Consider the following 56,188-nt stretch of genomic DNA (forward strand, 5'->3'; position numbering starts at 1 on the left):
TCGGTCGCCCTCATGCAGTTGCGCTTCACTTCGCTCGTTGTGATCAACTCACGATGGGACTTTCACCCATAAGAGTGCACCCATGCTGGGCGCACCAAACAAAAAAACGCGGGGCATTTGGCCCCGCGCTTCTCGAAACTCGTCTGTGAGCGGAGCTTACTGGTTGACGGCCTTGGCGTGCTCAGTCTTCTCGACGATGCGGGCCGACTTGCCGCGGAGGCTGCGGAGGTAATAGAGCTTGGCGCGACGCACCTTGCCGCGACGCACCACCTTGATCGAGTCGATCATGGGCGACATCACCGGGAACACGCGCTCGACGCCCTCGCCGTAGGAGATCTTGCGCACGGTGAAGCTCTCGTTGAGGCCACCGCCGGAACGGCCGATGCAGACGCCTTCATAGGCCTGCACCCGGGTGCGGTCGCCTTCGACGACCTTCACGTTGACGATCACGGTATCGCCGGGGCCGAACTCCGGAATGTCCTTGCTGGCGGATAGCTTGTCGAATTGCTCTTTTTCGAGCTGTTGGATCAGGTTCATGGGTAAGTCTCCATCGGCGCGCCCAGCCTTGGAAAACGGGGGCTGCGCGAAATTCGTTTATCCAGCCATTGCGGATGTGGCCGCTCCTATAAGGCAAGCTGGAGCGTTTGTCACCCGTCTGTCTTGTTTTTTGGCGTTTTTTGGCGTCCGGCCCGATTTGGGGCTTTGGCCGGGATTTGGGTCCACAAATCAGGCCGCCGGGCCGCCGTCAGCGCCTCGGATTGCGCCCGCCGCCACGCCGCGACCTTGGCGTGGTCGCCGGAGATCAGGATGTCCGGGATCGGAGCCCCCTCGAACAGCTGCGGGCGGGTGTATTGGGGATATTCGAGCAGGCCGTCCGAGAAACTTTCCTCGGTTCCCGAGGCCTCCTTGCCCATGACGCCCGGCAGCAGCCGGACGCAGGCGTCAATCAGGGCCAGCGCCGCGATTTCGCCCCCGGACAGCACGTAATCGCCGATCGAGACCTCCTCCAGGCCCCGTCCGTCGATCACCCGCTGGTCCACCCCCTCAAAGCGCCCGCAGACGATCAGGGGGCCCGGGCCCTGGGCGAGTTCCAGGACGCGACCCTGGGTCAATGGCCGACCGCGCGGGCTCATCAGCAGGCGGGGTCGTTCCGGAACGATCTCAGCCGCGTCGATGGCCGCCGCCAAAACATCGGCCCGCAGCACCATGCCCGGTCCGCCGCCGGCCGGGGTGTCGTCGACGCTCCGGTGCCGGTCAGTCGCGGAGGCCCGGATGTCCCGTGCTTCCAGTTCCCAGAGACCGGAGGCCAGCGCCCGGCCGGCCAGGCTCACGCCAAGCGGCCCCGGAAACATCTCCGGAAACAAAGTCAGCACCGTCGCGCGCCAGGGGGAGGGATTTGTCATGGCGTCCGATCTGCGTCGTCGCGCTCCTCGCCCTCGACCTCCTGCGGCAGCGCGATCACGACGCGGCCGCCGGCAAGATCGACCTCGGGCACCACCGCGTTGGTGAACGGCAGCAGCATCGTGTTGCCTTTGGGCGGCGCGATCTCGATGATGTCGCCGGCACCGAAATTATGGATCGCGAGCACGCGGCCGAGCGCGTCGCCGGCCGTGGTGACGGCGGCGAGCCCGATCAGGTCGGTGTGGTAATATTCGTCCGCGTCGGTCGCGGGCAGTTTTTCGCGCGCGACATAGAGCTCGATGCCATTGAGCCGTTCGGCCTCATCGCGGGTCGTGACGCCCTTGAACGTCGCGACCAGATGATCCTTGGCTTCACGCGCCTGCGTGACCTCGAACTGGCGCTTGCCGTCCTTGGAGAGAAGCGGACCGTAGCGCCGCACGGCAAAGGGATCTTCCGTAAAAGTCCACAATTTGACCGCGCCGCGCACACCATGCGCGGCGCCGATCCGCGCGACGCAGATCAGCGCCGGCATGGCCTAGCCTTAACCCTTCGCGGCGGCTTCGGCCTGCGCCTTGCGCTCCTTGCGCGGCACGGCCTTCTGCGGGTTGTTGCGCGCTTCGCGCTTCTTGACGCCGGCGGCGTCGAGGAAACGCGCCACGCGGTCGGACGGCTGCGCGCCCTTGGCGACCCAGGCCTTCACCTTGTCCATGTCGAGCTTGAGGCGAGCTTCGTTGTCCTTCGGCAGCAGCGGGTTGAAATAGCCGAGACGCTCGATGAAGCGGCCGTCGCGCGGGAAGCGCGAGTCGGCGACGACGACGTGATAGACGGGACGCTTCTTGGTGCCTGCGCGAGCGAGGCGGATAACGACGGACATCTGGTTCTCCTGAGTGTCGGTTAATTGAAAAGTTAGCTCGTCATTCCGGGGCGCGCCGGTAGGCGCGAACCCGGAATCCATCGAGCCGCACACGCGCGGAGGAATGGATTCCGGGCTCGCGCCTACCGGCGCGCCCCGGAATGACGAGGCGAGAGAGCGCCCTCATTTCTTCTTCCCCAGTCCGGGGAAGCCGCCGAGCCCGGGCAGGGTCGGCTTGCCGCTGAGGCCCGTGAGCCCCGGCACATTCGGGAGGCCCTGGCGCAGACCCGGGGGCAGGTCCTTTGGCAGGCTGGGCAAGCCCTGGCCACCACCACCTTGCATCTTTTCCTGCAGGGCCTTCATCTCTTCCGGCGAGGGCGGTTTCATGCCGCCGCCAAAGCCCATCGCCTGGGCGATGCCGGCGAGCGGGCCGCGCTTGCCCGAGCCCATGGCCTTCATCACATCGGCCATGTTCCGGTGCATCTTGAGCAGCTTGTTGACCTGCTCGACGCTCTGGCCGCTTCCTGCGGCGATGCGCTTCTTGCGGCTGGCCTTGAGCAGGTCGGGATGACGCCGCTCGTCGCGCGTCATGGAATCGATCACTGCCACCTGGCGCTTCAAAATCTTGTCGTCGATGCCGGCGGCCGCGATCTGGTTCTTCATCTTGGCGATGCCGGGCATCATGCCCATCAGCCCGCTGATGCCGCCCATACTTGCCATCTGCGACAGCTGCTCGCGCATGTCGTTGAGGTCGAACTGACCCTTGCGCATGCGCTCGGCCGTGCGCGCGGCCTTTTCGGCGTCGATATTGGCGGCGGCGCGTTCGACCAGCGACACCACGTCGCCCATGCCGAGGATGCGCCCCGCAATACGGTCGGGATGGAAATCCTCCAGCGCATCGGTCTTTTCACCGGTGCCGAGCAGCTTGATCGGCTTGCCCGTAACCGCCCGCATCGACAGCGCGGCGCCGCCGCGGCCGTCGCCGTCCACCCGCGTCAGCACGATGCCGGTGAGGCCGACGCGCTCGTCGAAGGCGCGGGCGAGGTTGACGGCGTCCTGGCCGGTGAGGCTGTCCGCAACCAGCAGCACTTCATGCGGATTGGCTGCGGTCTTGATAGCTGCTGCCTCGGCCATCATTTCTTCGTCGAGCGTGGTGCGGCCGGCGGTGTCGAGCAACACGACGTCATAGCCGCCGAGCTTGCCGGCCTCGAGTGCACGCTTCGCAATCTGCGACGGCTGCTGGCCGGCGACGATCGGCAGCGTCGGAATGTCGAGGTCGCGGCCGAGCACGGCCAACTGCTCCATCGCCGCCGGGCGATAGATGTCGAGCGAAGCCATCAGCACCTTGCGCTTGTCGCGCTGGACCAGGCGGCGGGCGAGCTTTGCGGTGGTGGTGGTCTTACCGGAACCTTGCAGGCCGACCATCATGATCGGCACCGGCGGCACGGAATTGACGTCGATGGTCTGGCTTTCGGCACCGAGCGTGTTGATCAGCTCGTCATGGACGATCTTGACCACCATCTGGCCGGGCGTGACCGACTTGACGACAGTCGCGCCGATCGCCTGCTCACGAACCCGCTCGGTAAAACTGCGCACCACTTCGAGCGCGACATCGGCTTCCAGTAGCGCGCGGCGCACCTCGCGCATCGCGGCGTCGACGTCCTTTTCGGTCAGCGCACCGCGCCCCGTCAGACGATCGAGGATGCCGCCAAGCCGTTCCGACAGATTGTCGAACAATGCCGTTGTCCTTTGTCCTGCTTGCGCAGGGTTGCCGCAGTCACCACTGTCATGCCCCGGCTTGACCGGGGCATCCAGTACGCCGCGGCGTCTCGGTTCAAGCCAAGCCGCCTCTGGAATACTGGATCCCCGCCTTCGCGGGGGATGACCACTTCCCTCCGGAAGCGATCTTCCAAACACCTTTACGCCCGAGGGCGCACAGCGCTGTCGGGCGTTGGCCTCTGGCCTCCGGGACCAGTCGGCGGGTCGAAAAGAAAGCCTTTTCGAGAAAGTGGCGGGGTTAAACGCCGCTCGCGCCCGAAAGTCAAGGAAAGTTAGTGCGCGCGGGCATCCTTGGAAAGGCAAGGCTTTGAAAATATGCACCTTTCCGCAATGGGTTCCTTTTTCGGCGCCGCCGCCCATATAGGCGATGATGACTTACCTCCGCTACCTTCCCTGAAGCCCGCTTGTGCCGATCACCCGCCGCAGGGTTTTCGGACTGCTTGCCGGGGCCGGCGCGCTGGCCGGTATTTCGTCCTTTTGGATGTCCCGCATGAAAACCTATGATGGACCTGCCTCCGACCATTTCAACGGTCTGCACTTCTTCGATCCCGACGGTGCGCCGCCGAAATCGCTGGGCGAGGTCCTGCGCTGGCAGTTCGGCGGCGGGCGGAAGCGCGCCACATGGCCCGACTGGGCGCCGAGCCCCCACGCCGATAGCCCTCCGGCCCGCGTCGACGGCGACAAGGTGCGGCTCTCCTTCGTCGGCCACGCGAGCTGGCTGATCCAGGCCGGCGGCCTCAACATCCTTGTCGATCCCGTCTGGTCGATGCGGGTCTCGCCGGTCGCCTGGGCCGGGCCGAAGCGCCACAACGATCCCGGCATTTCCTTCGACAAGCTGCCGAAGATCGACGTCGTGCTGGTCTCGCACGGGCACTACGATCATCTCGACATCGCGACGCTATCGCGGCTCGCCAAGAATTTTGCCCCGCGCGTGGTCACTCCGCTCGGCAATGACGTCACGATGCGCGGCATTGATCCCACGATCAACGTGGAGGCTTTCGACTGGCATGATCGCGTCGAGCTCGGCGGCGGCATCGCCGTGACGCTGGTGCCGACCCGGCATTGGACCGCACGCGGCATGTTCGACCGCAACAAGGCGCTGTGGGCGAGCTTCGTGCTCGAGACGCCCGCCGGAAAGCTCTATGTGGTCTGCGATTCCGGTTATGGCGATGGCACGCATTTCCGCCGCGTCGCCGAGAAGCACGGACCGTTGCGCCTGGCGATTCTTCCCATCGGCGCCTACGAGCCGCGCTGGTTCATGCGCGACCAGCACATGAACCCGGAGGACGCAGTGAAGGCGCTCGCGGATTGTGGCGCGCAGCAAGCGCTCGGGCATCATCACGGCACATTCCAGCTGACGGATGAAGCGATCGACGCGCCAGCCAAGGCGCTGGTCGAAGCGCTGGATGCCGCGAAGATTCCGCAGCAGCGGTTTGTGGCGATGAAGCCCGGGCAGGTGGTGGAGATCTGAATCCAGCCACGTACACAACTGTGCCCCGGACGCAGCGCAGCGTCTCTTTGACGGTGCGCTGCAGAGCCGGGGCCCATGCACCAGCACGTGCCGTTGGCTTTCTGGGTCCCGGCTCTGCGCAGCAGCGTTTCACGCTGCAGCGCGTCCGGGACACGAGAGTCATTGCTCTTTTTGCTTGATCGCCCAGCTCACATTCACCGTCACCGACAGCGTCTCCTCACCCGGCGCGACCGCGGCGGGCGCGGCCATCGGGGCAGCGGCCATGCGGCCCTTGAACAGCGGCACCGGGCCGCCGCCCTCGGAGACGCTGAGCGGCGCGCCCAGTGTCACGCCAGCGGCCTTGGCGTAGATCTCGGCCTTGCGGCGGGCATCGGTGACCGCCTGCTCGCGGGCGTCGTCGAGCAGCTTTGAGGCCTGCGTCACCTCGAAGGAGATATTGCCGATATCGTTGGCGCCGGCGCTGACCAGGGTGTCAATGATGCCGGCCACCTTGGTCACGTCGCGAATTTTTACGGTGACACGATTAGAGGCGCGAAAGCCGACCACGGGCGAGGCGCCGGTGGATTTGTTCTGGCCGTATTGCGGCTGCAGCGACAGCCGCGAGGTCTGGTAATCCTTCTCGGCAAGGCCGGCGCCCTTCAGCGCCAGCAGCACCTTGCCCATCGCGGCGTTGTTGGCGTCGGAGGCTTCCTTCGCCGATTTGGCGTCATTGGCGACGCCGGCATCGATCTGCGCGAGATCGGGTGCTGCGGAAATCCTGGCTTCGCCGCTCACCGAGATGACGGACGGAAAATCGTCGGCGAGCGCGGGCATTGCCAGCAGCGTGGCGGCGAAAACGGCGGCGAAGGTGGCAGGCTTTTTCATCGATCTCACTTCAGCGGCACGAATACGTTGATCACGAGCTTGTCCTCGGCCGTCTTGAGGGGATCGGTGAGGTATTCCTCGACAAAGGTGTCCTTGGCCTCCAGCTTCTTGTCGTCGAGATGATTGGTGATCGCCTCATAGGTGTTGTCCATGTTGTCGTAGGAACCGCGATGGACGAATTTCAGCGCCTTGCCCTCCGGCGATTTGCCGACGCTGATGTCCTTGGGCAGGTTCTTCGGGTCCTGCTCGACCGGGATTTCGGCAAGGAAGGTGAAGCCGGTGTCGTCGGTCGAGGTGTAGACGATCATGGAATTGCCGGCGGGCTTGATGCCCTGCTTGTCCAGCAGCGCGTTCAGCGCCTTGAAGGCGTCGATTAGCGTGTCGAAGGCTGAATCCCAATTGGCAGTGCCCTTGACCATCACGACCTTCTTCGGCTCGAGCGTGGTCTCCAGGCCAAAGGGATCGGCGGTCTGCACCGGGGCCGGCGTTGCGGCCGCAGCGGGCGGTGGGGCCGTTGGACCGGGTGACGGCGAAGCGCTGGCCGCAGGCGATGGCGCCGGAGAGGGCGTTGCTGCGGGCGCGGGCACGGCGCTTGCGGCCGGGGAGGGCGAAGCCGATGGTGCCGGCGAGGGGCTGGCCGACGCGGCGGGCGCCGGGCTCGGAGCCTGCGCCGGAGCGCCGGACGCGCCAAACGACATGGTCGCCGCCGGGATCAGCGCGAGCAGAGCGAAACGACAAAAACGATTCATTCTATTCTCCCCAAGAGCTTATCCGCCAACGCCTTACGTCCCCGAGGCATCAACCCGGCCGCGCGTCCCGGATTGCGCGAACCGCGCGGTTCTAACACGCGAGTACCGAATTCGTCCCATGACAGATGCGTCATGGCTATGGCGGCAAATCACTGGCCAACCCACCGAGGATCGCCATATAAGGCAGGCGAAACTCGGGAATTTTCATGAGCGCGCTGGCCAACCACGTATTTGCCAAGATGAACGGCATCGGCAACGAGATCGTCGTGGTCGACATGCGCGATTCCACAGCAAAGGTGACGCCGGACGACGCCCGCGTGGTCGCCTCCGCGCAGGGCGGCGTGCCCTACGACCAGCTCATGGTGCTCCAGAAGCCGCGGTTCGACGGTACCGAAGCTTTCATCAGCATCTACAACAATGACGGCTCGGAAGCCGGGGCCTGCGGCAACGGCATGCGCTGCGTGGTGCGGCGCGTCTTCGAGAAGACCGGGCAGACCACGGCGACGTTCGAGACGGGCGCCGGCCTGCTCAATTGCTGGCAGGGCCCGGCGCCCGATCTCTACACCGTCGACATGGGCGCGCCAAAGTTCGGCTGGCAGGACATCCCGCTGGCGGAAGAGTTTCGCGACACCCGCTACATCGAATTGCAGATCGGGCCGATCGACAATCCGATCCTGCATTCGCCCTCAGTGGTGAGCATGGGAAATCCGCATGCGATCTTCTGGGTCGAGGACGTCAACGCCTACGATCTCGAGCGTTTCGGCCCGCTGCTGGAAAATCACCCGATCTTCCCCGAGCGCGCCAACATTACGCTCGCCCATGTCGTCGATCGCGACCACATCACGATCCGCACCTGGGAGCGCGGCGCCGGCCTGACCAGGGCGTGCGGCTCGGCAGCCTGTGCCACGGCCGTCGCGGCGGCGCGGCTGAAGCGCGCCGATCGCAATGTCGAGATCACGCTGCCCGGCGGCAAGCTCGGCATCGAATGGCGCGAGCGCGACGACCATGTGCTGATGACGGGCACGGCGACCTTCGAATATGAGGGTCGCTTCGATCCGGCGCTTTTCGCGCCGGTCGGCTGATGGCCGTCGATATCGTCACCTTCGGCTGCCGCCTCAATGCGTCCGAGGCCGAATTGATCCGCCGCGAGGCGGAAGGCGCGGGCCTTTCCGACACCATCGTCATCAACAGCTGCGCCGTCACCAACGAAGCGGTGGCGCAGGCGCGCCAGTCGATCCGCAAATTGAAGCGCGAGCGGCCTGGTGCACGCATCGTCGTCACCGGCTGCGCCGCGCAGACGCAAAGCGGCATGTTCGCCGACATGGCCGAGGTCGATCGGGTCGTCGGCAATGATGACAAAATGCGCAGCGAAGCCTGGCGCGATGCGCGTGCCGCTTTCGATCTCGGTGCCGGCGAAAAAATCGCCGTCAGCGACATCATGGCGGTGAAGAGGATGGCGCCGCATCTGATCGACGGCTTTGCGAGCGGCCTGCCGCGCGTGTTCGTGCAGGTGCAGAACGGCTGTGACCATCGCTGCACCTTCTGCATCATCCCTTACGGCCGCGGCAATTCGCGCTCGGTGCCGATGGGCGCGGTGGTCGAGCAGGTGCGCACGCTTGTCGCGCGGGGCCATGCCGAGATCGTGCTGACCGGTGTGGACCTCACCAGCTATGGCGCCGACCTGCCGGGTACACCAAAACTCGGCATGCTGACGAAGCAGATCTTGCGGCATGTGCCGGAGTTGAGGCGCTTGCGCATCTCCTCGATCGATTCGATCGAGGCTGACAACGATCTGCTCGACGCCATCGCCGACGACGCGCGCCTGATGCCGCATCTGCATCTGTCGCTGCAATCCGGCGACGACATGATCTTGAAGCGCATGAAGCGGCGGCATTCGCGCAGCGACGCCATCGCGTTCTGCGACCGGGTGCGTCGCCTGCGCCCCGACATCGCCTTCGGCGCCGATATCATCGCAGGCTTTCCGACCGAGACCGAGGCGATGTTTTCGCGCTCGCTGGATCTGGTCGAGGAGTGCGGCCTGACGTTCCTGCACGTCTTCCCCTATTCGCCCCGCCCCGGCACGCCCGCCGCGCGGATGCCGCAGGTCGCGGGCTGCGCGATCAAGGAGCGTGCGAAGCGCCTACGTGCGGCTGGCGAGGCGGCATTGCGTGAGCGGCTGCAAGCTGAAATCAGTGCAACGCGCAATGTGCTGATCGAGAGCGATGGCCAGGGGCGGACTGAGCACTATCTGCCGGTGGCGATCGCGGGTGGACGTATCGGAAGCGTCATTTCGCTCACGATTGCCGGCAGTGATGGCCAGCGACTGACGGTGTGATGCTGTTTTTCCTTCTCGCACAAGGGGAGAGGGGAATAGCCTACGACGCCCGCACCTGCCAGAACCGCAACGTCCGCCGCGCGTTCTCCGGCGTCAAGCGGGCGTAATGGCCTTGTGCCCTGGCGATGTCCGCCGGCTTCATTGCACCTGTCGCGAACCGGCTGTCGAGCACGGCGGCGGTGGTTTCCCAGCTGAGCTGCGCAGCCTTGCACGGCACGAGCAGGCCGTCTTCGCGCAGGCTCTGCATCAGCGGGCGAATGACTTCAACGGTCGATCCGGACAGCGCCGCCAGGGCAGCCACGGTTTCCTCGTAGCGTCGCTGCTTGGCGAAGCCGAGCAACGTCGCCTCCACCAGCTGACCGGTTGCCTTGAGATTTGCGATGGCCCGTTTGGCGCCTTCGAAATCGCGGACGCCCGACATCTCGCGTTCGACACCGACGGTCACGGCGGCGATCGCGCCTTGGATTTCCTCGAACAGATGCGGCGGTGCGCGCGACAGCAGGCGGGTACGCACGACATCCGTAGCCGAGCGCAGCAACTGGCGGCGCAAGTCGGACGGCAGGTCGACGCGGACGCCGACGCTCACGGCGAGCTCCGGATCGGCCTCGGCCTGCCCGACGATGACGGCAAATCCGTTTCCGGACACGCGCGCGCCGGGATTGGCGGCAAGCCGCCGGCTGACGCTGGGATAGCGCCGCGCCAGCAAGGCATCGGTGACGATCTCCTTCAGCCACCAGCGTCCGGCGACCGCGAGCAGATGCGGTTCGCTCTTGCTGGAGGCGATCTTCACCAGCTCGCCCTCGTCGAGGCGCGCGGATTCCTGGAGTACGGGACCGGCGATGCGGATCTCATCATTGTTGGCGAGGCGGCGAATCACGGAAGGCGGCGCCTGCGCGATCGGTGCAAGCTGCGCGCTAATCTCGGCCAGTGCAACGCGCGCGGCCATGTCGGCGATGGCGCGCAGCTCGATGGTGCCGATCAGGCGCTCGAGCACGTCGTCGAACAGTGCGATCTGCTCGTCGTCAAAACTGCCGGCGGAGGAGAGGAACAGGTCGGTGACGCGGCGGGCGGTTTCCAGGCCCTTTTCCGCCGAGCCAAGCCGAATCACGGATTCGACCTCGTCGATGATCGATAGTGCGGCCTGGGACATGACGTGTTGCTCGTCCTGAGCGGGATTACGGAAGCTTGTTCTAAGCAACCGTTATCATTAGAGGCGAGCACTGAACGTTTCGTAAACCGTCGAGCGATGCCCCTCATCCTGAGGGCCCGCAAGAAGCGGGCGTCTCGAAGGATGGCCGCGGGCGATATCGGAGCCCTCATGGCTCGAGACGGCCGCTTCGCGGCCTCCTCACCATGGAGAGGCTGACAGGGCTATTCTCCATTCCACCCGCATGCCCTGAGCCGCTCGTGCATGTGGAGCGGGGCCGGCGCGACCACGCGGACCGGCTCCTTGTTTCGGGAAATCGGCACCACGATCTCGCGGGAATGGAGATGCAGGCGCGGTTCGCCGAAACGCGGGCCGTTGCCGTAAATGTTATCGCCGAAGATCGGCCAGCCGGTCGATGCCGAATGCACCCGCAATTGATGGGTCCGACCGGTCACCGGTTCCATGGCGAGCCAGGTCAGGCTGTCGCCGCGGCCCATCACCTTCCAATTTGTGACGGCCTTCTGCCCCTCCGGGTCCGGCTTCTGCCACCAGCCGCGCTCGGCGTTGAGCCGGCCGAGGGCTAAGTCGATCGTGCCTTCGTCCTCGGCAGGGCCGCCCTCGACCACGGTCCAGTAGGTCTTGCCGATCTTGCCGTGCTTGAAGAGGAGGCCGAGCGACGCGGTCGCTTTCCGATGGCGGCCGAGCACAAGGCAGCCGGAGGTGTCCTTGTCCAGCCGGTGAGCCAGCACCGGCGGCCGCGGCAGGCCGAAACGCAGCGCGTCGAACGACGTTTCCAGATTGGCCCCGCCCTTGGGGCCGCGATGCACCGGCAGGCCGGCCGGCTTGTCGATGACCAGCATCAGCCCGTCGCGATGGAGCACGCGCGCCAGGATCTCCTCAGCGGTCAATTCGGGAACATCGAGCAATTGCAATACTTTCGGTCAAGTCTTTCGTTTAGGAGCCGGAACGGCTAACACACCGCCACCATGAACGATACCACCCCCGAGACCCCCAAGCTGAGTTGGTGGCGCCGCCTGTCCAATGGGCTGAAGCGCACCTCGTCCTCGCTCGGGACCGCGGTCGCCGACCTCGTCACCAAGCGCAAGCTCGACCGCGCCATGCTCGACGACATCGAGGATGTGCTGCTGCGCGCCGACCTCGGCACCGAGGTTTCGGTGCGGATCGCGGACGCGGTCGGCACGGGACGCTATGACAAGGCGATCTCGGCGGACGAGGTCAAGGACGTCGTCGCCACCGAGGTCGAGAAGGTGCTGGCGCCGGTGGCGAGGCCGCTGGAGATCGACGCGACAAAAAAGCCGTTCGTGATCCTCGTGGTCGGTGTCAACGGCTCCGGCAAGACCACCACCATCGGCAAGCTGTCGCAAAAGTTCGCTTCCGAAGGCCGCAAGGTGATGCTGGCCGCCGGCGACACGTTTCGCGCAGCGGCGATCGAGCAGCTGAAGGTCTGGGGCGAGCGCACCAAGACGCCCGTCATTGCCGGCGCGCAGGGCTCGGATTCGGCCAGCCTTGCCTTCAACGCGCTGACCGCGGCGAAGGAGCAGACCATCGACGTGCTCCTGATCGACACTGCCGGCCGGCTTCAGAACAAGGCCGAGTTGATGAAGGAGCTCGAAAAGGTCGTGCGCGTCATCCGCAAGGTGGACGACACTGCGCCGCATGCGGTGCTGCTGGTGCTCGACGCCACCGTCGGCCAGAACGCGCTGTCGCAGGTCGAGGCCTTCCATCGCATCGCCGGGGTCACCGGCCTCGTCATGACGAAGCTCGACGGCACCGCCCGCGGCGGCATTCTGGTGGCGCTTGCGGAAAAATTCAAACTGCCGGTGCATTTCATCGGCGTCGGCGAAGGCGTCGACGATCTTGCGCCGTTTACAGCGCGCGATTTCGCCCGCGCGATTGCTGGAATCGAATCGTAGGTTTCTATGGTCATGCCCCGCGCAGGCGGGGCATCCAGTACGCCGCGCCGCTGGTTGTGGATCACAGGCGCCTCGGAATACTGGATCCCCGCTTTCGCGGGGGATGACAGCAACAAAGGTCAAGGAATGGACAAGACCCAGCCGCATCCGCTGTTCAAGCTTGCGACCGAACTCGGTCCGCTGCTCGTGTTCTTCGTCGTCAATGCGAAGTTCAATCTGTTCGCCGCGACCGGCGCCTTCATGGTCGCAATCGTCGCGGCAATGATTGCCTCCTATGTGGTGACGCGCCACATCCCGATCATGGCGATCGTGACAGGCGTGATCGTGCTGGTGTTCGGCACGCTGACGCTGGTGCTGCACGATGAGACCTTCATCAAGCTCAAGCCGACCATCATCTACGGCCTGTTTGCCGCGATCCTCGGCGGCGGCCTGTTGTTCGGCCGCTCCTTCATCGCTGTCATGTTCGACCAGATGTTCAATCTGACCCCGCAGGGCTGGCGCATCCTCACGCTGCGCTGGGCGCTGTTCTTCGCCGGCATGGCGGTGCTCAACGAGATCGTCTGGCGCACCCAGAGCACGGACTTCTGGGTGAACTTCAAGGTGTTCGGCGTGACCCCGCTGACCATGGTCTTCGCCATCGCCCAGATGCCGCTGACCAGGCGCTACCATCTCGAGCCGGCGTCGCTCGAGGCGAGCGAGGCCGAGGCAGGGGACGTGCGGAAGGGATAGCTGGGTCTCGTGTCCCGGACGCGCGAAGCGCGAGCCGGGACCCAGAAGGCCGCGATCGAATTATCGGCTTGGGCCCCGGCTCTGCAGCGCATCGCTGAAGAAGCGCTGCGCTGCGTCCGGGGCACGAGATCGCATTACGATCCCGCCTTCAATGCCTTCTCCATCTGCGGCAGCAGCACCGTGCGCAGATTGTCCGGTGTGATCGGGCCGACCAGCTTGTAGACGATGGTGCCTTCGCGCCCGACGACGAACGTCTCCGGCACGCCGTAGACGCCCCATTCGATCGAGGCGCGGCCGTTGGCATCCACGCCGACGCGGCTGAACGGGTTGCCGTAGCGGCCGAGGAAACGGCGCGCGTTGTCGGCCGCGTCCTTGTAGTTGATGCCGACGAGCTGGAAGCGTTTGTCCTTGGCGAGTTCGGTCAGGAGCGGCGCCTCGTCGTGGCACGGCACGCACCAGGAGGCCCAGACATTGACGAGGCTGACCTTGCCCTTGAACGCGGCGGGGTCGAGCCCCGGCACCTGCGCGTTGTCGGCCTGCAATCCCTCGAGCTGCGGCAGCGTGGTCTGCGGCGCCGGCCGTCCGATCAGCGCGGAGGGAATCCGCGAGGGATCGCCGCTCCCGAGCCGGAACCAGAACAGCAGCGCCAGGGCGATGAAGGCGATCAGCGGCAGCACCATTAGCAAGGTGCGGCGCTGCGGCGGAGCGGAAGACGATTGATTGCTCATGGTGTATCCGTCGCGCTGCGCCCCGAGCGGCGGGTAAGGCCGCTGCGGTCGAGTTCGCGCAGGCGCCGGGTCTGGCTGCGATAGTCGAGCACGATCCAGCCGATCAGGATCGCGACCACGAGGGCCGCGGCGGCATAGGATGTCACGATGAAGGACGCGTAGGGGCCGAGTGATGTCATCATGCGGCCCCAGCTTCGTTTGATGCGTTTCCTTCACGCGAACCGGCGCCCATTTCGCTCGAAAACGCGATGCGGCTCGCCTGCATCATTTGCAGGGAGCGGACCCGGCGGCGCAGGATCTCGTTGCGCATCGCCGCGATATGCAGCGTGACGAACAGCAGCGTGAACGCGATTGCCATCAGCAGCAGCGGAATCAGGAACGATCTGTCCAGCGACGAGCCGCCCATACGCATCACCGAGGCCGGCTGGTGCAGCGTGTTCCACCAATCGACCGAGAACTTGATGATGGGCAGGTTGATCGCGCCGACCAGCGTCAGCACCGCGGCTGCGCGTGCTGCGCGCGAGGGATCGTCGACCGCGCGCCACAGCGCCATCAGGCCGAGATACATCAGGAAGAGAATCAACACCGAGGTCAGCCGCGCGTCCCATTCCCAATAGGTGCCCCACATCGGCCGTCCCCACAGCGATCCCGTCAGCAGCGCAAGGAAGGTGAAGGCGGCGCCGATCGGCGCCGCGGCTTTCGCGGCGACGTCGGCGAGCGGATGCCGCCACACCAGCGTGCCCAGCGAAGCGATGCTCATCACGCCCCAGACGAACATCGACAGCCAGGCGTTGGGCACGTGGATGAACATGATCTTCACCGTCGCGCCCTGCTGGTAGTCGTCGGGCGCGCAGGCAGACTGGTAGAGACCGATCGCAAGCAGAATGCCGGTTGCAGCCGCAAACCATGGCAACGCCCGCGCCGTCAGCGCGAGGAACCGTGTGGGATTGGCGAGGTCGATCAGCGTCATGGTATCCTGATAATCACCGGCGGCCGCTCAGGCAATCAGCACGAATGTCCGCAGCGAAAATTGATCGGGGTCAAGGTCAGTCGAGCCCATCTCAGTCGAGCCCATGCTTCAGGCTCGCCGCCGCGGCGAAGGGGCCCACCACGAAGCTGACCAGCGACAGCGCGCACAGGATCGAGAACGGCGCGCCGAACGTCATGGGTCCGACGATCACGGCTTGCGAGGCCGCGACCCCGAAGATCAGCACCGGGATCGACAGCGGCAGCACCAGCACGGCCATCAACAGCCCGCCCCGGTGCAGCGTCACCGCAAGCGCCGCGCCGATCATGCCGGTGAAGGTCAGCGCCGGGGTGCCGGCAAGCAGCGTCAGCGCCACGGCGCCGGTCGCGACCATGTCGAGGTTGAGCAGCAGGCCGAGCACGGGGGTTGCGACAATCAGCGGCAGGCCCGCCGCCAACCAATGCGCCAGCGCCTTGGCGGCGCAGGCCAGTTCCAGCGGCGTCCGGCTCATCGTGATCAGGTCGAGCGAGCCGTCCTCATGGTCGGCCATGAACAGCCGGTCGAGGGTGAGCAGGCTTGCCAGCAGCGCGCCGAGCCACAGGATCGCCGGCCCCAGCCGCGACAGCAGCGCCAGATCCGGCCCCACCGCGAACGGCATCAGCACCACCACGGTCAGGAAGAACAGCACCCCGATCAGTGCCCCGCCGCCAACGCGCAGCGCGATCCGGATATCCCGGCGGATGAGGGCAGACAGGGCGGTCATGTGAGGCTTCCCGCAAGGGGGGAGGGAACGGAGCGGGCGGAGCCCGGCCGCTTGGAAAGCTGAGGGTCTGTCGGAATCATGCCGTCCCCCCGATCCGCAGCTCCCGCGATTCGAGGCCGAGCGGGGTGTGGGTGGCGGCGACGATCAGACCGCCGCGCGCCAAGTGGTCGCGCATCAGGCCTTCGAACATGTCTTGGCCGGCCACGTCCAGCGCCGTGGTCGGCTCGTCCAGCAGCCAGACCGGGCGGCGCACGGTCAGCAGGCGGGCCAGCGACAGCCGGCGGCGCTGGCCGGCGGACAGGAAGCCGGCGGGCAAATGGGTGGCATGGTCGAGCCCGACAATGGCGAGGCTCTCAGTGACGTCACGGCGCTCGCCGCCCAGAAAATCAGCCCAGAACGCCAGATTTTCCGCCACGCTCAGCGCCGGCTTCAGGGCGTCGCGATGGCCGAGATAGTGGCTCTGCTCGGGCAGCGTCAGCTCGGCATCGCCGCCGGCGAGCGCGATTGTCCCGCCGGCCGGAATGAGCAGGCCCGCGATCAGCCGCAGCAGCGAGGTCTTGCCCGAGCCGTTGCGGCCGACGACCGCCACGGCTTCGCCGGAGACCGCCTCGAAATCGAGCCCGGCGAACACCTCACGGCCGCCCCGCACGCAAATGACCCCGTGTCCGGACAGCTGCATCTTGCCTCGTATCGACCCGCTCAAAGCCAGGCCTCAGGAAAACTTGGGGTAGCGCATGGGAATTTTTGGCTCGCGAATTGCTGCGGACGATTGTGGCTGTGGCGGCGCGGTTAGAAAGCTTCTATAAGCCCGGAACTACTTGATGCAGCAACTTAACCTGCCCCTGCAAGCGACCCAGCCGGATTCGCTGACGGTGTTAAAATACCCCTTGCCGGGTATAACTAACAATTGGGATTTCCTTTCATGACCTCGCTCGACAGCTTCAAATGCAAAAAGACCCTCAAGGTCGGCGCCAAGACCTATGTCTATTACAGCCTGCCCACGGCCGAGAAGAATGGTCTGAAGGGAATTTCGAAACTCCCCTATTCGATGAAGGTCCTGCTCGAGAACCTGCTGCGCAACGAGGACGGCCGCTCGGTCAAGAAGGAAGACATCGTCGCGGTGTCGAAGTGGCTGCGCAAGAAGTCGCTGGAGCATGAGATCGCATTCCGCCCGGCCCGCGTGCTGATGCAGGATTTTACCGGCGTGCCGGCCGTCGTGGATCTCGCCGCGATGCGCAACGCGATGCAGAAGCTCGGCGGCGATGCCGAGAAGATCAACCCGCTGGTTCCGGTCGATCTCGTCATTGACCATTCCGTGATCGTGAACTTCTTCGGCGACAACAAGGCCTTCGGCAAGAACGTCACCGAGGAATACAAGCAGAACCAGGAGCGCTACGAGTTCCTGAAGTGGGGCCAGAAGGCGTTCTCGAACTTCTCCGTGGTGCCGCCCGGCACCGGCATCTGCCATCAGGTCAATCTCGAATATCTCTCCCAGACAGTCTGGACCAAGAAGGAGAAGATGACGGTCGGCAAGAAGACCGGCACCTTCGAGGTCGCCTATCCCGACTCGCTCGTCGGCACCGACTCCCACACCACCATGGTCAACGGTCTCGCCGTGCTCGGCTGGGGCGTCGGCGGCATCGAGGCCGAAGCCTGCATGCTCGGCCAGCCGCTGTCGATGCTGCTGCCCAACGTCGTCGGCTTCAAGCTGAAGGGCGCGATGAAGGAAGGCGTCACCGCGACGGACCTCGTGCTCACCGTCACGCAGATGCTGCGCAAGCTCGGCGTGGTCGGCAAGTTCGTCGAGTTCTTCGGCCCCGGCCTCGACCACCTCTCCGTCGCGGACAAGGCGACGATCGCCAACATGGCCCCCGAATACGGTGCGACCTGCGGCTTCTTCCCGGTCGATGCCGCTGCGCTCGACTACCTCAAGACCTCCGGCCGCGCTTCGGCGCGCGTCGCGCTGGTGCAGGCCTACGCCAAGGCGCAGGGCCTGTTCCGCACCGCCAAGTCGGCCGATCCGGTGTTCACGGAAACGCTGACGCTCGACCTCGCCGACGTCGTTCCCTCGATGGCCGGCCCGAAGCGCCCCGAAGGCCGCATCGCGCTGCCATCGGTCGCCGAAGGCTTTTCGCTCGCGCTCGCCACCGAGTACAAGAAGGTCGAAGAGCCGGCGAAGCGCTTTGCCGTCGACGGCAAGAACTTCGACATCGGGCATGGCGACGTCGTGATCGCCGCCATCACCTCCTGCACCAACACCTCGAACCCGAGCGTCTTGATTGGCGCCGGCCTGCTGGCCCGTAACGCTGCCGCCAAGGGCCTCAAGGCAAAACCGTGGGTGAAGACCTCGCTCGCCCCGGGCAGCCAGGTAGTCGCGGGCTATCTCGCCGATTCCGGTCTCCAGGCCGATCTCGACAAGGTCGGCTTCAACCTGGTCGGCTTCGGCTGCACCACCTGCATCGGCAATTCCGGTCCGCTGCCTGAGGAGATTTCGAAGTCGATCAACGACAACGGCATCGTCGCGGCCGCCGTGCTCTCCGGCAACCGCAACTTCGAAGGCCGTGTCTCGCCGGACGTGCAGGCGAACTATCTGGCCTCGCCGCCGCTGGTCGTTGCCCACGCGCTCGCGGGCAGCGTCACCAAGAACCTGGCCACCGAGCCGCTCGGCGAGGGCAAGGACGGCAAGCCGGTGTACCTGAAGGACATCTGGCCGACGACCAAGGAGATCAACGCCTTCATGAAGAAGTTCGTGACCGCGGCGATCTTCAAGAAGAAGTATGCCGACGTGTTCAAGGGCGACACCAACTGGCGCAAGATCAAGACCGTCGAGAGCGAGACCTATCGCTGGAACATGAGCTCGACCTATGTGCAGAACCCGCCCTATTTCGACGGTATGAAGAAGGAGCCGGAGCCGGTCACCGACATCGTCGAGGCGCGCATCCTTGCCATATTCGGCGACAAGATCACCACCGACCACATCTCGCCGGCCGGTTCGATCAAGCTCACCTCGCCCGCCGGAAAATATCTCAGCGAGCACCAGGTGCGCCCCGCCGACTTCAACCAGTACGGCACGCGACGCGGCAACCATGAAGTCATGATGCGTGGCACCTTCGCCAACATCCGCATCAAGAACTTCATGCTCAAGGGCGCGGATGGAAACATCCCTGAAGGCGGCCTGACAAAGCACTGGCCCGACGGTGAGCAGATGTCGATCTACGACGCCGCGATGAAGTATCAGGAAGAGAAGGTGCCGCTGGTGGTGTTCGCCGGCGCCGAATATGGCAACGGCTCCTCGCGCGACTGGGCTGCGAAGGGTACCCGTCTGCTCGGCGTGCGCGCCGTGATCTGCCAGAGCTTCGAGCGCATCCACCGCTCCAACCTGGTCGGCATGGGCGTGCTGCCGCTGACCTTCGAGGAAGGCACCTCGTGGTCGTCGCTGGGCCTGAAGGGCGACGAGAAGGTCACGCTGCGTGGTCTCGTCGGCGACCTGAAGCCGCGTCAGAAGCTGATCGCGGAGATCGTCTCCGGCGACGGTTCGTTGCAGCGCGTTTCGCTGCTCTGCCGGATCGATACGCTGGACGAGCTCGAATACTATCGCAACGGCGGTATCCTGCACTACGTGCTGCGCAAGCTCGCGGCGTAAGCGCGGATTTGTGAACGGTGGCTCACTGCGAAGTGAGTAGAAGGTTAAACGAAGGCGGCCTATCACAAGGCCGCCTTTGCGCGTTTGCGGCAGCTTCAGACGGGCCCGCCCGGCGAAATACCTCGCTCTGGACGGTTGCTTGGACCTTTGAATGTGCTGCGCCCGTAAGACTACGGTGACCATCCAGCGGTAAGATTTCGTTCTCACAAGCAATGGTGTGCGGCGCTCGACATGACAGCAATGACGGCTTCTCATCTGGTTTCGCGTTGGTCCGGTCCCTTCTGGTCGGGAGCGCTTGGTCTCTGTGCGATCGTCGCCGTGATCCGTCCTGCCGAGGCTGATCCTCGCGCCGTGGTCGAGCTCTTCACCTCGCAAGGCTGTTCGTCCTGCCCGCCTGCCGACAAGATCATCGGCGATCTCTCCAGCGATCCCTCGATCATCGCGCTGAGCATGCCGATCGATTATTGGGATTATCTCGGCTGGAAGGACACGTTGGCGGACTCGCGCTTCTCTGCACGGCAGCGTGCCTATTCGCGCATGCGCGGCGATCGCGAGGTCTATACGCCGCAAGTCGTGGTCAACGGCTCCACGCATGTCATCGGCAGCGATCGGGCCGGCATCGAGAGCGCAATCGGCAAGACCGAAAAGGGCTCCGCCGTGATGAGCGTGCCCGTGTCTATGTCGCTCTCGGGCAAGCAGATCAACGTCTCGGTGGCGGCGAGCAAGGAGTCTGCGGCCTCGCACGGCGAGGTCTGGATCTGCTCGGTCGCGAAGTCGGTGCCGATCGCAATCAGCCGCGGCGAAAATCGCGGGCAGCAGGTCACCTATCACAACGTCGTGCGCAATCTGCTCAAGGTCGGCGACTGGAACGGACGTGCCGAAAGCTGGACGGTGCCGGTTGAGAACCTCACGCGCGACGGCGTCGACGGCGCGGTGGTCTATGTGCAGGATGGCAGCCGCGAGAAGCCGGGGCCGATGCTCGGCGCGGCGTACACGTCGCTGCACTGAAGCGCGCGCAGATCGTCTTCCGAAATCCGTACCTTGTCATTCCGCGGCGCGCCTCTTGGCGCGAACCCGGAATCCACTTTTCATCTTGGAAAATCGGATTTGATGGAGTCCGGGCTCGCGCTTTCGCGCGCCCCGGAATGCAACGGGCAGAAACATCCCGATACAAACAAAAAAGGACCAACTCGCGTTGGCCCTCCTTGTTGTGCATACAGACCCGATCCTGACGACCCCGGGGGGCTGGGGGCTGAGGAATCCGGAACCGAAAGGACCGGGTCAACGCACACAAGTCTTTTCGCAATGCAGGGCGGCAGGCGCTTGGCGGAAAAGCGGCGACACTATGATTATTTCTAACGATCCCGTGACGGTTTGCCACGAGTTCCATCGTTGGGTGTGGGCCGATTTGCAGCCGGTTCGATGGATTGGGGTGAGGAGCCTCTTGCGATGGGGAACGGTTGGCGCAATCATGCAACTGTCATGATCCGCGGTTCCGGGGACGGTCTTCGCGGGCGCGATCATGCTGACGCGACAGGAGCCGCTCCATGGGTGTGATGTCGGAGGATGCCGATCCCAGCGGGCAGCGCGCAGTGGCGTACCCCGCCGCTGCGAACGCCCAACCGAACCGGGTGACGTTCAATCGGCTCGAGCTGCATCGCATCCTCAATCTCTACGGCCGCATGGTCGCCGACGGCGAGTGGCGCGACTATGCCATCGACTTCCTGAAGGACCGCGCCGTGTTCTCGATCTTTCGCCGCGCCTCGGAGGTGCCGATCTATCGGATCGAGAAGGATCCGCGCCTCGCGCGCAAGCAGGGCATGTACAGCGTGATCTCGGCGACCGGCCTGATCCTGCGCCGCGGCCACGAGCTCGAACGCGTGCTGCTGGTGATCGATCGCAAGCTGGCGGTGGTGTAGCCTCGCGAATGGCGCCGTAGGGTAGGCAAAGGCGCAACGCGCCGTGCCCACCACCTTTCCGAGATCGCCGCAGCATGGTGGGCACGCTGCGCTTATTTTGGCACCGTGCTCGCGCCCTCGCCGAGGTCGCGCTGCATCATCACCGTGTCGAGCCAGCGGCCGAATTTCAGCCCGACGCTCGGATGCGTGCCGATCATCTTGAAGCCGCCGCGCTTGTGCACGCCGATCGAACCGGCATTGGCGGAATCGCCGATGACTGCGATCATCTGCCGGAAGCCGCGTGCCTCGCATTCGATGATCAGCCGCTCCAGCAGCAATAAGCCGATGCCGCGGCGATGGAAGCCTGGGTCGAGATAGATCGAGTTCTCGACCGTGAAGCGATAGGCCGGCCGCGGCCGGTAGGCGCCGGCATAGGCATAGCCGGCGACGCGCCCGTCGAGCATGGCGACGAAATAGGGATAGCCGCCGTCGATCAGCGCGCGATAGCGGCGCGTCATCTCGGCCAGATCCGGCGGTTCCAGCTCGAACGTCGCGGTGCCCTCGCGGACGGCCTGCTGATAGATGGCGGTGATGGCGGGAAGGTCGGCCTCGGTCGCGGGCCTGATTTCGGGTGCGGACATGGCGACGAGATTAGAGCGTTCCCGCCGCGCCTGGAAGAGGCGAACGGCGTCTCCACATCGCGAAGCAATCCAGAAATGCATCTGCGGAGGGACTCTGGATTGCTTTATCGCAGGGGCTCCTCGCAATGACGCGGGGAGGCAGAGGGCCCAAACAAAAACCCCGGCCTTGCGGCCGGGGTTCGTGTCCGTTCTCTCAGGTCTGGCGCTTAGTCGCGCTGGCCGAGGAGCTGCAGGAGCAGCGTGAACAGGTTGATAAAGTTCAGGTACAGCGACAGCGCGCCGGTGATGGCCGCACGCTCTGCGATGTCACCGCCGGCCGAGGCGTAGCCGTAGATGTAGTCGTTCTTCAGCCGCTGCGTATCCCAGGCGGTAAGGCCCGCGAACACCAGCACGCCGACCACGGAGACGACGAACTGGAGCACCGAGCTCGCCAGGAACAGGTTGACCAAGCTCGCGATGACGATGCCGATCAGGCCCATGAACAGGAACGAGCCCATTCCGGTCATGTCACGTTTGGTGGTGTAGCCGTAGAGGCTGAGCGCACCGAACGTGGCCGCCGTGATGAAGAACACCCGCACGATCGAGGTGTGCGTGAACACCAGGAAGATCGAGGACAGCGAGATGCCCATCAGCGCCGCGAACACCCAGAACAGGATCTGCGCTGTCGAGGGGGCCAGACGGTTGATGCCCGCCGAGATCACGAACACCATCGCGAGCGGCGCGAGCATGAACAGCCACTTCAGGGGGCTGACGAACATCGCGTAGCCGAACGGCGTCAGGAACAGCTTGCCGACCTGGACGGCTTCCGGGGTCGGAACGTCCGTCACGGCGGCCATGTAGACGCCGAGCGCGGCGAGGCCGGTGATGGCCAGGCCGATGCTCATGTAGTTGTAAATGCGCAGCATGTAGGCGCGCAGGCCGGCGTCGACCGTCGCGGCGTCAACACGCCCGGCGGCCCTGCCGAAAGGAGAAGCGTAGTTACGGTCTAGGTCCGACATGGTCGAATTCCCGTTGGTTAGCCCGGTCCGGCATGAGGGTCGCCATGCCGCCGGTTCGTCAAATTCTATCTCGGATACCGGTGTGTGCCGACATTAAATTTGGCTCACAATCGGGGCTCCGAACCCATTCGATATGTGGGAAACTAACACATTCGCTGCAACGGTCCACGCGCGGCTGAATGTCGCCCTCGCTCACAATCCTGACGAGCGGACGTGGTTAATCGACGGAATCGTGCGATTTTGCTCCCGCAAGGCCACCCGCTACATTTTGTCACAAATTCCGCAACACCGTGGCGGGCTTTTTGTTCAACGCCAGCAGCGTCCCGGCGAGCCCGAGTCCGACCGTGACGACCAGGGCAGCCGCGACCACGCCGGCCGCGCTGCCGGCCTGCCAGACGAAAGTGAGCGTCATCACTCGGGTCACGATCATCCAGGCCGCGACGCTGCCGGCGATCACGCCGAACACCGCGGTGGCAAGTCCGATCAGGAGGTATTCGAGGGCATAGGCGCCGAGCAGCCTCAGCCGGGTCGCGCCGAGGGTCTTGAGGATGACCGCATCGTAGACCCGGTGGCGGTGGCCGGCGGCAAGCGCGCCGCCCAGCACCAGGATTGCCGAGATCAGGGTCACCGCGCTGGCGCCGCGGATCGCGAGCGCCAGATTGGTCACGACCGAGCCGACCGTCTCCATCACCTCGCGCACCCGCACGCTCGTCACCATCGGGTAGGCGTCGGCGACCTCTTTGATGATCTTGCCGTCGCCGGCAGCATTGCCGCCGGCCTCAGTGAGTGTCGCGATATGGGTGTGCGGCGCGCCCTTAAAGGCGTTGGGCGAGAACACGAGGACGAAATTGATGCCGAGGCCCTGCCAGTCGATGGTGCGCAGATTGCCGATCTTGGCCGGGATGTCGCGGCCGAGCACGTTGACCACCACCTCGTCGCTGAGCTTCAGGCCGAGCCCCTCGGCGATCTTCTTCTCCATCGAGACCAGCGGCGGGCCGGAATAGTCGGCGCTCCACCACTCGCCCTCGACCACCTTGGAGCCCTTTGGCAGCTCACCGGTATAGGTCAGGCCGCGGTCGCTTTGCAGCACCCATTCCGAATCAGTGCTGGGCTTGAGGTCCTCGGCACGCACCCCGCGCGCGGCAACGATGCGCCCGCGCAGCATCGGAACGTCCTCGACCTTTGCGCCCGGCGCGATCCGGCGCAGATAGCGGTCGAACTGCTCGGCCTGCGTGCTCGGGATGTCGATGAAGAAAAACGACGGCGCGTGATCAGGGAGGGCCGCAAGGAACTGCCGGCGCAGATTGCCGTCGATCTGGGTGATGGTGACGAGCACCGCGAGCCCGAGCCCCAGCGACAGCACGACCGAGGGCGTCAGCGCGCCCGGCCGGTGGATGTTGGCGATCGCAAGGCGCAGCATCGGCAGCCGCGTGCGCGGCAGCCGGCGCGCGATCGTCATCAGCAGGACGGCGACGCCGCGGAGAAGCACGAACACGACGACGGAGGAGAGCACGAACACCGCGGCGATGCGCTTGTCGAACGATAACCCGATCACGACGGCGACAAGCAGGGCGACAACAACGCCCATCAAGGCGAGATAGCGCCAGCGCGGCCGGTGCCATTCGTTGCTGATGGTGTCGCGGAACAGGGCCGCCACCGGCACGTCATGCACTCGCCCGAGCGGCCACAGGCCGAAGGCCAGTGCGGTCAAGAGGCCATAGACGAAGGACAGTGCGAGCTCGCCGGCATGCACGGCCGGCACCACCGGCAGCGGCAGCAGTTTGCCGAACAGGCCGACGATGGCGAAAGGCATGGCGGCGCCGAGCGCAAGGCCGATCACCGAGCCGATTCCCGCCAGCAGAAGGACCTGCGCCAGGTAGATGCCGAAGACGTCGCGGCCGGTGGCGCCAACGGCCTTGAAGGCCGCGATGACCTCGAGCCGACGGTCGATATGGCTCTTGACGGCATTGGCAACGCCGACGCCGCCGACCAGCAGCGCGGCGAGGCCGACCAGCGTCAGGAATTGCGTGAAGCGGTTGATGTTGCGCTCGAGCTGCGGCGAGGCATTGGAGCGGCTGCGGACCTCCCAGCCGGCCTGCGGTGCGGCGTTGCGCGCGTCCGCGATGAAGGCGTCGGTGGCGCGCTCGCTGTTGCCGGTATCAGGCAGCTTCACCCGGTAGACCCAGCGCACCAGGCTGCCGGGCTGGATCAGGCCGGTGGCGCGCAGGCCCGCCTCGCTGATCAGGAAGCGCGGCCCGAAACCGATGCCGCCGGCGAGCTTGTCGGGCTCGGCATCGACGGTGCTACGGATCTGGAACGTTGCGCTCCCGATGGTGACGCGATCACCGGTCTTGAGCGAGAGCCGCGCCAGCAGCGTCGGATCGGCGGCCGCACCATACGCGCCGTCGCGCATCGCCAGCAGATCGGACTTCGGCAGCGGCGGCGCCAGCGTCAGCTGGCCCAGCATCGGATAGGTGTCGTCGACCGCCTTCATCTCGACCAGCGCCAACTGGCCGTCGGCCGAGCGCGCCATGCCGCGCAGGGTCGCGGCGGTCGAGACGGTGCCGCGCGAGCGCAGGAAGGCAACCTCCTCGGGCTTCGCCTCGCGCTGGAACAGCACGAAGGAGACGTCGCCGCCGAGCAGCGTGCGGCCTTCGCGGGCAAGACCGTCCCTCAGGCTCGCCGAGACCGAGCCGACGCCGGCAATGGCCATCACGCCGAGCGCGATGCAGGCGATGAAGACGTAGAAGCCGCGCAGGCCTCCGCGCATTTCGCGGAGTGCGTAGCGCAGTGATAGCGCGACGCCGTTGGGCCTCGCGAACGGTTCAGCCGCAACGCTCATGCCGGCGCAGACTGGGTGTCGATGCGCCCGGAGCGCAGCCGGATCACGCGATCGCAGCGATGCGCGAGCGAGGAATCGTGCGTGACCAGCACCAGCGTCATGCCGCGCTCGGCATGCTTGCCGAACAGCAGGTCCACGATCTGTTTTCCCGTCGTCTCGTCGAGATTGCCGGTCGGCTCGTCCGCGACGAGGATGGCGGGATCGGGCGCCAGCGCGCGCGCCAGCGCGACGCGCTGCTGCTCGCCGCCGGACAGCTGCGCCGGATAGTGATGCAGGCGATCGCCGAGCCCGACCGATTGCAGCTCCTGCGCCGCGCGTTTTGCGGCGTCCGGGTTGCCGGCGAGCTCGAGCGGCACGGCGACGTTCTCGATCGCCGTCATGGTCGGGATCAGGTGAAAGGACTGGAAGACGATGCCGACATGGCGGCCGCGGAAGCGGGCCAGCGCATCCTCGTCGAGGGCATTGAAAGGCGTGCCGTTCACCACCACCTCTCCGCTGTCAGGACGCTCCAACCCCGCCATCACCATCAGCAGCGTGGATTTGCCCGAGCCTGACGGGCCGATCAGACCAATGGCCTCGCCCGAGGCGACCCGCAGGCTGATATCCTTGAGGATGTGAACGCGTGCCGCGCCCGTACCCAATGACAGATTGACGTTGGAGATGGCGATGGTGTCCGGCGCGGCGCCGGCGAGCGAAGAGGATTCGATGCGAGTGTCCATGGTCCGGTCATATGGCAACTCCGCAGGCGCGGTCGAGAGGCGTTACGGATTGTTCATGCACATAGCCGTGTTGATGTTCGCTTTGATGACGGTCGTCAAACCGGCATGGGCTGAAGCGACAAAACCGGCCAAGCTTGTCGTTCTCGGCGATTCCCTGAGCGCCGGCCTCGGCCTCCCGGGCCAGGAAGCATTCCCCACAAAGCTTCAAAAAGCCTTGCAGGCCAAAGGTATAGCGGTAGACATGACCAATGCTGGCGTGTCCGGCGACACCGCTTCGGGCGGCCGTGACCGGCTCGACTGGTCGGTCCCGGACGGAACCGACGGTGTGATCATCGAGCTCGGTGCCAACGACGCGCTGCGCGGCATCGATCCCGACCTGACGCGCACCGCGCTGAGCGACATCGTCGCGCGGCTCAAGGCCCGCAAGATCGCGGTGATGCTGTGCGGCATGCTGGCGCCGCCGAACTACGGCGCCGATTACGCGGCGCGCTTCAATTCGATTTATCCGGATCTGTCGAAAAAATTCGACGTGCCGCTCTATCCGTTCTTCCTCGACGGTGTTGCAGCGGATGCCAAGCTCAACCAGGCCGACGGCATTCATCCGACTGCGGCCGGTGTCGACATCATCGTCGGCAACATCATGCCTACAGTGGAGGCATTTCTTGGCACCATAGCTGAGCAACGGCGTTGAAAATCAGGCAGCGCTAACACTATCTGTGAGTGTTATCCCGGACGTTCACGGGTCGCGCTTCGCAGAGTCACACAACTGCGATAGGAATCAGGTTACCGGTGATTCGTCGCCGGCTCTAAAATTTGGATATGGTCCCTCGCAGGGATCATGCCCAAGCATCGGGAGTGCGAAACGATGCCGCGTTTGTTCACTGGTCTGGAAATCCCGGCCGAGGTCGGCCAGACGCTTTCCAACTTGAGGGGCGGCCTTCCCGGCGCCCGCTGGATCGATCCCGAAAATTATCACGTCACGCTACGCTTCATTGGCGACATCGATGGCATCTCCGCCAACGAGATCGCCTCGATGCTGTTTCGCGTGAACCGCAAACCTTTCGAGGTGAAGGTGCAGGGGCTCACGAGTTTTGGCGGCCGCAAGCCTCGGGCCGTGGTCGCGACGATCGCACCGAGCAAGCCGCTGATCGAATTGCAGGCCGAGCTCGAACGGATGATGCAGCGGATCGGGCTCGACCCTGAGGGACGCAAGTTCATCCCGCATGTCACGCTGGCCCGTCTGCACGACGCCTCCGACCGCGACGTCGCCGACTATCTCTCGCTGCGCGGCTACTTCCCGAGCAAGGCCTTCGTGGCCGAACGTTTCGTGCTGTTCTCGTCGCGTGCGTCCACCGGCGGCGGCCCGTATGTGGTCGAGGACGCCTACGAGTTGTGTCCGTGATTTCTTACCTCGCCCCGCTTGCGGGGAGAGGTCGAAATTCGAGCGCAGCTTGAATTTCGGGTGAGGGGGACTCTCAGCGAGTCCAACTGCCACCGTGATCGCGGAGACGGCCCCTCACCCCACCCTCTCCCCGTAAGAACGGGGAGAGGGAGAAAAAAACCGCATACCCCCAGCACCAATTCTCGGCTTGCAATTTGCGCCCGTCTCTGGCGGTAAAGAGCGATGCTCTCGACTCCCAGTTCCCCATTCCGCGAGGCGTATCAGGCCGAGATCGCGTCCGGCGCGATCGAGCCCGATGCTGCGCAGGCCGAAATCGCCGAAGCCTATGCGGCACTCGACCACCGGCTCGCCAATTACAAGCCGTCGCGCAAGCAGGGCCTGCTCAGCCGCCTGTTCAGCAGCGACAAGGACGAGGCGCCGCGCGGGCTCTACATCCATGGCGAAGTCGGCCGCGGCAAGACCATGCTGATGGATCTGTTCTTCCAGCACAGTACCGTCGAGCACAAGCGTCGTGCGCATTTCCACGAATTCATGGCCGAGGTGCATGAGCGCATCTATGGCTATCGCCAGAACATCGCGCGCGGCGAGATCGCCGATGGCGACGTCATCGCGCTGACTGCGAACGCGATCTTCGAGGAGAGCTGGCTGCTCTGCTTCGACGAATTCCACGTCACCGACATTGCGGACGCGATGATCCTCGGCCGCCTGTTCGCCAAATTGTTCGAGCTCGGCACCGTGGTGGTCGCGACCTCCAACGTCGCGCCCGACGACCTCTACAAGGGCGGCTTGAACCGTTCGCTGTTCCTGCCCTTCATCAAGCAGATCACCGACCACATGGACGTGCTGCGGCTCGATGCGCGCACCGATTTCCGTCTGGAAAAGCTCCAGGGCGTGCCGATGTGGCTGACGCCGGCGGACAGCGACGCGGATGCCGCGCTCGACCGCGCCTGGTCGAAGATGACCGGCGGCGCCAAATGCAAGTCGCGCGATATTTCGATCAAGGGCCGCATCCTGCACGTGCCGTGCTCGGCTCATGGCGTGGCGCGGTTTGCGTTCGCCGATCTCTGCGAGAAGCCGCTCGGCGCATCCGACTACCTCAGGCTGGCGCACGACTATCACACCATCCTGGTCGACCATATTCCAGTGATGGACTTCTCCCAGCGGAACGCCGCCAAGCGTTTCATCACGCTGATCGATACGCTCTATGACAATGCCGTGAAGCTGATGGCTTCGGCCGATGCCAACCCGATCTCGCTCTACCTCGCCAACGAGGGCAACGAGGCCAACGAGTTCAAGCGGACGGCGTCGCGCCTGATCGAAATGAGTTCGGAATCCTATCTGGCGCTGCCTCACGGCCGCAAGGATTCCACCGCCAGCGGCTCCACCAAGGGCCTGGTGGAGACTTAAGTCCTATTTTATCCGCTCTCGCCGGCGTCATTCCGGGGCGCGCGAGGCGCGAGCCCGGAATCCATCGTGCCACCAACTCTGCAGTCCGATGGATTCCGGGCCTGCGCCTGTCGGCGCATCCCGGAATGACGGACGGGGTGTGCTGGCTGCGATCCCGGCAAGCCCGACAATTGGGCATCCGGCGACTTGAACGGGGGAGGCGAAAGGGATAACCACCCACTCAGTTTTCCCCTCCTTACGTGTCTAAAGGACAGGTTCACATGGCGCGCGACAAGATTGCTTTGATTGGCTCCGGTCAGATCGGCGGAACGTTGGCTCATCTCATCGGCCTGAAAGAACTGGGCGACGTGGTGATGTTCGACATCGCCGAGGGCGTGCCGCAGGGCAAGGCGCTCGACATCGCGCAGTCTTCGCCGGTCGACGGTTTTGACGCACACTACACCGGCGCCAATTCCTACGAGGCGCTCGACAACGCCAAGGTCTGCATCGTCACCGCCGGCGTGCCGCGCAAGCCCGGCATGAGCCGCGACGACCTCCTCTCCATCAACCTCAAGGTCATGGAGCAGGTCGGCGCCGGCATCAAGAAATACGCCCCGGACGCTTTCGTCATCTGCATCACCAACCCGCTCGACGCGATGGTTTGGGCGCTGCAGAAGGCCTCGGGCCTGCCGCACAAGAAGGTCGTCGGCATGGCCGGCGTGCTGGATTCGTCGCGCTTCCGCTACTTCCTGGCCGACGAGTTCAACGTCTCCGTCGAAGACGTCACCGCCTTCGTGCTCGGCGGCCATGGCGACACCATGGTGCCGCTGGTGAAGTACTCCACCGTCGCCGGCATTCCGCTGCCCGATCTCGTCAAGATGGGCTGGACCTCGCAGGCGCGCCTCGACGAGATCGTCGACCGCACCCGCAATGGCGGCGCCGAGATCGTCAACCTGCTCAAGACCGGCTCGGCCTTCTACGCCCCGGCCGCCTCCGCGATCGCGATGGCCGAGAGCTATCTGCGCGACAAGAAGCGCGTGCTGCCCTCAGCCGCGTACCTGAACGGCGAATACGGCGTGAAGGACATGTATGTCGGCGTGCCCGTCGTAATCGGCGCCAAGGGCGTCGAGCGCGTCGTCGAGATCGAGCTCGCGGGCAAGGACCGCGAGGCGTTCGACAAGTCGGTCGGCGCGGTGCAGGGCCTGGTCGACGCCTGCAGGAAGATCGCGCCCGACCTGCTCGGTCGCTAAGCGCAAAAATCCCCGCCGAAGCCCGAAACCGGTCTTCGGCGGTTTCACTTCCGGAGCCCGGCTGCAACTCTTGTTGAAGGCTTGGCGGGCGTCCGGTTCGGCCGTCCAGAGATCTCGATGTCAAAGAATCCGGGTTGCAGTCCCTGTGGTATATGGTATGCCAGCCACAAGACTGAGGTGGGCCTGAGAGGTCACCGCCCGCGGGTTCAGGGAGCGACCATATGAATATCCATGAATATCAGGCCAAAGCGCTGCTGAACGAGTTCGGCGTCGCGATCTCCAAGGGCGTCCCCGTCCTGAAGCCGACGGACGCGGAAGCCGCCGCCAAGGCGCTGCCGGGGCCAGTCTGGGTGGTGAAGAGCCAGATCCATGCCGGCGGCCGCGGCAAGGGCAAGTTCAAGGAAGCCTCCGCCGGTGACAAGGGCGGCGTCCGCATCGCCAAGTCGGCCGCCGAGGTCTCCGAGTTCGCCAAGCAAATGCTCGGGGCCACGCTCGTGACGATCCAGACCGGCCCTGCCGGCAAGCAGGTCAACCGCCTCTACATCGAGGACGGCTCCGACATCGACAAGGAGTTCTATCTCTCGATCCTCGTCGACCGCGAGACCTCGCGCGTCTCGTTCGTGGTGTCGACCGAAGGCGGCGTCAACATCGAGGACGTCGCGCACAACAGCCCTGAGAAGATCGTCACCTTCTCGGTCGATCCCGCCACCGGCATCATGGGCCATCACGGCCGCACCGTCGCCAACGCGCTGAAGTTGTCCGGCGATCTTGCCAAGCAGGCCGAGAAGCTCACCGCGCAGCTCTACGCCGCCTTCGTCGCCAAGGACATGTCGATGCTGGAGATCAACCCGCTGGTCGTGACCAAGCAGGGCCAGCTCCGCGTGCTCGACGCCAAGGTCTCGTTCGACGACAACGCGCTGTTCCGGCATCCCGAAGTGCTCGCGCTACGCGACGAGACCGAGGAAGACGCCAAGGAAATCGAGGCGTCGAAACACGACCTCAACTACGTCACCCTCGACGGCAATATCGGCTGCATGGTCAACGGCGCCGGTCTCGCCATGGCGACGATGGACATCATCAAGCTCTACGGCATGGCGCCGGCGAACTTCCTCGACGTCGGCGGCAGCGCCAGCAAGGAGAAGGTCGCGGCGGCCTTCAAGATCATCACCGCGGATCCCAACGTGAAGGGGATCCTGGTCAACATCTTCGGTGGCATCATGAAGTGCGACGTGATCGCCGAGGGCGTCACGGCCGCCGTGCGCGAGGTCGGCCTCAGCGTGCCGCTGGTGGTCCGCCTCGAAGGCACCAATGTCGAATTGGGCAAGAAGATCATCCGTGAGTCCGGCCTGAACGTGGTGCCGGCGGACAATCTCGATGACGCCGCGCAGAAGATCGTGAAGGCCGTCAAGGGAGGCTGAGGCCATGACCCAGGACCATCTCGCCGCATCATCTCCTCTTGCAGAGCATGCGCGTCTCGCCGCGTTCGCCGGCGAATGGAATGGCGAAGAGGTGGTCTTCCCGTCGCGCTGGATGGAGGGCGGGCCCGCCACCTCTCATGTCGTGGCCCACATGGATCTCAACGGCTTCTATCTGATCCAGGACTCGGTCCAGACGCGCGACGGCAAGCAGAGCTTCGCCACCCACGGTATCTTCACCTTCGACCGCGACGACCGGACCTACAAATTGTTCTGGTACGATTCGCTCGGCTACACGCCGCCCTCGCCCGCCTCCGGCGCGTGGGTCGGCAAGACCCTGACGCTGGTGCGCGGCTCGCTCCGCGGCAATGCGCGCCACGTCTACGAAATCATAGACGACGATTCCTACTCGTTGAAGATCCAGTTCTCGCCGGACGCGGAAGGCTGGGCTGACGTGCTCACCGGCGTCTACCGCCGCATCCACTGACCTCTCACTCGTTAGTTTCGCGAAAGCAGACCTCATGTCCATCCTGATCGACAAGAACACCAAGGTCATCTGCCAGGGCTTTACCGGCAAGAACGGCACCTTCCACTCGGAGGCCGCGATTGCCTACGGCACCAAGATGGTCGGCGGCACCTCGCCGGGCAAAGGCGGCGCGACCCATCTGGGCCTGCCGGTGTTCGACACCGTGCGCGAGGCGCGTGAGAAGACTGGCGCCGATGCCTCGGTGATCTACGTGCCGCCGCCGGGCGCGGCCGATGCGATCTGCGAAGCCATCGACGCCGAGATCCCGCTGATCGTCTGCATCACGGAAGGTATCCCGGTCATCGACATGGTGCGGGTGAAGCGCTCGCTGGCCGGCTCCAAGTCGCGCCTGATCGGGCCGAACTGCCCGGGCGTCATGACCGCCGGCGAGTGCAAGATCGGCATCATGCCGGCCAACATCTTCAAGACCGGCAGCGTCGGCATCGTCTCCCGCTCGGGGACGCTGACCTATGAAGCCGTGTTCCAGACCTCACAGGAAGGCCTTGGCCAGACCACCGCAGTCGGCATCGGCGGTGACCCGGTCAAGGGAACCGAGTTCATCGATGTCCTTGAGATGCTGCTCGGCGACCCCGAGACCGAATCGATTATCATGATCGGCGAGATCGGCGGTTCCGCCGAGGAAGACGCCGCCCAGTTCCTCAAGGACGAGGCCAAGCGCGGCCGCAAGAAGCCGATGGTCGGCTTCATTGCCGGCGTGACCGCGCCTCCCGGCCGCCGCATGGGCCACGCCGGCGCGATCATCTCGGGCGGCAAGGGCGACGCAGGTTCCAAGACCGACGCGATGAAATCGGCTGGAATTACAGTATCGCCGTCTCCCGCCCGCCTTGGGCACACGCTTGCCGAAAAGTTGAAAGGCTAATTCACTCCTTCGTACTTTTCCGGGCGAAGTTTCGCAGCAAATAGGATAAATGGTGCCTGCGCTGGGCCTCTGCCGGGGAGCCCAACGCCAGCGCCGTTTGTTATGCGCGAACCGAAATCGCCAGGAACTCAAGTATGTCTCGCCAAGACGCGAACGCAGCCTTTGCCCTCTCCTCCTTTTTGCAGGGCACCAACGCCACCTACATCGACGAAATCTACGCCCGCTACGAGAAGGACCCGTCCTCGGTCGACGCCGAATGGCAGGAGTTCTTCAAGAGCCTGAACGACCAGCCCGGCGATATCAGCAAGAACGCCGAAGGCCCCTCCTGGGCGCGCGCCAACTGGCCGCTGACCCCGCAGGACGACCTGACCTCCGCCCTCGATGGCAATTGGGCGGAAGTCGAGAAGACGGTCGGTGCCAAGATCGCTGCCAAGGCGCAGGCCAAGGGCGGCGATAAGGGCGGCGGCCACTCCTCCGCCGACCTGCTCCAGGCCACGCGCGATTCCGTCCGCGCGCTGATGCTGATCCGCTCTTACCGCATGCGTGGCCACTTCCACGCCAAGCTCGATCCGCTCGGCATCGAAGCGCCGCGCAACCGCGAAGAGCTCGACCCGCGCACCTACGGCTTCAGCGAAGCCGATTTTGACCGCAAAATCTTCCTCGATCACGTGCTCGGCCTCGAATACGGCAGCTTGCGCGAGATCACCGCCATCTGTGAGCGCACCTACTGCCAGACGCTCGGCGTCGAGTTCATGCATATCACCAATGCGGCGCAGAAGGCGTGGATCCAGGAGCGCATCGAGGGACCGGACAAGGAAATCTCGTTCACCCGCGAAGGCCGTCGCGCGATCCTGATGAAGCTGGTCGAAGCCGAAGGTTTCGAGAAATTCTGCGACACCAAGTTCACCGGCACCAAGCGCTTCGGCCTGGACGGCGCCGAATCACTGATCCCCGCGCTCGAGCAGATCATCAAGCGCGGTGGCAATCTCGGCGTGAAGGAGGTCGTGCTGGGCATGCCGCATCGCGGCCGCCTCAACGTGCTGACCCAGGTGATGGGCAAGGCCCACCGCGCGCTGTTTCACGAGTTCAAGGGCGGCTCGGCCAACCCGGACGCGGTCGAAGGCTCCGGCGACGTCAAGTATCACCTTGGTGCGTCCTCGGATCGCGAGTTCGACGGCAACCGCATCCATCTGTCGCTGACCGCAAATCCGTCGCACCTCGAGATTGTCGATCCCGTCGTGCTCGGCAAGGTCCGCGCCAAGCAGGACCAGCACGGCGATCCTCCGGATATGCGCATCTCGGTGCTGCCGCTCTTGATGCACGGCGACGCCGCGTTCGCCGGCCAGGGCGTGGTCGCGGAATGCTTCGGCCTGTCGGACCTGAAGGGCTACCGCACCGGCGGCTCCGTGCACTTCATCGTCAACAACCAGATCGGCTTCACCACCTATCCGCGCTACTCGCGTTCCTCGCCTTACCCGTCTGACGTGGCGAAGATGATCGACGCGCCGATCTTCCACGTCAACGGCGACGATCCGGAAGCCGTGGTGTTCGCGGCCAAGGTCGCGACCGAGTTCCGGCAGAAATTCCACAAGCCGGTCGTCATCGACATGTTCTGCTACCGCAGACATGGCCATAACGAGGGCGACGAGCCGGCTTTCACCCAGCCGGTGATGTACAAGAAGATCGCGGCCCATCCGTCGACGCTCGAGCTCTACTCCCGCCGCCTCATCAGCGAAGGCGTGCTGACCGAGGGTGAGGTCGAGAAGGCCAAGGCGGACTGGCGCGCGCGGCTCGATGCCGAGCTCGAAGCCGGCTCCGGCTACAAGCCCAACAAGGCTGACTGGCTCGACGGCAAATGGGCCGGCTTCAAGATCGCCGATCAGGAAGAAGATGCGCGGCGCGGCGTCACCGGCGTCGACATCGCCGAACTGAAGGACATCGGTCGCAAGATCACCAAGGTGCCGGATGGTTTCCGCGTCCACCGCACCATCCAGCGCTTCCTCGAAAACCGCGCCAAGGCGCTCGACACCGGCGTCGGCATCGATTGGGCGACCGGCGAGGCACTGGCGTTCTGCACGCTGCTCAACGAGAATCACCATGTCCGCCTGTCCGGACAGGATTCCGAACGCGGCACCTTCTCGCAGCGCCACTCGGTCCTGATCGACCAGGAAGACGAGAGCCGCTACACGCCGTTCAATCATCTCGGCCACGAGCAGGGCCATTACGAGGTCATCAACTCGCTGCTGTCGGAAGAAGCCGTGCTCGGCTTCGAATACGGTTATTCGCTCGCCGAGCCGAACACGTTGACCCTGTGGGAAGCGCAGTTCGGCGACTTCGCCAACGGCGCGCAGGTCGTGTTCGACCAGTTCATCTCCTCGGGTGAGCGCAAATGGCTGCGCATGTCCGGCCTCGTCTGCCTCCTCCCGCACGGCTATGAAGGCCAGGGACCGGAGCACTCCTCGGCACGTCTGGAGCGTTATCTCCAGATGTGCGCGGAAGACAACATGCAGGTCGTCTATCCGACCACGCCGGCGAATTACTTCCACGTGCTGCGTCGCCAGCTCCATCGCGAGATCCGCAAGCCGCTGATTGTGATGACGCCGAAGTCGCTGCTGCGTCACAAGCGGGCGGTGTCGGCTCTCGAGGAGCTTGCGAAGGGCACGACCTTCCACCGCATCCTCTATGATGACGCCCAGATGTTGCCGGGCGAGGCGGTCAAGCTCGTTCCTGACGAGAAGATCCGCCGGATCGTGCTCTGCTCCGGCAAGGTCTATTACGACCTTTACGAGGAGCGCGAGAAGCGCGGCATCGACGACATCTACCTGATGCGCGTCGAGCAGCTCTATCCGGTGCCGCTGAAGGCCTTGGTTGCCGAGCTGTCGCGTTTCAAGAAGGCCGAGATGATCTGGTGCCAGGAAGAGCCCCGTAACATGGGTGCCTGGCACTTCATCGAGCCCTATCTGGAATGGGTGCTCAACCAGGTGAACGGTGTGAGCCGGCGTCCGCGTTATGTCGGCCGCGCCGCTTCCGCCGCGACGGCCACTGGTCTGATGTCGAAGCATCAGGCGCAGCTGAAGGCGTTCCTGGACGAAGCACTGAGCTGAGAAGTTTTTCAGATGTCGTCATGCCCCGCGAAGGCGGGGCATCCAGTATTCCGCGCCGCCCGTCGTTATCGCGACCGTCACGGCGTACTGGATCGCCCGCCTCAGTGCGCAAGCGCGAAGGCGGGCGATGACACCCAAAAAATTCACGACCGCATTGGCGATCTCCTTAAGGAAAAGACCATGACTGAAATTCGTGTGCCGACGCTCGGCGAATCCGTCACCGAGGCCACCATCGGCCGCTGGTTCAAGAAGGCCGGCGATCCCGTCGCCGTCGATGAGCCCTTGGTGGAGCTCGAGACCGACAAGGTCACCATCGAAGTCCCCGCGCCCTCCGCCGGCACGCTGAGCGAGATCGTCGCGGCCGATGGCGTAACCGTTGCCGTCGGTGCGCTGCTCGGCCAGATCACGGAAGGGGCCGCAGGCGCCGCCAAGCCGGCCGCGGCTCCCGCCAAGCCCGCCGCTGCCGCCGCGCCCGTCGCCGCCGCTGCCGCGCCGGCTCCGGCCGCGAAGGCGCCGCCGGCCGATGCGCCGCAGGCACCGTCCGTGCGCAAGCTCTCCGCCGAGACCGGCATCGACGCCTCGACCGTTCCGGGTTCGGGCAAGGACGGCCGCGTCACCAAGGGCGACATGCTCGCCGCGATCGAGCGTGCGGCCTCCGCGCCGACCCCGGTCAACCAGCCCGCCGCCGCCGTGCAGATGCGCAGCCCCTCGCCGGCCGATGACGCCGCCCGCGAAGAGCGCGTCAAGATGACCCGCCTGCGCCAGACCATCGCGCGCCGCCTCAAGGACGTGCAGAACACCGCCGCCATGCTCACGACCTTTAACGAGGTCGATATGACCAACGTCATGGCGCTGCGTGCCCACTACAAGGACGCGTTCGAGAAGAAGCACGGCTCGAAGCTCGGCTTCATGGGCTTCTTCACCAAGGCCGTCGTGCAGGCCCTGAAGGACATCCCGGCCGTCAACGCCGAGATCGACGGCACCGATTTGATCTACAAGAACTATTACCACATCGGCGTCGCCGTCGGCACCGACAAGGGTCTCGTCGTGCCCGTGGTGCGCGACTGCGATAACAAGTCGATCGCCGACATCGAGAAGGGCATCGCCGATTTCGGCCGTCGTGCCCGTGACGGCCAGCTCAAGATCGACGAGATGCAGGGCGGCACCTTCACCATCACCAATGGCGGCATTTACGGCTCGCTGATGTCGACGCCGATCCTGAACGCGCCGCAGTCCGGTATTCTGGGCATGCACAAGATCCAGGAGCGGCCGATGGTCGTCGGCGGCAAGATCGAGGTCCGCCCGATGATGTATCTGGCGCTGTCCTACGATCACCGCGTAATCGACGGCAAGGAAGCTGTCACCTTCCTGGTCCGCGTCAAGGAGAGCCTGGAAGATCCGGCGCGCCTGGTGCTCGATCTCTGATCCCTGATGCTCTGCGAGCGCCGTCGCCTTATCGTGCGACGGCGCGTGTCGAACCATGGAGGCGCGCGTGACGGATAAGGTTGCGATCATCACCGGCGGCAGCCGCGGCATCGGGCGGGCGACCGCGATTGCGGCGGCCGCGCGCGGTTTCCGCGTCGTGGTCGGCTATGCCAGCAACAAAGCGGCCGCTGACGAGGTGGTTGCCCAGATCGCGGCCAGCAACGGCAAGGCCATTGCGGTGAAGTGCGATGTCGCCGAGGAAAGCGATATCCTCGAACTGTTCAAGGCCGCCGATCAGTTCGGCACACTCGGCGTGCTCGTCAACAATGGCGGTATCGTCGGGACGAGCGGCGTGCGTGTCGACGAGATGTCGGCCGAGCGCATCCAGCGCGTGATGGCGGTCAACGTCACCGGCTCCATCCTCTGCGCGCGCGAAGCTGTGAAGCGGATGTCTACGAAACATGGCGGAAACGGCGGCGTCATCGTCAATCTGTCATCGGTGGCTGCCAGGCTCGGTGCGCCGAACACCTATGTCGATTACGCGGCATCCAAGGGCGCGATCGATTCCTTCACTATCGGCCTCGGCTATGAGGTTGCAGGCGAGGGCATTCGCGTCGCGGGCATCCGCCCGGGACTGATCGACACTGAAATCCACGCCGCCGGCGGCGAGCCCGACCGCGCCCATCGTCTGGCCCATATGGTGCCGATGAAGCGCGTCGGCACCGCGGAGGAAATCGCCAACGCCATCGTCTGGCTGATGTCGGACGAGGCTTCCTACGTCACCTCCGCCATTCTCGATGTGTCCGGCGGACGCTGACACATCCATTCACGCTAAACTCACGGGACTTCCTCTCATGGCTATCTACGATCTCGTCGTCATCGGCACCGGACCGGGCGGTTATGTCTGCGCGGTGCGCGCCGCGCAGCTCGGCATGAAAGTCGCCGTGGTCGAAAAGAACGCCACGCTCGGCGGCACCTGCCTCAATGTCGGCTGCATGCCCTCGAAGGCGCTGCTGCACGCCTCCGAAATGTTCGAGGAAGCCGCGCATTCCTTCGCCAAGATGGGCGTGTCGGTCTCGGCGCCGAAGCTCGAGCTTCCGGCGATGATGAACTTCAAGCAGCAGGGCATCGACGGCAACGTCAAGGGCGTCGAGTTCCTGATGAAGAAGAACAAGATCGACGTGCTCAAGGGCACCGGCAAGATTCTCGGCACCGGCAAGGTCGAAGTCTCCGCTGACGGCAAGTCGCAGCTGGTCGAGACCAAGAGCATCGTGATCGCCACCGGCTCCGACATAGCGCGGCTGAAGGGCATCGAGATCGACGAGAAGCGCATCGTCTCGTCGACCGGCGCGCTGTCGCTGGACAAGGTCCCCGGCAAGCTGCTGATCGTCGGCGCCGGCGTGATCGGCCTCGAGCTCGGCTCGGTCTGGCATCGTCTCGGCGCCGAAGTCGTCGTGGTCGAATTTTTGGACCGCATCCTGCCCGGCATGGACGGCGAGATCGCCAAGCAGTTCCAGCGCATCCTGGAGAAGCAGGGATTTGCGTTCAAGCTCGGCGCCAAGGTCACGGGCGTCGACACGGCCGGCAAGGCGCTGAAGGCGACGATCGAGCCCGCCGCGGGCGGCGCGGCTGAATCGCTCGAAGCCGACGTCGTTCTCGTCTGCATCGGCCGCGTGCCTTACACGGATGGCCTCGGTCTGAAGGAAGCCGGCGTTGCGCTCGACAATCGCGGCCGCGTGCAGATCGATCCCCATTTCGCCACCAGCCTGAAGGGCGTCTATGCCATCGGCGACGTCGTCGCGGGCCCGATGCTCGCGCACAAGGCCGAGGATGAAGGCGTTGCGGTTGCGGAGATCATCGCGGGGCAGGCCGGTCACGTGAATTACGATGTTATCCCGGGCGTCGTGTATACCACGCCCGAAGTGTCCTGCGTCGGCAAGACCGAGGAGGAACTGAAGCAGGCCGGCGTGGCTTATACCGTCGGGAAGTTTCCCTTCACCGCCAACGGCCGTTCCAAAGTCAACCAGACCACCGATGGTTTTGTGAAGATTCTCGCAGATGCGAAGACCGATCGCGTGCTCGGTGTGCACATTGTTGGCCGCGAAGCCGGCGAAATGATCCACGAAGCCGCTGTCTTGATGGAGTTCGGCGGCAGTGCGGAGGATCTCGCGCGCACCTGTCACGCGCATCCGACTCGCTCGGAGGCGATCAAGGAGGCTGCGCTTGCAGTCGGCAAGCGAGCCATCCATATGTAGGGCACGCCCCGAGCCGAATCGGGCGGGACAACACATGCTGCGCCGCCTTCTTCAACCGGTCTGGGTCCTGCTGGCGATCATCTTTCTGATCGAAGCCTGGCTGTGGGACCATCTTGAACCGATCGTCGCGCGGGTTGTCGCATTCATCCCGCTCGCCCGGTTCAAGCAAGGGCTGACCGATCGCGTCGATGCGCTGTCGCCGGCCATGACGCTGATCGTGTTCGCGGTCCCCATCATCCCGCTGTTTCCGCTCAAGCTGGTCGGCCTGTGGCTGCTCACGCACGAATACTGGACCAGCGCGGTCTTCACGATCCTGTTCGCAAAACTCCTCGGCGTCGGCGTCACCGCCTTCGTCTTCGACGTGACGCGCGACAAGCTCATGGAGATGACCTGGTTCGAGCGGCTCTACGATCTCGTGATGAAGCTGCGCGCCAAGGCCGCCGAGCTGGTCAACCCGATCAAGCGGCGGGTCCGGGAGCTGATTGCCGGCAACGGCGAAGGCTGGTCCTCCCGCACGCTCCGCCTGATCCAGCGCTTCCGCAAGAGCGTGCACGAAGCGCGCTGAGCGTCGCAATTCGTCTATCACCGTCACCCTGAGGTGGCCGCTTCTTCAGCGGCCCTCGAAGGGCGACGGCCGCGCTGCATCCCGGCCGTTCATCCTTCGAGGCTCCGCCCGCGATGCGTTGCATCGCGGGCGGAGCACCTCAGGATGACGGACTAACACCGCCGCCGTTTGCATCAGCCCCTCAATGCAGATGCAGCAGATGCGGCCACCACAGACCGAGCCCGGTCATCGCAAGGCCGGCGAGCGTCAGGATTCCGGCGACATAAGCGAGCGCGATCATGCCGGTGATGATGGTGGCCGATGCCAGTACGATGCCGATCTGGAAGGCGGCGGACGCCAGTTCGAAATGATGGTATTTCGCGGTCGCCTCGTCGCGCGCGTGCTCGGCGTGCTTGGCCTTCTCGGCGAGCTGCTCGGTGCCTTCGCCGGTTTCGGGCTCCGAGCGGTAGCGCGCGGCAGTCTTCTGCCAGTCCTCGATCTGTTTCTGCGCCGCGGCCTTGATGGCATCCTGGGTTGCGGAGCCGAGCGTCAGCTTGCCCTGCTCGGCCGCGGTCTGCACCACCGTGCGGCGGATGCTCTTGGCCTGGAAGAAGGCCCAGAGGTTGGAGGCCTCGACATTCTTGCTGATCGATTCGGTCTGGGCACCCTTGCCGAGCGTCTCCGAGACCGCCAGGAACAGCGCCAGAACCGCGATCAGGAGCGCGATGTTCTTGTTCGAGCCGGATGCGTGCTCGGCATGTTCGGCGTGCTCCATGCTTTCATGTGCGCTCATATGTCCCTCCTGCATCGGTTCCCCACGATTGACCGAACCGCGGGCGCCGCGCAAGAGGCAAGCAGGTTATGACGTCAGTGTGTGAGCGCCGCGGATGGTGTCAGCGCCGCGGATGCGCGCTCGCATAGACTTCCAGCAGCCGCTCCGAATCGATGCCGGTGTAGATCTGCGTGGTCGAGAGCGAGGAATGGCCGAGCAATTCCTGGATCGCGCGCAGATCGCCGCCGCGCGACAGCAGATGCGTGGCGAAGGAGTGTCGGAGTGCGTGCGGCGTGGCGCTGTCGGGCAGGCCGAGCGCGCCGCGCAGCCGCTCCATCGCGAGCTGGATGATGCGCGGCCTTAGGGGACCGCCGCGCGCGCCGAGGAAGATCGGACCTTCGGCCGGCAGCGGATACGGGCACATCGAAACGTATTCCTGAACGAGTGCGAGCACGTTCTGGAGCACGGGCACCATGCGGGTCTTGTTGCCTTTGCCGGTGACGATCAGCACGTCCCCCTCGCCGGGACGGGGCACCTCGCGGCGCTTCAGGCCGAGCGCTTCGGAGATGCGCAAGCCCGATCCATACAGCAGCGCCATCACCGCGGCATCGCGCGCAAGAATCCAAGTCTCGCGGTCCTCGCCGGCGCGCTCGCCGGCATCCGCAAGACGCTTTGCCGAGGCCATCGGCAGCGGTTTTGGCAAGCTCTTGGCCACCTTCGGCGCACGGATCGCGGAGAGCGCGCCGACCTTGCCCCTGCCTTCGCGCTCGATGAAGCGGCCGAACGAGCGCAGGCCCGCGAGCGCGCGCATCAGCGAGCGGCCGGCAATGTCGTCGGCGCGGCGCATTGCCATGAAGGCGCGGATGTCGGTGGCTTCCAGCGCGGCAAAGCGCTTGAGCGTCACGCGCTCGCCCCAATGGGCGCACAGGAAGTCCAGGCACTGCCGCAAGTCGCGGCTATAGGCTTCCAGCGTCTTCGGCGACAGCCGCCGTTCGGCGCCGAGATGCGACAGCCAGCGCGCCATCTCCTGCGCGATCGAGGGATCGGCGCTGGCGAGCTCGATTGGTGGGGCGGCCGCTTTGCTCATGCGCTCTGGACGTGGTGATTTCACCCAGTATATCGCATCACACTCGTTTATCGTTCGCTAAGGCGGCCTCAGAGCGCTAGCCTTGAGGCCCCGGGTTCCGATTCTCCCTCCATGGATCATTCGTCGCGCAGCACGACCGCCTCCGCCAACGCGACCCGCATGGTCGACGTGCTGGTGCCGGTCGCGCTCGACCAGACTTATTCCTACAAGGTGCCGCGCGGCATGGAGCTGAAGGCCGGCGATCTCGTCGGTGTGCCGCTCGGCCCGCGCGAGGTGCTGGCGGTGGTCTGGGCGGAAAATGCCAATCCCGACCCGCGCCTGCATAACCGCCTCAAGGAGGTCAGCGAAAAGCTCGACATCTCGCCGCTGAAGCCCGAGCTGCGCTCTGTCGTGGACTGGGTTGCCAATTACACGCTGAGCCCGCGCGGTATGGTGCTGCGCATGTGCCTGCGCATGGGCGAGAACCTCGGCCCCGAGCGGGTCCGCGCTGGCGTGCGCCTGGTCGGCGATCCCCCGCGGCGGCTGACGCCGGCGCGGCAGCGTGTGATCGAGGTGCTGTCGGACCGGCTGCTGCACGGCAAGTCTGACGCGGCGAAGCAAGCAGGGGTTTCGGCCGGCGTGATTGACGGGCTCGTCGACGAGGGCACGCTCACGGTCGAGCCGATGCCGCCGCCTCCGCCGCCGCCGGCGCCCGATCCCGATTTTGGCCGGCCGGATTTCACGCAGCTCCAGCGCGCTGCCGTCGATACGATGCGCGCGCTCGCCGCCAACGGCACGTTCCACGTCGCGCTGCTCGACGGCGTCACCGGCTCGGGCAAGACCGAGGTTTACTTCGAAGCGGTGGCCGAGGCGATCCGCCGCGGCAAGCAGTCGCTGATCCTGATGCCGGAGATCGCGCTGACCGGCCAGTTCCTCGACCGCTTCGCACAGCGCTTTGGCGTGCGGCCGCTGGAATGGCATTCCGAGCTGACGCCGCGCACGCGGGCGCGCAACTGGGCTGCGATCTCCGAAGGCAGTGCGCCGGTCGTGGTCGGCGCGCGCTCGGCGCTGTTTCTGCCTTACGCCAATCTCGGGCTGATCGTCGTCGATGAAGAGCACGACCAGGCCTACAAGCAGGATGAGGGCGTGCATTATCACGCCCGTGACATGGCGGTGGTGCGCGCGCATATCGCAAAAATTCCGGTCGTGCTGGCCTCCGCCACGCCGTCGGTCGAGTCCGAGGTCAATGCGCGCAAGAACCGCTATCAGCGTATCGCGCTGCCCTCGCGCTTCGGCGGCCAGCACATGCCGCATATCGAGGCGATCGATCTGCGCCGCGAACAGCCGGCGCGCGGCCGCTTCATCTCGCCGCGGCTTGCCGGCGAGATCAGGATCGCGATCGAGCGGCGCGAGCAGGCGTTGCTGTTCCTCAATCGCCGCGGCTATGCGCCGCTGACGCTATGTCGCGCCTGCGGCCATCGCTTCGCCTGCACCATCTGCGATGCCTGGCTGGTCGATCATCGCTTCCGCCAGCGGCTGGTCTGCCACCATTGCGGCTTCTCGATGCCGCGCCCGCAGACCTGCCCGCATTGTGCGGCGGAGGAATCGCTGGTTGCGGTGGGGCCGGGCGTCGAGCGCTTGCAGGAGGAGGCGGCCGCGCTGTTCCCGGAGGCGCGCACCATGGTGCTGTCGAGCGATCTCATCACCTCGATCGAGACGATGCGCTCCGAGCTCACCGAGATCGCGGAGGGCCGCGTCGATGTCATCATCGGCACGCAGCTCGTCGCCAAGGGGCACAATTTTCCGCGGCTCAATCTCGTCGGCGTCATCGATGCGGATCTGGGCCTTGCCAATGGCGATCCGCGCGCGTCGGAACGCACCTGGCAATTGCTCAACCAGGTGATCGGCCGCGCCGGGCGCGAGCAGGGCCGCGGCGTCGGCTATCTCCAGACCCACCAGCCCGACCATCCCGTGATGAAGGCGCTGATCGCCTGCGACCGCGAAGCCTTCTACGACAGCGAGATCGACTTGCGCGAGCGCACGCTCTACCCGCCGTTCGGACGGCTCGCGAGCCTGATCATTTCGGCAGGCGATCGTCCGAGCGCCGAAGGCTTTGGCCGCCGCCTCGTTGCGCTCGCACCGCGCGACGAGCGCGTCGTGGTGCTGGGACCGGCGGAGGCCCCGCTCGCCGTGATCAAGGGCCGCTACCGCTTTCGCATCCTGGTGAAATCCGCGCGCGGTTTCGATCTGTCGGACTATTTGCGCAACTGGCTCGCGGTCTGCCCGAAGCCGAAGGGCAATCAAAAGCTCGAAGTCGACGTCGACCCGCAGAGCTTTTTGTAGGCCCCGCTGTGCCCCGGCTCTGCATCGCAGCGCCCTTCAGCGCTGCGATGCAGAGCCGGGGCCCATCTCAGCCACGCTGTACCGTGTTGCCCTGGGTCCCGGCTCTGCGCAGCAACGCTGAGCGGCGTTGCAGCGCGTCCGGGACACGAGACGGGATGGCAGGCAACAAAAAGCCCGCCGTCCCCCAAGACGGCGGGCTTATTTCGGCGCGTCTCGCGCCTTAGGAGACGACCTCGGCGGTGACGCGGCCGACGCCGGCGCCGGTGAGGCCGATGGCGCGGGCAGCGCCCGTGGAGAGGTCGAGGACACGGCCGCGAATGAACGGGCCACGGTCATTGATGGTAACGACGACGCTCGAGCCGCCATGGGTGACGCGCAGCTTGGTGCCGAACGGCAGCGAACGATGCGCGGCGGTCATGGCGTTCTGGTTGAAGCGCTGGCCCGAGGCGGTCTTGCTGCCGGACTCGTTGCCGTAAAAGGAGGCCATGCCGGAGAAGCTGCGGCCGGTGCCCGACGACGGCGTCATCGACGCATTGGCGTTGCGCCAATCGGAGGTGGTGTTGGCGTCGTTCTGGGCGTGGTGGCGGTGGTGATGGTGAGAGTACCGGGGGTGATGCCGGGATTTGGCGGAAGCTTCGGTGGCAGTTCCACCAATGAGGAGAGTTGCGGCAACGAAAGCGATCGTCGTACGCGGCCGGGTCACAAAGCCCAGCGTCTTCAAAGATAGCATTTAGTGGTCCCTAAGCTAGTATTGCCACATATGTGGCAAGTGGAGCCCTCATCAGTTTGTGAGCTGGATGCCGTTTCGATTCCTAATGAGGCGTGAATTGGGCAGTAAATCCGTTCAGTGTCGTCATGAGATATCTTGTTACCGGCGACAGATATTCAGCGGATGTTCCGTAATCTTCGATTTTAACGATTGGTTAACTTAGGCATTACTCGCATCTACTGTAGATCAAAGTTGTTGTTCCAGATATTTAGGATTGGGTAAGTATTCGGCGGGTGGAGCTGACGAGGTGGGATTCACGCCTCAGCGATCTGTGTTCATGGCCGCTATGCGCTGAGAGAGGGAACAAACGGCGCCCGGCCGCTGCAAGGCTTGCGGCAATTCCGTGACGTGGCAGGCCGTTATCGCGGCGCCGTCGACTGCGACGAACTGGCGAACGGGACCTCGCGCCTTTAATTTGGCGTCATGTTGCACGTGCGCGCCTGCTATGTTAGCAAAGCCGCGATTTTAACGGACCCGGCACCTCCCGTGTCGGCCGAAAATCGAAGTCCCGCTTGAATTCCAAGGGCTTGGATCGCTAGGCGCCGCTTCGTGGCGACGGTTTTTCCCTTGCGGATTTGACAGCAAAAAGAGCGCGTCTGTGGCTGCAGAAGATACGTCCGTTTCAGGTGTGTCCGGCCGTTATGCAACGGCCTTGTTTGAACTGGCTCGCGATCAGAAAGTGGTCGACGAGGTCAAGGCCGATCTCGACCGGTTCGAGGGCCTGCTGAACGAAAGCGCCGATCTGAAGCGTCTCGTCCGCAGCCCGGTGTTCGCGGCCGATACCCAGTCCAGGGCCCTCTCGGCCGTGCTGGACAAGGCCGGCATCGCCGGCATCTCCGCCAATTTCCTGAAGGTCCTGACCGCCAACCGCCGCTTGTTCGCGGTGGCTGACGTCATTCGCGCCTACCGTGCCCTCGTCGCCAGGTTCAAGGGCGAGGCAACGGCCGACGTCACCGTCGCGGAGGCGCTCTCGGACAAGAATCTCGACGCCCTCAAGGTTGCCCTGAAGTCGGTGACCGGCAAGGACGTCGCGCTCAACGTGAAAGTCGACCCCTCGATCATCGGTGGCCTCGTGGTCAAGCTTGGCAGCCGCATGATCGATAGTTCGCTTCGCACCAAACTCAATTCGATCAAGCACGCGATGAAAGAGGCAGGCTGATGGACATCCGCGCCGCGGAAATTTCCGCGATCCTGAAGGACCAGATCAAGAATTTCGGCCAGGAAGCTGAAGTCTCCGAAGTCGGACAGGTGCTGTCCGTCGGCGACGGCATCGCTCGCGTCTACGGTCTGGACAACGTCCAGGCCGGTGAAATGGTCGAGTTCGAGAACGGCACCCGCGGCATGGCGCTGAACCTCGAAACCGACAATGTCGGTATCGTTATTTTCGGCGCCGACCGCGAGATCAAGGAAGGCCAGACCGTCAAGCGCACCCGCGCCATCGTGGACGCGCCGGTCGGCAAGGGCCTGCTCGGCCGCGTCGTCGACGCGCTCGGCAACCCGATCGACGGCAAGGGCCCGATCCAGGCCGACAAACGCATGCGCGTCGACGTCAAGGCGCCAGGCATCATTCCGCGCAAGTCGGTGAACGAGCCGATGGCGACCGGCCTCAAGGCGATCGACGCCCTGATTCCGATCGGCCGCGGTCAGCGCGAGCTGATCATCGGCGACCGCCAGACCGGCAAGACCGCGATCGCGCTCGACACCATTCTCAATCAGAAGCCGCTGAACGCGCAGCCGGACGAGAACATCAAGCTGTATTGCGTCTACGTCGCGATCGGCCAGAAGCGTTCGACCGTTGCCCAGTTCGTCAAGGTGCTGGAAGAGCAGGGCGCGCTGGAATATTCGATCATTGTCGCCGCCACCGCGTCCGATCCGGCGCCGATGCAGTACATCGCGCCGTTCACCGGCTGCACCATGGGCGAGTACTTCCGCGACAACGGCATGCACGCCGTCATCATCTATGACGATCTGTCCAAGCAGGCCGTCGCCTACCGTCAGATGTCGCTGCTGCTGCGCCGGCCTCCGGGCCGCGAAGCCTATCCGGGCGACGTGTTCTATCTGCACTCCCGCCTGCTCGAGCGCGCGGCGAAGCTCAACAAGGACCAGGGCTCGGGCTCGCTGACGGCGCTGCCGGTCATCGAAACCCAGGCCAACGACGTGTCGGCCTACATTCCGACCAACGTCATCTCGATCACCGACGGTCAGATCTTCCTGGAAACCGACCTGTTCTTCCAGGGCATTCGTCCCGCGGTGAACGTCGGTCTATCGGTGTCGCGCGTCGGTTCTTCGGCGCAGACCAAGGCCACCAAGAAGGTCGCCGGCAAGATCAAGGGAGAGCTCGCGCAGTACCGCGAAATGGCGGCGTTCGCGCAGTTCGGCTCCGATCTCGACGCCTCGACCCAGCGACTGCTCAACCGCGGTTCGCGCCTGACCGAGCTGCTGAAGCAGCCGCAATTCGCGCCGCTGAAGATGGAAGAGCAGGTCTGCGTGATCTGGGCCGGCACCAACGGCTATCTCGATCCGCTTCCGGTGAGCAAGGTGCGCGCGTTCGAGGACGGTCTGTTGTCGCTGCTGCGCGGCAAGAACGCCGAGATCCTCAACGCGATCCGCGACAGCCGCGACCTCTCCGACGACACCGCCGCCAAGTTGAAGTCGGTGGTCGAAGGTTACGCGAAGTCTTTCGCATAAGAACGCTGTCACGGCCGGGGTGAAAGCGCGAAGCGCGTCTTTGCACTTGAAGTCCCGGCCTTCCCCGCCTTGCCGCGTGGAGACGAAGACGTGGATGCCCGGGACAAGCCCGGGCATGACGACTGGGATAGGCTAGCGGCTCGATCGTAAGGATCGAACCGCCGGGGTGAACGAAGAATGGCGTCACTTAAAGACATGCGCGTCCGCATCGCCTCTACCAAGGCGACGCAAAAGATCACCAAGGCGATGCAGATGGTCGCGGCGTCCAGATTGCGCCGGGCCCAGCAAGCGGCCGAGGCGGCGCGGCCCTATGCCGACAAGATGAGCGCGGTGATCTCCAACATCGCCGGCGCTGCCGCGGGTTCGCCCGGTGCGCCGACGCTGCTGGCCGGCACCGGCAGCGACCAGGTTCACCTGCTGCTGGTCTGCACCGGCGAGCGCGGCCTGTCCGGTGCCTTCAACTCCTCGATCGTGCGCCTGGCGCGCGAGCGCGCGCAGGCGCTGATGGCGCAGGGCAAGGAAGTGAAATTCTTCTGCGTCGGCCGCAAGGGCTACGAGCAGCTCCGTCGCCTGTACGACAGACAGATCGTCGAGCACCTCGACCTGCGCGGCGTTCGCCAGCTCGGCTTCGTCAATGCCGAGGACATCGCCAAGAAGGTGCTGGCCCGTTTCGACAACGGCGAGTTCGACGTCTGCACATTGTTCTACGCGCAGTTCAAATCGGTGATTGCCCAAATCCCGACTGCACAGCAGATCATTCCGCTGACCGTGGAAGAAAAGGCGGCGAACGCGCCGTCGACGTCCTACGACTACGAGCCGGAGGAGGACGAACTCCTCTCCCGCCTGTTGCCGCGTAATATAGCGGTGCAGATCTTCCGCGCGCTGCTGGAAAACAACGCCTCGTTCTACGGCGCGCAGATGAGCTCGATGGACAACGCCACCCGCAACGCCGGCGAAATGATCCGCAAGCAAACCCAGATCTACAACCGAACCCGTCAAGCCCAGATCACCAAGGAGCTGATCGAGATCATCTCCGGCGCCGAGGCGGTCTGACGCACGAACCAAACGACGGTCGTTCAAGTCCAGAATTTCGAAGGAGAGCTATTTATGGCTACAGCAGCTAACCAGGTCGGTCGCGTCACCCAGGTCATGGGCGCCGTCGTCGACGTGCAGTTCGAGGGCCATCTGCCCGCCATTCTCAATTCGCTGGAAACCAAGAACGGCAACATCCGCCTCGTGCTGGAAGTTGCGCAGCATCTCGGTGAGTCCACCGTGCGCACGATCGCGATGGACGTGACCGAAGGTCTGGTGCGCGGCCAGGAAGTGACCGACACCGGCCAGCCGATCGCGGTTCCGGTGGGCGCCGGCACGCTCGGGCGCATCATGAACGTGATCGGCGAGCCGATCGACGAAGCCGGCCCGATCCAGTCCGAAGGCAAGCGCCCCATCCACCAGGAAGCGCCGAGCTACACCGACCAATCGACCGAAGCTGAAATTCTCGTCACCGGCATCAAGGTCGTCGACTTGCTCGCGCCCTACGCCAAGGGCGGCAAGATCGGCCTGTTCGGCGGCGCCGGCGTCGGCAAGACCGTGCTGATTCAGGAGCTGATCAACAACGTTGCGAAGGCGCACGGCGGCTACTCTGTGTTCGCCGGCGTCGGCGAGCGTACCCGCGAGGGCAACGACCTCTATCACGAGTTCATCGAGTCCAAGGTCAACGCCGATCCGCACAATCCGGATCCGAGCGTCAAGTCGAAGTGCGCGCTGGTGTTCGGCCAGATGAACGAGCCGCCCGGCGCCCGCGCCCGCGTCGGCCTAACCGGTCTGACCGTCGCCGAGCACTTCCGCGACCAGGGCCAGGACGTGCTGTTCTTCGTCGATAACATCTTCCGCTTCACGCAAGCCGGCTCGGAAGTGTCGGCGCTGCTCGGCCGTATCCCGTCGGCGGTGGGTTATCAGCCGACGCTCGCCACCGACATGGGCGCGCTCCAGGAGCGCATCACCACCACGCAGAAGGGTTCGATCACCTCGGTGCAGGCCATCTACGTTCCGGCCGACGACTTGACCGACCCGGCGCCCGCGACCTCGTTCGCGCATCTTGATGCGACCACGGTGTTGAACCGCGCGATCTCGGAAAAGGGCATCTACCCGGCGGTGGACCCGCTCGACTCGACCTCCCGCATGCTCTCGCCGCTCGTCGTCGGCCAGGAGCACTACGACACCGCGCGTCAGGTCCAGCAGGTGCTGCAGCGCTACAAGTCGCTGCAGGACATCATTGCCATTCTCGGCATGGACGAGCTTTCGGAAGAGGACAAGCTGACGGTGGCCCGCGCCCGCAAGATCGAGCGCTTCCTGTCGCAGCCGTTCCACGTCGCCGAAATCTTCACCGGCTCGCCCGGCAAGTTCGTCGACCTCGCGGACACCATCAAAGGCTTCCGCGGCCTCTGCGAAGGCAAGTATGACCACCTGCCGGAAGCCGCCTTCTACATGGTCGGCACCATCGAAGAGGCGATCGAGAAGGGCAAGAAGCTGGCGGCGGAAGCGGCCTAATTCTGGGTGTCATTGCCGTGCTTGACCCGGCAATCCATTAAAAGAGAACTTTCGTTGAGTGATGGACCCGCGGGTCAAGCCCGCGGGTGACAAGCGAAGCAAGCGGAAACACCATGGCCACCTTCCACTTCGATCTCGTCTCGCCGGAAAAGCTCGCCTTCTCGGGTGAGGTCGATCAGGTCGACGTCCCCGGCGTCGAGGGTGATTTCGGCGTGCTGGCGGGACACGCGCCGGTCGTGGCTGCGATCCGGCCCGGCATTCTCACTGTGACCACTGCCGGCAAGCACGAGAAGATCATCGTGCTCGGCGGTATCGCCGAAGTCTCCGAAAAGGGTCTCACCGTGCTCGCCGACGTCGCGACCTCGCTGGCCGAGCTCGATCGTGCGCAGTTCGCTGAAACCATCGCGGAGATGGAAGAAGGGCTGAAGGAGCACGAAGGCGGCGAGCTCGATCACGCCATCGAGCGGCTCGACCACTTCAAGAGCATCCAGCAGCAGCTCAACTCTACGGCTATGCACTAAGCCCCGGGGCACCGCTTCGGGGCTCAAGCTACAAATTCCTGAACAGGTTCCGCGCTCGTCACGGCCGTGGCGGTAGCTTCAACACGGCGGGCGATGCCGTGCTCGCGGAATTTCCAAGCGCAGTCGATGCGGTGCGCTGTGCGATCGACATCCAGGAGTCCTTGCGGACCCGCAACATGGCCTATCCGCCGAGCCGGCAGATGTCGTTCCGCATCGGCATCACCATCGGCGACGTGGTCGAGCGCGACGGTGATCTGCTCGGTGACGGCGTCAATATCGCCGCCCGGCTCGAAGGCCTCGCCGAGATCGGCGGCATCTGCGTCTCCCGCGCCGTGCACGAGCAGGTCGCCATCAAGCTGTCGGTGCAGTCCGCCGATATCGGCCCGCAGGAGGTCAAGAACATCCCGACGCCGGTGCACGCCTACATGGTGGCGATGCGGCGCGAGGACGGGAGCTACAACACGCCACAGGTGAAGAAGATAGCGGGCAAGGTCGCGCCCGCGCCGAACTGGATGTGGCCGCTGGTGGTCGGTGTCGTCTCAATTGTCGCGATCGGCGTCGGCGGCTTCCTCTATTTCACCAAGCTCGAGACCGCCAAGGCTCCGGCGATCGCAACGACCACGCCGAGCGCGGCGCCCACCGCAGCTGCGGCCGCAGCGCCGGGCCCCTCATCCACCATGGCGGCGAAAGCGCCGATGCCTTCGCCGTCCGCCGCGTCAGGCGGCAAATTCCCGGCCGACATGGTGCCGTTCGTCGGCGAGCGCGTGCGCGGCTACCTCAGTGGCGAATACTCCGCCGCCGGCGACTACAAGGCCTTTGCGCTGAATGGCGGCGGCAAGGCTGCGGACGAGCAGACCGCCGTCAATTCTGCGCTCGCCGATTGCGCCAGGCGCGACAGCGACTGCCACGTCATCGCGATCGGCCCGTTCACGGTGGGGCCGACGAATTAGACTTGTTTCGGCCTAAACCGCAAATGCCGCAAACTGCTGCGCGACCGCGCGGTAGACGTCGCGGCGGAACGGCACCACGAGATCGACGACACGATCGAGACGCTCCCAGCGCCACGCATCGAACTCGGCGGGCTGTTCGTTGCGCGGCGTCAGCGGATCGATCTCGTCGTCGCGGCCGGTGAAGCGCAGCGCGAACCACTTCTGGCGCTGGCCGCGGAATTTCGCCAGCCGATGCGTCTGGGGGCCATCGTAGGGTGGGAATTCGTAGGTCAGCCAGTCGGTCTCGCCGAGATAGGCTGCGCTCTTGACGCTGGTCTCTTCCCAGAGTTCGCGCAGTGCCGCATCCCGCAGGTTCTCGCCCTCGTCGACACCGCCTTGCGGCATCTGCCAGTCGAGGCCCGGCAGGATGATCTCGGGGCCGTCGCCCTTGAAGCGGTGGCCGATCAGCACACGGCCATCGGGGCTGAAGAGGGCGATACCCACGTTTGGGCGGTAGGGTTTTTCAGTAGGGTTTTTCATTGGTCACGCGTGGATCTCTTGTCGTCGTTCCAGGCGATGCATTAGCATCAACCTGGAATGGCGACTTGAACTAATCCTCCGCCAACGCGGAAAATTCCTTCACCACGCGCTCATAGACCGGGCGCTTGAACGGGACGATCAGCCCGGTCAGGTTCTTCATCGGCTCCCAGCGCCAGCTCACGAATTCGGCCTTATGGCCGCCGCCGGGATTTGCGACGTTGATCTCGCTGTCCGAGCCGGTGAAGCGCACCGCGAACCACTTTTGGCGCTGGCCGCGATAGCGGCCCTTCCAGGCGCGGCCCGCAACCGTGCGCGGAATGTCATAAGTGAGCCAGTCCGGAACTTCGCCGAGCCGCTCGACCGAGCGCACGCTGGTCTCCTCGTAGAGCTCGCGCTTGGCGGCTTCCCAGGTGTCCTCGCCGGGATCGACACCGCCTTGCGGCATCTGCCAGACATGGGTGTCGTCGACATGCTCGATGCCGCCGGCGCGTCGGCCGATGAACACCAGCCCCTTCATGTTGATCAGCATCACGCCGACGCAGGTCCGGTAGGGCAGATCCTCGTAACGCGCCATTCCGCCAGACCTCTCGCGTGCTGTTTGGTGGGGACGCCGGCCTCGAGGGCCCGTGCCGTCCCAATCCGTTGATTCAGCTGGATTTTGATTTCAGCATCGCGGTTGTCAATGGCACCAAAAGGATACCCCGGTCGCTCAATGTCTTGGTCCAGGTGCCGATGCGCTCGATCGAGACCGGCAGGGCGGAGGCGGTGCCGACCGCGACGCCGCGCTCGCGCGCCACGGATTCGAGCTTGTTCAGGGCGCGGTCGATCTCGGCCGGGGTCGGCACCACGTCGATCGCGATGTCGCCCTTGCCGAACGGCATCGCCTGGCTTGCCGCGGCCTGGGGCGCGATGCTGCGGGGCGAGGAGCCGTCGTCGAAGAAGCCGAGGCCGCGCTTGGCCGCCTCGCGGATGATCGGCTGCATCGCGGCGTCGGTCGCCACGAAGCGGGCGCCCATGAAATTGGTGAGGCCGGCATAGCCCTGCATCCGGCTCAGGTGCCAGTACAGGCGGTCCATGTTCTGGTCGGTGGTGAGCGAGGTCAGCAGCGTCTGCGGGCCCGGATCGTTGTCCGGGAAGTCGTAGGGCTCCATCGGGATCTGGAGGAAGATCTCGTGGCGCTGGGCGCGGGCCCGCTCGGCGAGCTTGCCGGGATCGGCGCCATAGGGCGTAAAGGCCAGCGTGACCGCCGGCGGCAGCCGCATGATCGCGTCGGTGGTCTTGGCCGCGCCGACGCCGAGGCCGCCGATCAGGATTGCGACAACAGGCGTTTTTGCCGCCTTGGCGCGGTCGGCCTCAGCCGCGTAGACGTTGAACGGCTTCGAGCCCTCGGCAACCACGGGGATCATGCCGTAGCGCGATTTCTCCAGAAGTTTTGGGTCGATCCCGGCCATGACGGGCGGTGGCGCGGATGCGGCCGCCGCATCGCCCTTCTCTGCGGCATCGCCGCCGCCAATCACCACCTCGCGGCGCACGCCGGTGGAACCGTCGATCATGGTGACGGTCTTCTGCTCGCCCGGCTGTTTCGGCGCTTCCTTGGTCTCGTGCTTGTTTTCCTGCTTGCCTTCCTGGCCATGGCCAGCCGCGGCCGGCTTCTCGTCGTTGGCCGCGGCCCTGGGCTCGCGGATCGCGATCCGGGTCATCGGCTCGCCGCCGAGCGGATCCTTGTTGAAGATGGCGAAGCCGGCGAAGGCGACCAGAAACAGGCCGAGCATCACCGCGAGGGCCTGCATGGCGGTGAACGGCAGCCGCAGCCGCCGTTTCCGGCGCGGCTTGTCCTGTCCGAGCGGGGCGCTCAGATCATCGGCCGTTTCAGTCATGCGCGATCCCGAATCACTCCTGCCGACGATACCACGGCGAGGTCAAGCGGCGGCAGGCCGGGAAAGGCCGGGGGCGCCAGGAGCTCGAAGCAAAAAGGGCGGCTCCGGGAGCCGCCCCTTTCGTGAGATCGCGTGATGCCAGACTTGGCTTCAAGACTTGGCTTCAAGACTTGGCTTCAAGACTTGGATTCAAGACTTGGCTTCAAGATTTGGCTTGAGGCCTTAGTTCGCCGCTTTGGGCTTGTCGGTCGTGGCCTTGTTGTCGCCGCCCGGCGTGGGCGCCGCGGAGGCGCTGTTCTTGATGCCGTGGAGCAGGTCGTCTGCGAGCTTGAGCGCCTTGTCGTCCTTGGCATCCGGCGGGACGTAGGATTGCGAGCCGGTCTTCTCGTCGCCGTCGTTCTTGAGATGGCCGCGCAGCGAAGCCTCGCCCTTGGTGTCGGTGCGCGACTTCAGCTCATCCGGCACGTCCTGCAGCACTTCGATGTCGGGCACGATGCCCTTGGCCTGGATCGACTTGCCCGACGGCGTGTAGTAGCGCGCCGTGGTCAGACGCAGCGCGCCGTTGCCCGAGCCGAGCGGAATGATGGTCTGCACCGAGCCCTTGCCGAACGAGCGCGTGCCGACGATGGTCGCGCGCTTGTGGTCCTGCAGCGCGCCGGCGACGATTTCCGACGCCGAGGCCGAACCGCCATTGACCAGCACGATGACCGGCTTGCCCTTGGTGAGGTCGCCCGTATGCGCGGTGCGGCGCTGGGTCTCCTCGGCATTGCGGCCGCGGGTCGAGACGATCTCGCCCTTCTCCAGGAAGGAGTCGGAGACGGTGACCGCTTCCTCGAGCAGGCCGCCCGGGTTGTTGCGGAGGTCGATGACGTAGCCCTTCAGCTTGTCGCCGATCTGATTCGAGAGGTTGGCGACCTCGCGCTTCAGACCTTCGGTGGTCTGCTCGTTGAAGGTGGTGATGCGGATATAGCCGATGTCGTCGGCTTCGATGCGCGCGCGCACCGAGCGGACGCGAATGTTGTCACGCACCAGGGTGACGTCGATCGGATTGTCCTGGCCCTTGCGGATGATCTTGAGCTTGATCTTGGTGTTGACCGGGCCGCGCATCTTCTCGACCGCCTGGTTCAGGGTCAGGCCCTGCACGGCTTCGTCGTCGAGACTGGTGATGATGTCGTTGGCCATGACGCCGGCGCGCGAAGCCGGGGTGTCGTCGATCGGCGAGACCACCTTGATCAGGCCGTCCTCCATGGTGACTTCGATGCCGAGGCCGCCGAATTCACCGCGGGTTTGCACCTGCATGTCGCGGAAGCTTTTGGCGTCCATGTAGCTCGAATGCGGATCGAGCCCAGTGAGCATGCCGCTGATGGCGGATTCGATCAGCTTGGTGTCGTCGGGTTTCTCGACATAGTCCGAGCGCACGCGCTCGAAGACATCGCCGAACAGATTGAGCTGGCGATAGGTGTCCGCGGTGGCGGCTCGCGCGCT

Annotated in this window: 51 protein-coding genes and 1 pseudogene (1 of these 52 cut by a window edge); 27 read left to right on the forward strand and 25 right to left on the reverse strand. The window is 64.9% G+C overall.

Annotated features, from left to right (window positions below; genetic code table 11):
* Nucleotides 1–156: 156 nt before the first annotated feature.
* From rplS to ffh, 5 genes are all read right to left on the reverse strand, one after another.
* The gene (rplS, locus tag IVA80_RS29050) at nt 157–537 is read right to left on the reverse strand and encodes a 50S ribosomal protein L19 (RefSeq protein ID WP_247438027.1); all 381 of its coding nucleotides are present in this window, start codon (nt 535–537) and stop codon (nt 157–159) included.
* Nucleotides 538–647: 110 nt separating this feature from the next.
* Nucleotides 648–1,403, reverse strand: coding sequence for a tRNA (guanosine(37)-N1)-methyltransferase TrmD (gene trmD, locus IVA80_RS29055; RefSeq protein ID WP_247438028.1), 756 nt, complete (start codon nt 1,401–1,403; stop codon nt 648–650).
* On the reverse strand, nt 1,400–1,933 hold the full coding sequence (gene rimM / locus IVA80_RS29060; RefSeq protein WP_247438029.1) for a ribosome maturation factor RimM: 534 nt from the start codon (nt 1,931–1,933) through the stop codon (nt 1,400–1,402). The genes trmD and rimM overlap by 4 nt, the downstream gene beginning before the upstream one ends.
* 9 nt (nt 1,934–1,942) lie before the next feature.
* Nucleotides 1,943–2,275, reverse strand: coding sequence for a 30S ribosomal protein S16 (gene rpsP / locus IVA80_RS29065; protein ID WP_028150508.1), 333 nt, complete (start codon nt 2,273–2,275; stop codon nt 1,943–1,945).
* A gap of 162 nt (nt 2,276–2,437) precedes the next feature.
* On the reverse strand, nt 2,438–3,991 hold the full coding sequence (gene ffh, locus IVA80_RS29070) for a signal recognition particle protein (RefSeq protein WP_247438030.1): 1,554 nt from the start codon (nt 3,989–3,991) through the stop codon (nt 2,438–2,440).
* A gap of 448 nt (nt 3,992–4,439) precedes the next feature.
* Between ffh and IVA80_RS29075 the strand changes: the two genes are divergently transcribed.
* Complete coding sequence (locus tag IVA80_RS29075) at nt 4,440–5,504, forward strand: MBL fold metallo-hydrolase (protein ID WP_247438031.1); 1,065 nt, start codon at nt 4,440–4,442, stop codon at nt 5,502–5,504.
* Nucleotides 5,505–5,663: 159 nt separating this feature from the next.
* On the opposite strand, the gene IVA80_RS29080 is transcribed toward IVA80_RS29075, so the two are convergent.
* Together IVA80_RS29080 and IVA80_RS29085 are read right to left on the reverse strand one after the other, a co-directional pair.
* The gene (locus tag IVA80_RS29080) at nt 5,664–6,368 is read right to left on the reverse strand and encodes an SIMPL domain-containing protein (protein ID WP_247438032.1); all 705 of its coding nucleotides are present in this window, start codon (nt 6,366–6,368) and stop codon (nt 5,664–5,666) included.
* A 5-nt stretch (nt 6,369–6,373) separates the two neighbouring features.
* Entirely contained in the window at nt 6,374–7,117 is a 744-nt protein-coding gene (locus IVA80_RS29085) for a GyrI-like domain-containing protein (RefSeq protein WP_247438033.1), read from the reverse strand.
* A gap of 206 nt (nt 7,118–7,323) precedes the next feature.
* Here IVA80_RS29085 and dapF point away from each other — a divergent pair, with 206 nt between their 5' ends.
* Both dapF and mtaB read left to right on the forward strand, forming a co-directional pair.
* The gene (dapF, locus tag IVA80_RS29090) at nt 7,324–8,199 is read left to right on the forward strand and encodes a diaminopimelate epimerase (protein WP_247438034.1); all 876 of its coding nucleotides are present in this window, start codon (nt 7,324–7,326) and stop codon (nt 8,197–8,199) included.
* Nucleotides 8,199–9,452, forward strand: coding sequence for a tRNA (N(6)-L-threonylcarbamoyladenosine(37)-C(2))-methylthiotransferase MtaB (gene mtaB / locus IVA80_RS29095; protein WP_247438035.1), 1,254 nt, complete (start codon nt 8,199–8,201; stop codon nt 9,450–9,452). Before dapF ends, mtaB begins: the two co-directional genes overlap by 1 nt.
* Nucleotides 9,453–9,492: 40 nt before the next feature.
* Here mtaB and IVA80_RS29100 read toward each other — a convergent pair whose 3' ends face one another.
* Nucleotides 9,493–10,602 carry a DUF2336 domain-containing protein gene (locus IVA80_RS29100; protein WP_247438038.1) on the reverse strand — a complete coding sequence of 370 codons (1,110 nt, stop codon included), beginning with the start codon at nt 10,600–10,602 and terminating at the stop codon, nt 9,493–9,495.
* A 221-nt stretch (nt 10,603–10,823) separates the two neighbouring features.
* On the reverse strand, nt 10,824–11,525 hold the full coding sequence (locus tag IVA80_RS29105; protein WP_247438040.1) for an RNA pseudouridine synthase: 702 nt from the start codon (nt 11,523–11,525) through the stop codon (nt 10,824–10,826).
* Nucleotides 11,526–11,585: 60 nt separating this feature from the next.
* On the opposite strand from IVA80_RS29105, the gene ftsY reads away from it, so the two are divergent.
* Entirely contained in the window at nt 11,586–12,533 is a 948-nt protein-coding gene (gene ftsY, locus IVA80_RS29110; protein WP_247438042.1) for a signal recognition particle-docking protein FtsY, read from the forward strand.
* Nucleotides 12,534–12,659: 126 nt separating this feature from the next.
* Nucleotides 12,660–13,262 carry a septation protein A gene (locus IVA80_RS29115; protein ID WP_247438044.1) on the forward strand — a complete coding sequence of 201 codons (603 nt, stop codon included), beginning with the start codon at nt 12,660–12,662 and terminating at the stop codon, nt 13,260–13,262.
* Between the two features lie 134 nt (nt 13,263–13,396).
* Here IVA80_RS29115 and IVA80_RS29120 read toward each other — a convergent pair whose 3' ends face one another.
* From IVA80_RS29120 to ccmA, 5 genes are all read right to left on the reverse strand, one after another.
* A complete protein-coding gene (locus tag IVA80_RS29120) occupies nt 13,397–13,990 on the reverse strand; it encodes a DsbE family thiol:disulfide interchange protein (RefSeq protein ID WP_247438046.1) in 594 nt (197 codons plus the stop codon).
* Nucleotides 13,987–14,172, reverse strand: a complete 186-nt coding sequence (ccmD, locus tag IVA80_RS29125; RefSeq protein ID WP_247438048.1) for a heme exporter protein CcmD — start codon at nt 14,170–14,172, stop codon at nt 13,987–13,989. Before ccmD ends, IVA80_RS29120 begins: the two co-directional genes overlap by 4 nt.
* The gene (locus tag IVA80_RS29130; protein WP_247438049.1) at nt 14,169–14,960 is read right to left on the reverse strand and encodes a heme ABC transporter permease; all 792 of its coding nucleotides are present in this window, start codon (nt 14,958–14,960) and stop codon (nt 14,169–14,171) included. Before IVA80_RS29130 ends, ccmD begins: the two co-directional genes overlap by 4 nt.
* 91 nt (nt 14,961–15,051) lie before the next feature.
* Nucleotides 15,052–15,720 (reverse strand): heme exporter protein CcmB, encoded by a 669-nt coding sequence (ccmB, locus tag IVA80_RS29135; protein WP_247438051.1) that lies wholly within the window; start codon nt 15,718–15,720, stop codon nt 15,052–15,054.
* Nucleotides 15,721–15,796: 76 nt separating this feature from the next.
* Entirely contained in the window at nt 15,797–16,399 is a 603-nt protein-coding gene (gene ccmA, locus IVA80_RS29140; protein ID WP_247438053.1) for a heme ABC exporter ATP-binding protein CcmA, read from the reverse strand.
* A 243-nt stretch (nt 16,400–16,642) separates the two neighbouring features.
* Here ccmA and acnA point away from each other — a divergent pair, with 243 nt between their 5' ends.
* The 3 genes from acnA (at nt 16,643) to IVA80_RS29155 (ending at nt 21,282) form a co-directional block, all read left to right on the forward strand.
* Nucleotides 16,643–19,363 carry an aconitate hydratase AcnA gene (gene acnA, locus IVA80_RS29145; RefSeq protein WP_247438055.1) on the forward strand — a complete coding sequence of 907 codons (2,721 nt, stop codon included), beginning with the start codon at nt 16,643–16,645 and terminating at the stop codon, nt 19,361–19,363.
* A gap of 231 nt (nt 19,364–19,594) precedes the next feature.
* Complete coding sequence (locus IVA80_RS29150) at nt 19,595–20,371, forward strand: DUF1223 domain-containing protein (RefSeq protein ID WP_247438056.1); 777 nt, start codon at nt 19,595–19,597, stop codon at nt 20,369–20,371.
* Between the two features lie 539 nt (nt 20,372–20,910).
* Entirely contained in the window at nt 20,911–21,282 is a 372-nt protein-coding gene (locus IVA80_RS29155) for a DUF2794 domain-containing protein (protein ID WP_247438057.1), read from the forward strand.
* A 92-nt stretch (nt 21,283–21,374) separates the two neighbouring features.
* On the opposite strand, the gene IVA80_RS29160 is transcribed toward IVA80_RS29155, so the two are convergent.
* From IVA80_RS29160 to IVA80_RS29175, 4 genes are all read right to left on the reverse strand, one after another.
* Nucleotides 21,375–21,983, reverse strand: a complete 609-nt coding sequence (locus IVA80_RS29160; RefSeq protein ID WP_256467543.1) for a GNAT family N-acetyltransferase — start codon at nt 21,981–21,983, stop codon at nt 21,375–21,377.
* Nucleotides 21,984–22,108: 125 nt separating this feature from the next.
* Complete coding sequence (locus IVA80_RS29165; protein ID WP_247438059.1) at nt 22,109–22,900, reverse strand: Bax inhibitor-1/YccA family protein; 792 nt, start codon at nt 22,898–22,900, stop codon at nt 22,109–22,111.
* A 271-nt stretch (nt 22,901–23,171) separates the two neighbouring features.
* Complete coding sequence (locus IVA80_RS29170; RefSeq protein WP_247438060.1) at nt 23,172–25,742, reverse strand: FtsX-like permease family protein; 2,571 nt, start codon at nt 25,740–25,742, stop codon at nt 23,172–23,174.
* On the reverse strand, nt 25,739–26,461 hold the full coding sequence (locus IVA80_RS29175) for an ABC transporter ATP-binding protein (RefSeq protein ID WP_247438061.1): 723 nt from the start codon (nt 26,459–26,461) through the stop codon (nt 25,739–25,741). The genes IVA80_RS29170 and IVA80_RS29175 overlap by 4 nt, the downstream gene beginning before the upstream one ends.
* Before the next feature lie 55 nt (nt 26,462–26,516).
* On the opposite strand from IVA80_RS29175, the gene IVA80_RS29180 reads away from it, so the two are divergent.
* The 12 genes from IVA80_RS29180 (at nt 26,517) to IVA80_RS29235 (ending at nt 40,669) form a co-directional block, all read left to right on the forward strand.
* Nucleotides 26,517–27,152 carry an arylesterase gene (locus IVA80_RS29180; protein ID WP_247438062.1) on the forward strand — a complete coding sequence of 212 codons (636 nt, stop codon included), beginning with the start codon at nt 26,517–26,519 and terminating at the stop codon, nt 27,150–27,152.
* Nucleotides 27,153–27,326: 174 nt separating this feature from the next.
* Nucleotides 27,327–27,863: an RNA 2',3'-cyclic phosphodiesterase gene (gene thpR, locus IVA80_RS29185; protein ID WP_247438063.1), complete on the forward strand. Its 537-nt coding sequence runs from the start codon at nt 27,327–27,329 to the stop codon at nt 27,861–27,863.
* Between the two features lie 222 nt (nt 27,864–28,085).
* The gene (gene zapE / locus IVA80_RS29190; protein WP_247438064.1) at nt 28,086–29,270 is read left to right on the forward strand and encodes a cell division protein ZapE; all 1,185 of its coding nucleotides are present in this window, start codon (nt 28,086–28,088) and stop codon (nt 29,268–29,270) included.
* 260 nt (nt 29,271–29,530) lie between these two features.
* The gene (gene mdh / locus IVA80_RS29195; RefSeq protein WP_247438066.1) at nt 29,531–30,499 is read left to right on the forward strand and encodes a malate dehydrogenase; all 969 of its coding nucleotides are present in this window, start codon (nt 29,531–29,533) and stop codon (nt 30,497–30,499) included.
* 221 nt (nt 30,500–30,720) lie between these two features.
* Nucleotides 30,721–31,917: an ADP-forming succinate--CoA ligase subunit beta gene (gene sucC / locus IVA80_RS29200; protein WP_247438068.1), complete on the forward strand. Its 1,197-nt coding sequence runs from the start codon at nt 30,721–30,723 to the stop codon at nt 31,915–31,917.
* 4 nt (nt 31,918–31,921) lie between these two features.
* Nucleotides 31,922–32,401: a DUF1579 domain-containing protein gene (locus IVA80_RS29205; protein WP_247438069.1), complete on the forward strand. Its 480-nt coding sequence runs from the start codon at nt 31,922–31,924 to the stop codon at nt 32,399–32,401.
* Nucleotides 32,402–32,435: 34 nt separating this feature from the next.
* Entirely contained in the window at nt 32,436–33,320 is an 885-nt protein-coding gene (gene sucD / locus IVA80_RS29210) for a succinate--CoA ligase subunit alpha (RefSeq protein WP_247438071.1), read from the forward strand.
* 134 nt (nt 33,321–33,454) lie between these two features.
* Nucleotides 33,455–36,424, forward strand: a complete 2,970-nt coding sequence (locus IVA80_RS29215; RefSeq protein WP_247438073.1) for a 2-oxoglutarate dehydrogenase E1 component — start codon at nt 33,455–33,457, stop codon at nt 36,422–36,424.
* 180 nt (nt 36,425–36,604) lie between these two features.
* A complete protein-coding gene (odhB, locus tag IVA80_RS29220) occupies nt 36,605–37,849 on the forward strand; it encodes a 2-oxoglutarate dehydrogenase complex dihydrolipoyllysine-residue succinyltransferase (RefSeq protein WP_247438075.1) in 1,245 nt (414 codons plus the stop codon).
* Between the two features lie 55 nt (nt 37,850–37,904).
* Entirely contained in the window at nt 37,905–38,666 is a 762-nt protein-coding gene (locus IVA80_RS29225) for an SDR family oxidoreductase (RefSeq protein WP_247438077.1), read from the forward strand.
* A 37-nt stretch (nt 38,667–38,703) separates the two neighbouring features.
* Complete coding sequence (gene lpdA, locus IVA80_RS29230; protein ID WP_247438079.1) at nt 38,704–40,104, forward strand: dihydrolipoyl dehydrogenase; 1,401 nt, start codon at nt 38,704–38,706, stop codon at nt 40,102–40,104.
* Nucleotides 40,105–40,138: 34 nt separating this feature from the next.
* Nucleotides 40,139–40,669, forward strand: a complete 531-nt coding sequence (locus tag IVA80_RS29235) for a hypothetical protein (RefSeq protein WP_247438081.1) — start codon at nt 40,139–40,141, stop codon at nt 40,667–40,669.
* 181 nt (nt 40,670–40,850) lie between these two features.
* Here IVA80_RS29235 and IVA80_RS29240 read toward each other — a convergent pair whose 3' ends face one another.
* The gene (locus IVA80_RS29240) at nt 40,851–41,441 is read right to left on the reverse strand and encodes a DUF4337 domain-containing protein (RefSeq protein WP_247438082.1); all 591 of its coding nucleotides are present in this window, start codon (nt 41,439–41,441) and stop codon (nt 40,851–40,853) included.
* A 100-nt stretch (nt 41,442–41,541) separates the two neighbouring features.
* Nucleotides 41,542–42,507, reverse strand: a complete 966-nt coding sequence (locus tag IVA80_RS29245; RefSeq protein ID WP_247438084.1) for a tyrosine recombinase XerC — start codon at nt 42,505–42,507, stop codon at nt 41,542–41,544.
* Nucleotides 42,508–42,618: 111 nt separating this feature from the next.
* On the opposite strand from IVA80_RS29245, the gene IVA80_RS29250 reads away from it, so the two are divergent.
* Complete coding sequence (locus IVA80_RS29250; RefSeq protein WP_247438086.1) at nt 42,619–44,829, forward strand: primosomal protein N'; 2,211 nt, start codon at nt 42,619–42,621, stop codon at nt 44,827–44,829.
* Between the two features lie 220 nt (nt 44,830–45,049).
* On the opposite strand, the gene IVA80_RS29255 is transcribed toward IVA80_RS29250, so the two are convergent.
* Nucleotides 45,050–45,559, reverse strand: coding sequence for a septal ring lytic transglycosylase RlpA family protein (locus tag IVA80_RS29255; protein ID WP_247438088.1), 510 nt, complete (start codon nt 45,557–45,559; stop codon nt 45,050–45,052).
* Nucleotides 45,560–46,196: 637 nt separating this feature from the next.
* Between IVA80_RS29255 and IVA80_RS29260 the strand changes: the two genes are divergently transcribed.
* From IVA80_RS29260 to IVA80_RS29285, 6 genes and pseudogenes are all read left to right on the forward strand, one after another.
* On the forward strand, nt 46,197–46,757 hold the full coding sequence (locus tag IVA80_RS29260) for a F0F1 ATP synthase subunit delta (RefSeq protein ID WP_247438089.1): 561 nt from the start codon (nt 46,197–46,199) through the stop codon (nt 46,755–46,757).
* Nucleotides 46,757–48,286 carry a F0F1 ATP synthase subunit alpha gene (atpA, locus tag IVA80_RS29265; RefSeq protein ID WP_247438091.1) on the forward strand — a complete coding sequence of 510 codons (1,530 nt, stop codon included), beginning with the start codon at nt 46,757–46,759 and terminating at the stop codon, nt 48,284–48,286. Before IVA80_RS29260 ends, atpA begins: the two co-directional genes overlap by 1 nt.
* A gap of 177 nt (nt 48,287–48,463) precedes the next feature.
* On the forward strand, nt 48,464–49,339 hold the full coding sequence (locus IVA80_RS29270) for a F0F1 ATP synthase subunit gamma (RefSeq protein ID WP_247438093.1): 876 nt from the start codon (nt 48,464–48,466) through the stop codon (nt 49,337–49,339).
* A gap of 54 nt (nt 49,340–49,393) precedes the next feature.
* Nucleotides 49,394–50,836 carry a F0F1 ATP synthase subunit beta gene (atpD, locus tag IVA80_RS29275; protein ID WP_247438094.1) on the forward strand — a complete coding sequence of 481 codons (1,443 nt, stop codon included), beginning with the start codon at nt 49,394–49,396 and terminating at the stop codon, nt 50,834–50,836.
* 113 nt (nt 50,837–50,949) lie between these two features.
* A complete protein-coding gene (locus IVA80_RS29280; protein WP_247438096.1) occupies nt 50,950–51,357 on the forward strand; it encodes a F0F1 ATP synthase subunit epsilon in 408 nt (135 codons plus the stop codon).
* A 14-nt stretch (nt 51,358–51,371) separates the two neighbouring features.
* Nucleotides 51,372–52,193: pseudogene (locus tag IVA80_RS29285) on the forward strand (adenylate/guanylate cyclase domain-containing protein); the annotation flags it as partial.
* Nucleotides 52,194–52,319: 126 nt separating this feature from the next.
* Here the strand turns inward: IVA80_RS29285 and IVA80_RS29290 are convergent.
* The 4 genes from IVA80_RS29290 to IVA80_RS29305 all read right to left on the reverse strand — a co-directional run.
* Nucleotides 52,320–52,826 carry an RNA pyrophosphohydrolase gene (locus IVA80_RS29290; RefSeq protein WP_247438098.1) on the reverse strand — a complete coding sequence of 169 codons (507 nt, stop codon included), beginning with the start codon at nt 52,824–52,826 and terminating at the stop codon, nt 52,320–52,322.
* 70 nt (nt 52,827–52,896) lie between these two features.
* A complete protein-coding gene (locus IVA80_RS29295; RefSeq protein ID WP_247438100.1) occupies nt 52,897–53,400 on the reverse strand; it encodes an RNA pyrophosphohydrolase in 504 nt (167 codons plus the stop codon).
* Nucleotides 53,401–53,473: 73 nt separating this feature from the next.
* Nucleotides 53,474–54,703, reverse strand: a complete 1,230-nt coding sequence (locus IVA80_RS29300; protein WP_247438101.1) for a divergent polysaccharide deacetylase family protein — start codon at nt 54,701–54,703, stop codon at nt 53,474–53,476.
* Between the two features lie 222 nt (nt 54,704–54,925).
* A protein-coding gene (locus IVA80_RS29305; RefSeq protein WP_247438102.1) for a S41 family peptidase crosses the window boundary here: on the reverse strand, nt 54,926–56,188 show its 3' portion. The gene runs 96 nt beyond the window's last position; the window shows 1,263 of its 1,359 coding nt (coding positions 97–1,359); its start codon lies beyond the right edge, outside the window — the gene reads right to left on this strand; its stop codon occupies nt 54,926–54,928.

It is taken from the genome of Bradyrhizobium sp. 139, from assembly GCF_023074175.1.
Taxonomy (GTDB): Bacteria; Pseudomonadota; Alphaproteobacteria; order Rhizobiales; family Xanthobacteraceae; genus Bradyrhizobium.

What these genes read in the sequence shown, in the direction of transcription:
- zapE (WP_247438064.1), top strand. Translation starts at nt 28,086, where the DNA reads ATGCTCTCGACTCCCAGTTCCCCATTCCGCGAGGCGTATCAGGCCGAG.
- rimM (WP_247438029.1), bottom strand. Translation starts at nt 1,933, where the DNA reads ATGCCGGCGCTGATCTGCGTCGCGCGGATCGGCGCCGCGCATGGTGTG.
- IVA80_RS29080 (WP_247438032.1), bottom strand. Translation starts at nt 6,368, where the DNA reads ATGAAAAAGCCTGCCACCTTCGCCGCCGTTTTCGCCGCCACGCTGCTG.
- rplS (WP_247438027.1), bottom strand. Translation starts at nt 537, where the DNA reads ATGAACCTGATCCAACAGCTCGAAAAAGAGCAATTCGACAAGCTATCC.
- sucC (WP_247438068.1), top strand. Translation starts at nt 30,721, where the DNA reads ATGAATATCCATGAATATCAGGCCAAAGCGCTGCTGAACGAGTTCGGC.
- mtaB (WP_247438035.1), top strand. Translation starts at nt 8,199, where the DNA reads ATGGCCGTCGATATCGTCACCTTCGGCTGCCGCCTCAATGCGTCCGAG.
- IVA80_RS29150 (WP_247438056.1), top strand. Translation starts at nt 19,595, where the DNA reads ATGACAGCAATGACGGCTTCTCATCTGGTTTCGCGTTGGTCCGGTCCC.
- IVA80_RS29180 (WP_247438062.1), top strand. Translation starts at nt 26,517, where the DNA reads ATGCACATAGCCGTGTTGATGTTCGCTTTGATGACGGTCGTCAAACCG.
- ccmB (WP_247438051.1), bottom strand. Translation starts at nt 15,720, where the DNA reads ATGACCGCCCTGTCTGCCCTCATCCGCCGGGATATCCGGATCGCGCTG.
- IVA80_RS29225 (WP_247438077.1), top strand. Translation starts at nt 37,905, where the DNA reads ATGGAGGCGCGCGTGACGGATAAGGTTGCGATCATCACCGGCGGCAGC.
- IVA80_RS29160 (WP_256467543.1), bottom strand. Translation starts at nt 21,983, where the DNA reads ATGCATTTCTGGATTGCTTCGCGATGTGGAGACGCCGTTCGCCTCTTC.
- IVA80_RS29205 (WP_247438069.1), top strand. Translation starts at nt 31,922, where the DNA reads ATGACCCAGGACCATCTCGCCGCATCATCTCCTCTTGCAGAGCATGCG.
- IVA80_RS29115 (WP_247438044.1), top strand. Translation starts at nt 12,660, where the DNA reads ATGGACAAGACCCAGCCGCATCCGCTGTTCAAGCTTGCGACCGAACTC.
- IVA80_RS29280 (WP_247438096.1), top strand. Translation starts at nt 50,950, where the DNA reads ATGGCCACCTTCCACTTCGATCTCGTCTCGCCGGAAAAGCTCGCCTTC.
- IVA80_RS29300 (WP_247438101.1), bottom strand. Translation starts at nt 54,703, where the DNA reads ATGACTGAAACGGCCGATGATCTGAGCGCCCCGCTCGGACAGGACAAG.
- IVA80_RS29085 (WP_247438033.1), bottom strand. Translation starts at nt 7,117, where the DNA reads ATGAATCGTTTTTGTCGTTTCGCTCTGCTCGCGCTGATCCCGGCGGCG.
- IVA80_RS29165 (WP_247438059.1), bottom strand. Translation starts at nt 22,900, where the DNA reads ATGTCGGACCTAGACCGTAACTACGCTTCTCCTTTCGGCAGGGCCGCC.
- IVA80_RS29235 (WP_247438081.1), top strand. Translation starts at nt 40,139, where the DNA reads ATGCTGCGCCGCCTTCTTCAACCGGTCTGGGTCCTGCTGGCGATCATC.
- ftsY (WP_247438042.1), top strand. Translation starts at nt 11,586, where the DNA reads ATGAACGATACCACCCCCGAGACCCCCAAGCTGAGTTGGTGGCGCCGC.
- IVA80_RS29245 (WP_247438084.1), bottom strand. Translation starts at nt 42,507, where the DNA reads ATGAGCAAAGCGGCCGCCCCACCAATCGAGCTCGCCAGCGCCGATCCC.
- IVA80_RS29295 (WP_247438100.1), bottom strand. Translation starts at nt 53,400, where the DNA reads ATGGCGCGTTACGAGGATCTGCCCTACCGGACCTGCGTCGGCGTGATG.
- trmD (WP_247438028.1), bottom strand. Translation starts at nt 1,403, where the DNA reads ATGACAAATCCCTCCCCCTGGCGCGCGACGGTGCTGACTTTGTTTCCG.
- dapF (WP_247438034.1), top strand. Translation starts at nt 7,324, where the DNA reads ATGAGCGCGCTGGCCAACCACGTATTTGCCAAGATGAACGGCATCGGC.
- IVA80_RS29250 (WP_247438086.1), top strand. Translation starts at nt 42,619, where the DNA reads ATGGATCATTCGTCGCGCAGCACGACCGCCTCCGCCAACGCGACCCGC.
- sucD (WP_247438071.1), top strand. Translation starts at nt 32,436, where the DNA reads ATGTCCATCCTGATCGACAAGAACACCAAGGTCATCTGCCAGGGCTTT.
- lpdA (WP_247438079.1), top strand. Translation starts at nt 38,704, where the DNA reads ATGGCTATCTACGATCTCGTCGTCATCGGCACCGGACCGGGCGGTTAT.
- IVA80_RS29170 (WP_247438060.1), bottom strand. Translation starts at nt 25,742, where the DNA reads ATGAGCGTTGCGGCTGAACCGTTCGCGAGGCCCAACGGCGTCGCGCTA.
- IVA80_RS29240 (WP_247438082.1), bottom strand. Translation starts at nt 41,441, where the DNA reads ATGAGCGCACATGAAAGCATGGAGCACGCCGAACATGCCGAGCACGCA.
- ccmA (WP_247438053.1), bottom strand. Translation starts at nt 16,399, where the DNA reads ATGCAGCTGTCCGGACACGGGGTCATTTGCGTGCGGGGCGGCCGTGAG.
- rpsP (WP_028150508.1), bottom strand. Translation starts at nt 2,275, where the DNA reads ATGTCCGTCGTTATCCGCCTCGCTCGCGCAGGCACCAAGAAGCGTCCC.
- IVA80_RS29270 (WP_247438093.1), top strand. Translation starts at nt 48,464, where the DNA reads ATGGCGTCACTTAAAGACATGCGCGTCCGCATCGCCTCTACCAAGGCG.
- IVA80_RS29120 (WP_247438046.1), bottom strand. Translation starts at nt 13,990, where the DNA reads ATGAGCAATCAATCGTCTTCCGCTCCGCCGCAGCGCCGCACCTTGCTA.
- IVA80_RS29215 (WP_247438073.1), top strand. Translation starts at nt 33,455, where the DNA reads ATGTCTCGCCAAGACGCGAACGCAGCCTTTGCCCTCTCCTCCTTTTTG.
- IVA80_RS29175 (WP_247438061.1), bottom strand. Translation starts at nt 26,461, where the DNA reads ATGGACACTCGCATCGAATCCTCTTCGCTCGCCGGCGCCGCGCCGGAC.
- thpR (WP_247438063.1), top strand. Translation starts at nt 27,327, where the DNA reads ATGCCGCGTTTGTTCACTGGTCTGGAAATCCCGGCCGAGGTCGGCCAG.
- atpA (WP_247438091.1), top strand. Translation starts at nt 46,757, where the DNA reads ATGGACATCCGCGCCGCGGAAATTTCCGCGATCCTGAAGGACCAGATC.
- acnA (WP_247438055.1), top strand. Translation starts at nt 16,643, where the DNA reads ATGACCTCGCTCGACAGCTTCAAATGCAAAAAGACCCTCAAGGTCGGC.
- atpD (WP_247438094.1), top strand. Translation starts at nt 49,394, where the DNA reads ATGGCTACAGCAGCTAACCAGGTCGGTCGCGTCACCCAGGTCATGGGC.
- IVA80_RS29155 (WP_247438057.1), top strand. Translation starts at nt 20,911, where the DNA reads ATGGGTGTGATGTCGGAGGATGCCGATCCCAGCGGGCAGCGCGCAGTG.
- IVA80_RS29130 (WP_247438049.1), bottom strand. Translation starts at nt 14,960, where the DNA reads ATGACGCTGATCGACCTCGCCAATCCCACACGGTTCCTCGCGCTGACG.
- ccmD (WP_247438048.1), bottom strand. Translation starts at nt 14,172, where the DNA reads ATGATGACATCACTCGGCCCCTACGCGTCCTTCATCGTGACATCCTAT.
- odhB (WP_247438075.1), top strand. Translation starts at nt 36,605, where the DNA reads ATGACTGAAATTCGTGTGCCGACGCTCGGCGAATCCGTCACCGAGGCC.
- mdh (WP_247438066.1), top strand. Translation starts at nt 29,531, where the DNA reads ATGGCGCGCGACAAGATTGCTTTGATTGGCTCCGGTCAGATCGGCGGA.
- IVA80_RS29100 (WP_247438038.1), bottom strand. Translation starts at nt 10,602, where the DNA reads ATGTCCCAGGCCGCACTATCGATCATCGACGAGGTCGAATCCGTGATT.
- IVA80_RS29255 (WP_247438088.1), bottom strand. Translation starts at nt 45,559, where the DNA reads ATGCTATCTTTGAAGACGCTGGGCTTTGTGACCCGGCCGCGTACGACG.
- IVA80_RS29290 (WP_247438098.1), bottom strand. Translation starts at nt 52,826, where the DNA reads ATGAAAAACCCTACTGAAAAACCCTACCGCCCAAACGTGGGTATCGCC.